We start from the raw sequence: 52517 nt of genomic DNA, 5'->3' as shown, positions 1-52517 counted from the left end.
GCGGCAAGTTCCTGGCGGACCCGCTTGGCGGCCTCCGGTATCCCGACGCTGTAGGCGTGCAGCAAGGCGGCGTCGTAACCGGCCGGGGCAGTACCCCAGCCCTCCCAGTCCAGGATGCCGAGCTCAGGGCCTGCGAGGTTGGCCCAGTGCAGGTCGCCATGTGCGGTGGCCCACGCAGGCGGCACCGTCGGGACGGCCCCGGGGAGGAAGGCAAGATACTTCGGCATGGCGCGGTCCAGGTACGCCTGGCGTACGGCCGTACGGTCGGTGGGAACCGCCGAGAGAGTGGCGAGCGCCGTGCGTAGGTCGCTCCACCAGCCCGCGGACAGATGAGGTTCGGCAGTGACCAACGCGGGGGTGGGCGAGACGGTCTCGCCGATGGCGTGGTCGTACAGCTCTGCCTTGTACGCGTTTGCTCCCTCCGTCCACTCCTGTACGAGACGCAGGCAAGGACGCGGCACCTGCCGGGGCACCAGCCGTTCGGCGTCCTCCGGCCCCATCCACAACTTGCCGGTCGCCCTGTCCAGCGGGCTGTGGACGACACGCAGCCACCCTGGCCCGTAAGGGCTGATGACCGGACGGCCGAGCGTACGGCCCCTCCACCCCCACGCCTCCCGCCCCGCCCTTCCGCCTGTCGGCCGACCCTTAGGAGCCACCCTGAGGAAGCCGCACGCCACGGTGTGGGCACTCCGCATGCGCGCGACAACCTCGGGGTGTCGTCAGGTACCGAGGACATCGACGACCTTTCTCAGACGATCGGGCGACAAAGGCTCCCGGGCCGCAGCGCCGCGAGCGTCGGCCCAGTGTGCCGGTGTGCTCGCCGACAGCAGGACACGCGACACCCCCGGAGCCGACAGGGCGACCAAGAGGGCGGCCTGTGCCCGGGAGACCGTGGAATCGATGAGGCAGGCCAGCTCTTCCGTCATCGCGCCAAGCAGTTCACCGCCTCCGAGCGGAGCCGATGCGAAGACATCGAGCCCGGCTTCCCTGGCTTCCGCCAGGGCTCCGCACCCGTCGAGTGCGTCCGCGACCACGGCCAGTCGAATGAGCGAGACCGGAAACTGAAGAGCTCGGAAGTGGTGGCGTGGCCCGCCCACGAGCTCAGCAAGTTCCGTGACTTCAGCGACCGTGAACATGCCACTCGACAGGCCTGTCCAGGTGGCCACGCCATAGCCGCCGATCTCGTCGGCGTCCGCTGCGCCCTCCAGCTCTTCGAAGGCCTCGGTCAGGGTCCGCGACAGATCACTCCGGTCTGTCCGGCCGTGTTCCGGGTTGTGGACGAAGACCAGGTCCGGGACGCGGCCGAGGCGGGTGCGGCTGCGGGCGAGCTGCCAGGCGATATAGGGACGTGCCAAGCAGTGGCTCTGATTGCGGTCGCCCGGCAGCATGCCGGCGTCCCGCGCTGGCCGCCGGTCGGAGTCGGGCACGAAGCCGACCTTGGTCGAGACACGCACCTGTGGAAACTCGTCGAGAACCGGCCGCAGACAGGCCTCGGCCGAGCCGGACGCGTAGTTCGGCGCCGTGTCGATCCATGTCACACCGACATCGACAGCAGCGGCCACCGACCGGGACACATCACGGCACCGGTACGTCCCGGCCGCGAGCCGGGCGCTCACCCGGCCCGTCCGACGGCCGCGACCTCGCCATCCACCAATTCGCTGACGAGCAGCGCCGCCTGACCGACGCGAAGTCCGGCCGCCCGGGCGAGTGCTTCCAGGCGGTGACGGCCTCCGTCCACGAGAAGGGACAGCAGGGGCGCGGCCTGTGGGGAGAAGGTCCATTCCTCTCCCCCTGCCGTCAGCACCGCGCGCCCCTCTCTGTCGCTGTGCAGCCGGGCGCGTCCGGTCACCAGGTGTACGGCGAGAGCGGGGTCGGGCGGCACGCCTTCCACGTACGGCAGTGAGGGCACCAGGCGGGCCCGCTCAGTGGCGTCCCGCATGGCGAGGAAACGGTCGAGCAACGCTGCGTCCTCGAACTCCTTCATGACGAGGTCGCCGAGCGAGCGCAGGAAATCCGCCTTCTCCTCCTCGCTCCCGAAGCGTGGCAGATCACTGCGCACGGTCGCTTCGCGGCGCAGGACCTCGGAGAGCCACTGGAGGAGGTCGGCACCGGTCGTCGTCTGCATGCCGCAGGTGAGGTGGAGCGAGTGGACGCCTTCGGACGCGGCCACCGCGTGCCACCAGCCGCGCGGCAGGTACAGCATGTCCCCCGCGCTGAGGACCAGTTCGGCAAGCGGCTCGTTCGGCGGCGGTTCCGGCACGTCCGTGTCGCGGTGCAGGGGGGCTTGCCTCGTGAGGCCGTAGATGCGCCAACGTTTGGCGCCGTCGAGTTGGAGGACGAGCACGTCATGGTCGTCCCAGTGGACTCCGAAGCCTTCCTCTGGGGTCCAGGAGGCGTAGGCGTTGACCTGGATGCCGGTGCGCAGGTGTCGTTCCAGCGCCTGTGCGAGATGGCCGACGGCCGGGTGCAGCTCGTCGATCGCGTCCAGTACGAGGGTGGCGCCCTCGGCGAGGTGGCCGTGCAGTTCGGCGGGCTTGAGCCGGTGCCACACGGTGCTGCGTCGGGTGGTGACCGGCATCGAGTACGCGTGCTGGGGCAGTGCCTCGCCACCGGCCGAGAGGCGCAGGCGGGGCGGTTCGAGCCGGTGGTGGGTGAGCAGGGAGTTCAGGTCGTCCCAGCCCAGCAGGCCGTCGAAGCGGCCCGGCTCGCCGTGAAAGTGGTGGTAGGTGCGGCCGTACACCTGGGCGAGGAAGCCCTCGCCCAGGCGTGCGACCACCGCGGCTACGTCGGTGGTCATCGGATACGGCCCTTCTCAGTCGTTGCCGTCGGAGCGACCGGTGGACCCACCGTCCGAGGGCTGCTCGGCCCGCGAACGGGCGGCGGCGATCCGACGACGCGCGACCAGCAGGCCGGACTCCTCCTGATCACTGTTCGTGGTGCTGTGCTGTTCGAGCATGGCTGTGTCTCCTTCGTTCGGTGTTGGCGGAAGCGAGCAGGCCGCCCGCTCCCTGGAAGTGACGTCCTCAACTGCCCCACCAGCGGTGGGAGTCAAGTCGAAGGCGCCGGTACCTGACTCGGGCCTTGCGCGTCCCGCATCAGGTCGTCAAGGGTCACGCGGTCAGGTCCGCAGTGACGTGTGCAATAGGGCTGCTGAGCACGCCGTTGCTGGCGGTGGAGGCACGTGGAAGGACGAACCTGAGCGACTTCCGATCTCGAACCAGACCGCCTTTCCGTCGGCGGTCGGCCGGGCCCCCCACACCTGGGCAAGGCGGGCGACCAGATGAAGCCCGCGCCCGCTTTCCCCATCCAGGTCGGTAGGCGCCAACTGTGGAAGGGCGCCGCCTTCCGTGTCCTCGGCCTCCAACCTCACGCGGGTCCCGTCCCAGCTCACCGTGACGCGGCAGCCCTCCCCCGTGTGCACGACGGCGTTCGCGATCACCTCACCGGCCAGCAACTCGAGCGTCTCGACCGTGTTCTCGACGAGTGGCAAGTCCCAATCACGGACAACCGCGATAACCCTGCGACGAGCGGACGGCACTGCACCGACGTCGGACGGGACGCGGAAGGACAAGGACTTGAGGACGGGCGTTCGGAACGTCATGGAGGGCGGACCTTCCTGGCGATGTGCATCGGAGTTCCACACAACCGCCCACAGCGGACAACGCCCAGAGCACAATGGACGCACCAATGCGGCATCCGTGCGTCATCACCACGCCTCACCTGGGAAGTCGCCCGCCGCACATCCCTGGCAAGGCAGAAGGAACGGGGAGACAGCGTCATGGCACACCACCGCAACGGCCTCGCCGCACGCCGCCGAACCGTAGGCCTCACCCAAGAAGCTCTCGCCGAGCACATGCGAGTGGACCGCTCCACCGTCACCCGCTGGGAATCGGGCCGCACCGCCCCGCAACCCTGGTTACGTCCACGGCTGGCCCGCCTGCTGAGGGTCGATGCCGAAGGTCTCGATAACTTGCTGTCCGTACGTACGACAAGTAGCCCGCACGGGCAGGACGCCCTGGACTACGCGGTGCTTCACCCTGACCGCATCGACCTGCCCGCCGTCGCCGCACTTCGCACACGCTTCGACGACTGCGCGGCCCGCTACGACTGCGCACCGTCGGCCGGCCTCATCGCAGAAGCAGCAGCACAACTCAACCGCATCGACCAGTTCGCCGCCGGTTCCGCCCGCGGACGCGTGCGAAGAGAGCTCCACGCTCTGCACGCCGACGCGTGCACCCCCATGGGGCAGTTGGTCTGGGACGCCTCCCAACGCCGCGACCACACCGCGGCGAAGACGTACTACGAGCAGAGCGCCGACCTCGCCCGCCATCTACGGGACGCAGCTCTCGAAGCCCACGCTCTACTGCGCACGTGCTACGTCGCGCTGTACGGCGCACACGACGCGCAGGCCGGCCTCGCGCTCGCGAAGCAAGCCACCGAAACCGCCGAACGCGCGAGTCCCGCGCTGGCCGGACTGGCACTCCTTCACGTCGCCGAGGCGCACGCCATGCTGCGGTCGGCCTCGGACTGCGAGCGCGCACTCTCCTGCGCGGAACGCCGACTCACCCAGGCGGACGGCAGCGATGCCGCGGCCGACCTGGTGTCGCCCACCCAGTTCGGCCGCCTGGCAGGCTCCTGCTACCTCACCCTCGGAGACCACCAACGGGCCGAGATCCTGCTGGCCGACACGGCGGAGCATTTGCGGGACAGGCGAAAGTCACGCGCGATCGTGCTGGGGAACCTTACGCTCGCCCGTATCCGTCAACGCGATGTCGAGGCGGGGGTGGCCAGCCTCACCGAAGCCATCGTCGAGTTGGAGACCACACGCGGAGGCGGAGGCATGAACATCGTCTTCGGAGCCGCCCGCGAACTGCGACCCTGGCGACAGGAGCCCCTCGTCGCAGAGGTCCACGACAGACTGCTCGGCTTGATGACGGCAGCGTAGGAGAGAAGGAGACACCGGTGGCAGCCAACTCCCTGGACCGCGCCAAGCTGGCAGTACGCACGCAGGTCTGGGACGCCCTGACCGCCGCGGACGCCGTCCACGACGTCTCCGTCCATGGCCGCATCCCCCACTTCAAGGGCGCCGAGCAAGCAGCGGCCCGGCTCGCGGCACTCCCGGCCTGGCAGCACGCAAGCGTAGTCAAAGCCGTACCGGACAAGGCACAACTCCCGGTGCGGGCACGGGCTCTGGAGGAAGGCAAAACCGTCTACATGGCGGTCCCCAAGCTGGCCACCCTCAAGCCCTTCTACCTCCTCGACCCGGCCGCCCTCACGGTCCCACCCGCCGAGGCCGCAGCCAGCCGCACCGCTGCCGCCATCGCCCCCACTGTCGAAGTCGACGCCCTCCGCCCCCTGGACCTGATCATCCTCGGCAGCGTCGCCGTCAACCGCGACGGCGCCCGCATCGGCAAGGGCGCCGGCTACTCGGACATCGAGTTCGCCCTGCTCACCGAAGCCGGCCTAGTGACTCCCGAGACCGTCGTCGTCACCACCGTCCACCCACTCCAGGTGACCGAGACCCCGATCCCCACGACGGAACACGACGTCAGCGTCGACCTGATCGTGACCCCCGACGAAACCATCACGTGCCCGAACCCTCACCGCCCGTCAGGAATCGACTGGCCAACCCTCACCCCGGAAAAAATCGCCACGATCCCAGCACTCCTGGCCCGCCAACACTCCTGAAACCCCACGCTCCAATCCCCAACCGCGACAAGACACCACCCACAGCCCAAACTTGATTCAAACTCTCTCTACTGGTTCAAGCCCGCGCACGGCGCGAGTGCGGGCGCTGTTCCCGACTGCGGGCCCGTAGTGGTGTGCGCGGGGTGCTCCCATCCCGTCCCCCGTCGACCCAGGCAGAGCCGAGCAGACGCGGCCCCTGGCGTCCAGGTCGTTCGTACAGTGGCGCGCTCCACCTGGACGCCAGGACCCACGCCCGCTCCACTGTGTGTGGGTCGACGGCGGACGAGATGGGAGCTGGGGTAAGTGGTGGGTTGAGCATTCTCCACACGAGGAGCACGAGCAACCTCAAGTGCGGTACGCTGCCGCCTACTTGCCAAAGGCAACGCCAGAAAACCGTGCGCGATAATCCTGGCAGGGACGTCGCACGGCTATGGCACTTCAGATCGAAGGTCTCACTTCAACCGAGGAGGTACTCGTGCCCGACCGGGACGACCCCCACCCTAATGCATCTGAAGATGCGCTGACTGTACCCACAAAACCATTGCAATGCAATGGCTTCCACGGGACGGTGGATGGCGATGGGGCAGCGCACCAGTCCCACACGCCGTGGAGGCACCCATTGAGCTGGGCAGCGCTGCTCGGCGCTGTAGCCAGCCTAGTGACAGCACTGGGCGCGCTAATCAAGTAGCCCGGAGCAGGGGGGAACAGCAGCCTAAGAGCCCAGCTCAAGGACTTAGCAGGCCGAAGCATACCCACGTACGCGATCTCCCCAAACTGGCACTCTACGCGGAGACCGGTCACGCTCAACACGGCCCACTGACACTGCTCATCGCCTCGACAGCGGGCGACGGGTAGTGTCAGTGCCATGCCGTAGCTTCGGCCCATGGACATGGGAGACGTGCCCGCATGGGCCGCACTTGTCGTATCGGTTGGGGCTGTTGTAGTCAGCCTGAAGGCCCGCAGTGACGGAAGTCGCGCCGCTGACGCAGCAGAGAAGTCGGTCACAGAAGCGAAGCGCTCGGCCGACGCCTCAGAACAGGCAGTAGTGGAAGCACGCCGCTCCAGCGACGCCGCTGAACGGTCAGCCGCTGTCGCGGAGGAAACGCTAGCGGACCAGCGCCGTGAAGCGGCAGAGCGAAGAGCCGCTGAGGCGGAGGCGAACCGTCCACGGCCAGCACTTCGCATTGAGCATGCCAACAAAGCGATGTGGCACCTGACCAACTACGGCACGGGCCCGGCGGAGAACATCGTCTGCATCGATGACGTCGAGGCGATGATTGAGGACTGGCCCACAGGGCTATCGCTCCCACCGGGAGAGGTTCACGACTTCATGATGGTGGGGTCGATGCAAGCATCGATCCCATCGGTACTGCGGGTGAAGTGGGACGGGCAGGATGAGCCGGTTCCGCTACGCGTGCCGCCTCGGATCGGCTGACCCCAGAAGCGATCGGATAGGTCTGACATCACCATACTGAGGCAGCCGCAGCCGGATGGTCGAATTGCCGCCCAGCCCTTTTACGGCGCGTCGCCCCGTCGGGTGATCGAACTCCTGAAGCGGTGGTCAGGCGCGGCTGTTCATGGGCGTGCGGAGCCACCGGGCCAGCTCGGTGAAGTCGTAATCTGTAACAAGTACCCGACAACAACTCCAGTTGTCATCGGTAAGGTTGGCGCGACATCAGTTCCGGTTCCCGCCGGACCGATAGGAAGGCTGGCCCCGTGACGAACATCGACATGCCGGTACCGACGATCCCAGGAGCGTCCACGATCGAAGAGGCGTGGGCCAAGCTGCCGGGCTACCTCGCCGCTATCGGCGGCTACGACCTTTGGAGCGTCGAGATGCTGGTGCGCTTCGATGGAGCGCAACGGGCCGGATCGCGGATCATCGAGCGGATTGAACGACAGTTGGCCGCGAACAACGTCGGTCACCTTCCCGCCCGGCTTCCAACGGACAGTAACTGCCGAGTGCTCCTCTACAGCAGGGACCAGCCGAACCTCGGCTTCGTCCTCCGCCTGGTCCACGAACTGGCCACTCAGGATGTCGACGACAACACAAACGCGTCGGTCCACCAGTTGAAGATGCTGCTGGACGGCCACGCGCAGTTGCAGCGGTCCATCGGACGGGGCGAGGGTCGTTGAGAAGCGACAACCAGGCGCTTGAGGTAACTGAGGACCGGTCCGCTCCATCAACTCGGCTTAACCCTCGTCCTGACCTGGATTTCAGCCCGGTCCGCAACGGCATGGACTACCTGGACCGCGCGGTTGCCGGCCTCACCGAGGGAACCACGCCTCCGAGTGATCGAGAGCTGAAGTACGCCGTACTCCATCTTCAGGCGGCAACCGAGGTCCTACTCAAGGCCCGTCTCATCGGAGAACACTGGAGCCTGGTATTCAAGAGGATCACCGATGCGGACTTTGAGAAGTTCAAGGATGGCGATTTCGAGAGCTGCGGCATCGATGATGCCATTGATAGGCTCTCCAAGATCGCACGAGTCAAGATACCGGCGAAGGCTCGCCAAGCCATCACTAAGCTCGCGAAAGACCGCAATGCTCTGATGCATTACGGACTCACGGGATCCGCGTACGTCGTTGAGGCCAGAACCGCGCAGGTTCTCGACTTCCTTCTGGAATTCATCAACCGTGAGCTGCGGCCCGCGCTGGACCGTAAGTTCGAGCAGACATTCCATGAGGGTGGCTTCAAGGCGCCCGTGACGCCGCAGATGGTCAATGACTGGCTCGAATCTCCCCAGATGCTGAGCGCCCAGCGAGAACTACAGGCAGTTGACCACACGATGGCTGAGCTGCGGTTGAAGCTGGGCCGCATCGAGAAACTGGTTGACAAGCGCATGAAGGACCTGGCTGGTGAGCTAGGCCCTGTGAAGGACCTCACGGTCCATTGTCCAGATTGCCGACAAACGGCGCTGGTCGTGCACGATGACGCAGCGGACCTAGAACCGATTGTCTGCCGATTCTGCCTACGTGAATTCATCGACCCCGAGGCAGCGGCCATTGAATACATCTGGCGTGTCACTGGTGAGGACAATGGCCAGCTGGAAGAATGCCCTGTCTGCAAGAATGACTGCCTGGTGTTGGGTGTCGTCACAGTAGCAAGTAAGACCGAGGAAATCGGCCTCTGCTTCAGCTGTAGCGCGAACTTCGAGGTCCATAGTGCGACGAAGGACCAGTGATGAGCATTGACCCGGGGCCGCTTTCCGCGGACCTGGCAGACGTGAGCGTCGACGAGCAGCAACGTGGCTGAGGCCAGTGGGGGTGCAGCGAGGCATACGCGCGCATGGTCGGTCGGCGTCCCTGCCATCGTGGCGCACTGTCGTCGGCTGAGGCATCAACAAGTCTCGACTCTTCAGCAGGAAGACGTGAAGCCGGCGGACTGGTCGAGGTGGAACGCGGAGCCTGGAGGCGTCGGAGTCCAACCCTCTCGCAGGGCAATCCGAACAGCCGCGGCAACATCGGACGGCAGGACAGGCACAGCCCCACGACCGACCCAGTTACTTGAATGCGGCTGGTCGGTGGTGACCACGAGCGTCGTCCCTGGGGTATCCGCATGCTCGACCGCGAACGGGCACGGCGACCACGCCAGGCCCTGGTTGTACGTCGGCCTGCCTCGCAGCCGCCAGCGGTAGACCGTGCCGTCGACAACGATCCGTCGTGATCCCTTGCGGACCAGTGCCATGCCCCCTCCTCGACGTCAAGGATGCTAGCGAGCCCGGCCCCGCCGTCCGTCTCAGTTTCCGTCTCATTCATCGCCGTTCACGGCCGTACGGGCGAGACCGAAGGCCGGAGGCCGACCCACGACCGACCGCCGATGAACGCAGGTGAACGGTCCCGTCCGATGCCCTTGAACCCACCACCACAGTTGGAAAGAGTGCGCGGCAGCGGCACTGTCAGAGCGTGGGCTTACGGTCCGAGACACGGCAATCAGACCATCAGCACGTGGGCGAGCGTGATGGCGAAGCCTGGAGTATCAGGCAGCAGCGACGACGGCCAGGCACCCCTCGGCCAGAGCATCCTCTATCAGGCAATGCCACCGACTGCACTACACGCAAGAGGCGATAGAGCTACTATCTACCCGCTGCATGGAGGGGGATCAGTGGGAATTTTCGGGCAGCGTGAGCCTAGTCATATTTGGCACCAAACGGTTTCTAGCGAATTCAAAGAATGCTCCGAAATCGTCCATGAGCTATTGACGTCACACCACAGGCGATCCAGCATTCTGTCTCGAGCGTCTGGAATCTGGTTCCGAATTTTCGGCACCATCGAAATTTGCCTAAGCGTCGTGCTCCCACTTCTTTTCATCTACCAGGAGACACAGAACAAGACTTGGCTCCTGGCCACTGTCAGTGTGGCGATTTCTTTGTCCACAGGACTCAAGCTGTTCTGGGGCTGGCACGACGGGTGGTGGACCTATCGTACCCAAAAAGTAGCAATCCGGCGAGAGATCAGCGCATGGGAGCTGAACCTGCTACAGCTACACTTCGCGAATGCGCCAGATAAGAAGTCAAAAGCCCTAGAGGCAACCAGGGAATCCGTTTTTCGCCTGTTCGATATCCTCAACACGGAACATGAGGAACTCCTCCGTCAAATTCAACCGCCTGAGCGTGTGATCGAGACTGTCAACCAGTCCCGGCAAGCACGGGAGACGAGGAACACTCTCCAGCAGCCCCCAGCATGATGGAGTCGCCTCACCCGCTGAAGCAAGACCTTCAGGTCAGCCTCCGAGACGCGCGGCACAGCAGCAGCTTCGGCCATCCGTGGCCGCACCTCCTTCGCCACTCCAGGCATCCTGCGGCTGATCCTGACGGATCAGAAGGGCGTCCTCCAGCGCCGGAGTTGGGCCGCCGCGTGCCACAACCGTGCCAGACACAGGGGTCAGCCACGGTCAACACGGGTGCCTGGCGGGCGCGCTGAAGCTCGGTAGCTCCACCAACAGAACTGCTGTCACCGGCGAGTCGTCCCCTCCGCTCTCCTAAAGCGGTGCTTCTGTACCTCCTTCATGGCCGGGGAAGTTGGCGGACCGGTCCCTCGTCCACGCGGCGGCAGAACGAGGTGTACAAGTAGGGCAGAGGGACGGTATGAAGTGCTTCTTGATCCACATGTCCTAGAGGGGGGACGCTCATGCTCGGCAGCGGAAGGACCCTGAGGAGCTTCAAGGTCGGAGACAAGGTCACCGTCAAAGCGCCCAGCGACAGGCCCCTGTACCACCATGGGTCACACGGAACCGTCGTCACCATCGGCACCAAACGGGTCCATGTGAGGATGGACAGGGCCGCCTTTGAGAGCCACGACGGAGAGATCGCGAACTTCCTCCCCGGTGACTTGGAACCCGGGCACGTTGGAACACCCAGAAACTCCGACCGCATGAACGATGCCTTCACCGCCCTCAAGCTCGCGGCCGGCATCGATCTCGTGGCCGTGGCGATGGAAGCTGGCATTATCACTGCCGAGCAGGGCGAGCAGGTCAAGGCTGCATGGGCTAGCCACTTGCAGAGCTGACGAGTGCAGCCATGCCGCAGCCCAAGTCGCCAGAGGGAGTGTCTAACTGCGCGACAACGCAGACGAACAACGGCGGACGACCGCGGACGTCTGTGGACCGTTACACCAGGTGAGAGCCAGATCAACCCAAAGCAGCGCCCCCACCCAAGTTGCTTCGGGACGAAGAAATCATCGGCTAAAGGCCGTCGCGCTCGACCAGGGAGCCGTCAGGGCCCAGTGTGTAGAAGCGCGGCGGGTCCATGGCTTCCACGGCTCGGCGCAGCTCCGCTTCCTGCTCGGCGGGGTCGGGCCCCTGTGGGTCTCGCACCTGGAATCCGTACAGCTCGATGGCGTTCGCGTCGACGTCGTCGGGCTCGGGGCGGCCCTCCTGGATGAAGCCGCAGAGTGCCCGCAATGCGTCTTCGCCCAGTTCCAGGGGGTGGAAGGGCAGGGCGTACGGCTCTTCCTCCTCGCCGGGCCAGGGGATTATGTCCGCGGGGCGGTCGCCGGCCCAGTAGGGCAGTTCGAAGGAGAGTGGCTCGCCGATGTTCTCGATGATGCCGCTGTCCGGCGACAGGCTCAGGGAGCGGACGAGGCGCCCGTCCTCCCACACGGCGAACGCCAGCCAGTCGACGACGCTGTGCATGGCGTGCAGGACGAGCCGCCGACCGGCGCTCGCCGCCACCAGGTGTTCCGGGAGCCGGGAAGGGGCGTCGATCATCACTTGCTGATCACCGACGACCTCCACGCCCGGCCAGCTCGCCGCGTACACCGTCCCCTTCGGCGGGTAGACGCCGTGCCCGAGGTTCGAGCCCTCGTGCCGCTCGATCTCCCGGCCCGGGTAGAGCCGCCGCATCATGGTGACTGTCCTGTCGAGGTCCGCCGCCCCCACGTGCCGCAGTAGACCCGGCACATCGCCGTCCGCGTACACCAGCAATCCCGTCTTGGCTCCCAAAGCCCCTCCCCAGAGCATTACGCCCAATCGTGGGCGCACCCTAGCCGTGCGCACTGACAAGGGGGCGCGAGCAGCCGGGTCACGGGGACCAGCCGAGGCCGTGGCGTACTGCCAGTAGGGCTACGTCGTCGTCGTTGTTCGGGGGGCGGGCTCGGGTCAGGAGTTCGTCGGTGAAGGAGTCCAGGGGGCGGCGGGCCAGGGCCGCGGCGTGGTGGCTCAGGCGGTCCAGGCCCTCGTCGATGGTGTGGCCCGGGGACTCGATCAGGCCGTCGGTGTAGAGGAGCAGGGTCGCGCCGGGCGGCAGTTCCGCCGTCGCGTCGGGGCGGACCTGATTGGGGGTGACGCCCAGGAGGATCCCGTGACCGTCGGTCAGATAGCGGGCCTCCCCCTCGCGGGTGACGAGCAGGGGAGGGGGATGGCCCGCGTTGGTCCAGGACAGTTCGCACCGGCCGTCGGCGGTCTCGCTCATGCGGACGAAGACCAGCGTGGCCATGGAGACCTCGGCGATGTGCAGCGTCGCCTGGTCGAGCCATTCCACGATCTTGCTCGGCGGCTTCTGCTGGGACACGGCGTACGCCCGGAGCATGTTGCGCAGCTGGGCCATGCCGGCCGCAGCCTCCAGGTCGTGCCCAACGACGTCCCCCACGGCGAGGGCGGTGGCGCCGTCCGTCAGGGTGAAGGCGTCGTACCAGTCGCCGCCGACGTGGGAGGCGTCCGGGGCGGGCAGATAGCGGGCGGTCATGCTGCGGCCGGGCGAGCGCGGGAGCTTCGGCAGCAGATGGCGCTGCATGGTCTCGGCGACCAGACGCTGGCGCTGGTAGAGGCGGGCGTTCTCCAGGGCGAGGCTGGCGCGCCGGGCGATGTCCTCCAGCAGGGCGGTGTCGGTCGCGGTGAACCGTTCGGGCTCCTCGGCGCGGCCCAGGGTGAGGGCGCCCATCACGTCGTGCATGCTGCGGAGGGGCACCATGATGGCCGAGTGCATGCCGGTCTCCTTGAACAGGCGCCGCTGCTCCACCGCGATCCCGGAGTCGGGCGGTCCCTGATACGTCTCGGGGCCGACGTAGGCGGACGCGACGCCGCGCAGGGCGCGGGACAGGGGCATCGTGGACTCCTGCGGCACCGGCGGCATGGGCCCCTGGAGGTCCTCCCGGAACTTCACGGTGCCGGCCTCGGCGTGGGCGACGGCGAAGCGCGTGACCTCGTCCCGGTCACCGATCAGGTCGATGACGGCCCAGTCGGCGATACGGGGCACCACGAGGCTGATCAGGCGGCGCAGCGCCTCGTGGATGTCCAGGGTGGAGGTGAGCAGGGTGGTCGTCTGGGCGAGCAGGGTGAGGCGTTCCAGTTCGGAGAGCCGGCCGGCGGTCGGTGACGGCTGGTCGGGGCGCCCGGGGAACCCGGCGGAGTGGAAGAGGATGAGCGTGGCCGACGGGAGGGTACCGATGTCACAGGGCGTGGCCAGCCATCCCACCGGCAACAGCGTGCCGTCCCCGCGCTCGAACCACTCCTCCCCACCCTGCTGCGTACGCCCGCCGAGGACGCTCTCCAGCATGCGGCACTGGGCCCTCGGCACGGGTTCCCCGCAGCTGCTGCGGTGCAGCAGGTCGTGCGCGTCCCGGCCGACCAGATCACCGGCGGACCGGGCCAGGAGTTGCTCGCCGCTCGCGTTGAGGGCGACGATCAAGCCGTGCTCGTCCACCAGGTAGGCACCTGTGCCGAGCGAGTCGATAGCCCTGGCAACCGCCCCCCGTGGACCGTCCGGGCTCATCATCGCCGCCTCCCGCCACCCGAGATATCGCCTGTCCATCCGACCCGGGTTCCCCAGGAAGGACAGGTGACCCCCACGACAAGCAGGGGCATCTCAACCGGCGGCTGCCCCGGTTCCCGGACGCTCGTCGCGCCGTACGTCCCACAGCCGGGTCCCGTCGGACCGCCACCGCTTCCAGAGTTCCTCCCGGCCGCGGCCCGGGGTCTCCAGAACATCGATCTCCGGGGCGGTGAGCGGGATCAGGGACACCACGCGCAGCGGGCCGTACTCGGCCCCTGCACCCGTGGGCGCGTCCGGCCGAACCGCGCCGTCGAGGACCGAGAACCCCTCACCGGCCACGGGATCGGTGTCGAACAGCAGGCCGTGGATGCCGGTGTCCGGCACCATCGGGCGAGCCGACTGGATCCACTCACCGAACGCGACGTTCGCACCCGTCGCGATGAACCAGCGCGCCGCGACCCTCGCCAGGTGGTGCGCCTCCCGTTCCTGGCCTGTCTGCAGCATGCAGACGAACTCGACCGCCTCCATGACACCGGGCTGGAAGGGGACCCCCAGGGTCAGGGCCGAGACCAGGCCGGCGCGGTCGTCACGGTGCATGCCCACGCTGAAACCTTCGTCTCCAACGGGGGTCAGGCACGCGTATCCCGGGCCCAGACAGCGTTGCGCGTGCGCCTGGAGAGCCACGAAGTACGGGCCATCGAGTGAAGGAGGCATGCCAGGATGATCGCAAGGGATGCCCCCCCGGCGGACGCGATATTCGCTTGCGCCCCCGTTCGCCGTTCAGCATCGTGTGGCCGGTGAATGATGCGCCCGAGCGATGGAGTCAGGCCAACGTCTACCCGGACATGTGGGTGGACCCCGACAGTGATCCCCGTGAAAGCGACGGGGACCGTCCGGAGGGTGAGTTGGCGACGCTGCTGGACTTCCTCCAGGGCTACCGGCTCACCCTGCTGATGAAGTGCGAGGGGCTGGACCCGGAGCAGTTGGCGCGGCGGTCGGTGCCGCCGTCGACCATGTCGCTGCTCGGGCTGGTCCGCCATCTCGCCGAGGTGGAGCGGGACTGGCGCAATTGGCTGCGGCCGGACGACCCGGCCCCGAGGCTGTACGGGCCGCATGACGCCGACTTCGACGGAGCCGTCGCGGACCAGGCCGTGGTGGACGGCGCGTTCGCCGACCTCGCACGCGAACAGGCGGCGACCGACGCGGTGCTGGCCGGGTACCCGGATCTGGGCGCCCGGGTGGCCAGTGACGGCAGCTCCGTGCGTGAGCTGATGGTCCACGCCATCGAGGAGTACGCCCGCCACTGCGGCCACGCCGACCTGCTGCGCGAATGCGTCGACGGGCGGGTGGGGCAGTAGCACGCCCCTCTCCGAACGCTCACCCGTCGTCCCGGCGGCGCACCATCTCGGTGATCCAGGTGGGCGCGTACGGGGACGTGCAGCCCGGGGAGGTCGGGTAGTCCTTGAGCACCTCCAGGCGCTCACCGATGTCGATCGCACGGGCGCGGTACTCGGCGTGCTCGACCCCGATCTGGGCCAGGCAGTGGTTCATCGCCCACTGGAGGCGGTCGGGGGCGTCCTTCATCCCCGCCTCCACGGTGTCGAGCAGGGCGGCGAGGTCCAGGCCCCCGGGCTTCTTCGCCACGCGTTCGGTGGTCAGCGCCCAGCCGGCACTCGCGACGACCGGATCCGGATCGGCGAACCAGGCCAGGCGCAGCTCCTCGGCGTGCGGGTTCTTCTTCACCACGTAGTTCACGAGCCAGTCGTGCACCTTCGGGGTGCGCGCCTCGCGCAGCATGGTGTCCAGTTCGTCGCGCTCGAACGCCTTCGGGCGGCAGATCAGCAGGGACAGCAGCCGCGCCGCCGTGTCGCCCGTCGCCCAGAGCTCGCGCGCCAGTTCCTGCTGCGTCTTCAGCCGCTTCGCGAGCGCGCGCAGCTTGCCGAGGTTCACCCCGTGGTCGTCGCCGTGCTTCTCGTTCACCTCCCGGATCTTCGGGTCCTCGAGTGCGGCCAGTTCGGCCATCACCTGGGCCGGCGTCGGCTCGGTCATCCAGGTCTCCCGTCACTTCGGTACGGGAACAGGAGACCACGTTCGAGGGTGGGGGGATTTGCCGAGTCGGCAAATGTGCTCCGCCTTTCGGTCCGGCCCTCCGCATGATCGAGGCACGGCAGACCACCGGCCCGGAGGAGGGCGCATGTCGCAGTACGTCGCAGAGGTCACCCATCGCACGGTCCCCTCGCCGGGAGGCAGGATTCATCTCGTGGAGCAGGGCACCGGGCCGCTGGTACTGCTCGTGCACGGCTTCCCGGAGTCCTGGTACTCCTGGCGCCGTCAGCTGCCGGCACTCGCCGCGGCGGGGTACCGCGCGGTCGCCATCGACGTCCGCGGCTACGGCCGCTCGTCCAAGCCGGCCGCGACGGACGCCTACCGGATGCTCGACCTCGTGGAGGACAACGTCGCCGTGGTGCACGCCCTCGGCGAGGAGACGGCCGTGGTCGTCGGGCACGACTGGGGCGCGACCATCGCCGCGAACTCCGCACTGGTCAGGCCGGAGGTCTTCCGCGCGGTGGGGCTGCTGAGCGTGCCCTACACCCCGCGCGGCGGGCCCCGCCCCCGCGAGATCTTCGCCGGGATGGGCGGGGACGAGGAGTTCTACGTCTCGTACTTCCAGGAGCCGGGCCGCGCCGAGGCCGAGATCGAACCGGATGTACGGGGCTGGCTCGCGGGCTTCTACGCGGCCCTGTCCGCCGACACCATGCCCGCGCCCGGCGCCCCCGACCCCCACTTCGTCGGCAAGGGCGGGACACTGCGGGACCGGTTCCCGACGGGCCCCCTGCCCGCCTGGCTCAGCGACGGCGACCTCGACGCCTACGCCGGGGAGTTCGAGCGGACCGGCCTGACCGGAGCGCTCAACCGCTACCGGAACATGGACCGCGACTGGGAGGACCTCGCCCCCTTCGACGGCGCCCCCATCACCCAGCCGTCCCTGTTCGCCGGCGGCGCCCTCGACGCCTCCACGACCTGGCTGGCCGACGCGATCGAGGCCTACCCGGTCACCCTGCCGGGCCTGACCTCCTCCCACGTCCTCGACGACTGCGGCCACTGGATCCAGCAGGAGCGCCCCGACGAGGTCAACCGCCTCCTCGTCGAGTGGCTCGCCGGGCTGACCCGTTCGTGACGGCTTCGCACCCCGCCGTTGGCGGACGCTTCACCTCCGGCGGGCATCTCCGTACCCGTAGCTGTCCGTTTGTCACGGGGGGATGTCATGAAGGGACCGCGCAAGGCCGTACTCACGGCGTCGGCGCTGCTGGGCGCGTTGCTGCTCGCGGGCTGTGCGAAGCCCGACCGGACGGAGATCGTCACCTGGACCGATGCACACGGCCGGGCCTGCACGGGCGTGGCGGTGGTCGACTCCGACGACGGTGACCGCGAGGTGACCAGCATCGACTGCGACTATCCGCCGGAGGGCCGCCGGCCGGGCCGCGAGACCTCCGCCCCGCTGCCGCGCTGAGGCTCGGCGGCGGTCAGGGGCAGATACCGGCCCAGCCCGTAGGGGTACATCCACGGGCTGTGGGCGCCGGCGGCCAGGTGGTCGAGCGCGATGAGGGCGTCCGCCGCCGTCTTGCAGCGTGGGTGGCGGGTGGCGAACGCGGCGACGCGGGGGCGCTGGGTGGGGAGCCAGGCCGCGATGAGCCGGGGGTCGCCGTCGTACCACCAGGTGAAGTCGAAGTCCTCCCAGAGCAGGTCGGTCGCCCACGTGAAGGTCAGGCGGACCAGGCCGGCGTCCGCCGCGGGGCCGGGGAGGGCGGCGAGGTGGTCCAGCCAGGGCCCCAGCTCGCCCGTCGCGTGGGCGACGCCCTCCACCAGGTCCGTGACGCCTCCCGGAGGCCGGCCGTCGGTCAGGGCGATGGCCAGGAGCGCGCGGAACGCCTCCTCCACCGCGGCGCGTTCGGGCGCGGGCCAGTCGGTCAGCCGGGCGCCGTGGTCGCCCAGGTGACCGAGTTCCAGGTCCGGGTCGGCGTCCTGGCCTCCGGGTCCCCAGTGGCGCAGGGCGCGCGGCATGAGGCGGCGCCACAGGACGGGGTACTGGTCCTTGTCCCAGTGGCTCGCGGTCTCCCGCATGAAGTGGCCGAGGACGTCGTCCGGTACGGCGGCGGGGTCGCCGCCGAGCAGGACCAGCTCCGACTCGGGAGTGCAGTACGTACAGCCGAACACCGGCCGGTCGAGCGGGGGCGGCGAGGCGAAGACCCGGTCGGCCTCGGTGAGCGCGCGGCGCCACATCTCGTACGGATCGACGTCAGGGGAACGGGACACGGGCGACCTGCCACGGGGACTCCGCACGGGGGACCGGCGAAGAGCGCGACATTACCAGCCGGAGCCCGGCCGCGAGGGCGTACGCAGCCACTCCCGCAGCGCCGTGAAGTCCGCCTCCGTCAGGCCCTTCGCCGGGTCCACCCGGTGGAGCAGGGCGGGGGCCGGGTGGGCCGCCTCGACCCAGGCGCGGTCCGGCGCGCCGATCTCGTCGTCCAGCCAGATGAAGGGGCGGTGCCCGGCCCACTCCGTGAGGCGGCGGGTCTTCCAGTGAAGGCCGCGCGGCGCGGGAGGGTCGTCGTCCGGCCAGGACACCACCGGCAGTCGCGGCAGGCCGAGGCGCGGGGCGATCGTGTCGTTCGCCTCCTGCTGCCAGGTCGTCGCCCAGACCGGTTCGCAGGGCAGGGCGAGCAGACGGGCGCCCACCGTCGGGTCGAGGCGGCCCAGCAGGGGGTTCCCGTCGCCCATGACGGGCCCCGGCGCGGCCCCGCCGAAGGGGATCAGTGGGCCGTCCACGTCCAGGAACAGGACGGGGCGGCCGGGCGCGGTCATGCCGCCAGCGTCTCACGGGTGCATGACGGCCCCCTTCAGAACCTTGTCCACCGCGTTCTTCGGACCGTGGACCGAGAGGCCTACCAGGTCCAGGTCCGTGGTGCCGACGGCCCGCACCGCCGCGCGGTTCGCCTCGTCGTGGCCCGTCGCGAACAGGTCCGACGTGAAGACCGCGCGCGGGAGGGCCCGGGTCAGCGCTCGCGCGTGTGCCGCCTTCAGCACCTCCTTCGTGCCCTGGAAGACCAGGACCGGCTGCCGGAACATCGGCAGGTAGGGCACCTGGTCCGCGTCCTCGTACGGTTCCCCGATCACTTCGGGGATCTGGGTGCCCAGTCCGCTGACCAGGAACGCGGTGACGTTGAGACGCTGCCAGGGCTCCAGGTCCTCGCGCAGCAGGACGGCGATCTTCGTGTCGAAGCGAGTGCTCATGCACCGAGACTGCCGATCGGGGTCGGCCCGCGTCTTGTACGTTGTTTGCATGGCCGCAGAGCGCCCCGAGCGGGCCGTTTCCGCCTGGCGGCCCCGTGTCCCGGGCGTCGTCGAGGTGTTCCACGCCCGCTTCACCGAGTACGCCTACCCGATGCACGTCCACGACGCCTGGACCCTGCTGATCGTCGACGACGGGGCCGTACGGTACGACCTCGACCGTCACGAGCACGGCACCCCGCACGACACCGTGTCATTGCTGCCGCCGCACGTCCCCCACAACGGTGCCCCCGCCACCCCCGACGGCTTCCGCAAACGCGTGCTCTACCTCGATGCCAGCCGTCTCGGGGACGATCTCATCGGGGCCGCCGTCGACCGGCCCGACCTGCGCGATCCCCTGCTGCGGCGGCGCGTGGGACAGGTGCACTCCGCGCTCGTACGGCCCGGTGACGAGCTGGAGGCCGAGAGCAGGCTGACGCTCGTCGGGGAGCGGCTGCGCGAGCATCTGCGGTCCCGGGAGGCCGTGGACCGCGCGCGACGGAATCCCGTACTCGCGCGGCGGCTGCGGGAGTTGCTCGACGAGCGGGTCGTCGCGGGGGTCACCCTGGCGGAGGCCGGCGGGACGCTGTCGGCCCATCCGGCGCATCTGGTACGGGCGTTCAGCGAGGCGTACGGCATCGCGCCGCACCAGTACCTGATGTCCCGCCGGGTCGGCCGTGCCCGGGGGCTGCTCCTGGAGGGGCGGTCGCCGAGCGAGGTCGCCGTGGCCACCGGGTTCTACGACCAGGCGCATCTGACCCGGCACTTCCGGAAACTGGTGGGCGTCACGCCCGGCCGGTACGCGAGGAGCGGCCGGATGTGACGCCGGGACGCACCGCGAACGTCACCGGCCCGGCGCGTCGGCGGGGTTCCGGTCCTTCGACGGGCGTTCCAGCAGGTGGGTGAACGCGTCCAGGTTGCGGGTGGACTCGCCGCGCGACACCCGCCACTCGTACTCCTTGCGGATCGCGGAGGCGAAGCCGAGTTCCAGCAGCGTGTTGAAGCTGCCGTCGGCGGCCTCCAGGACCTGCCCGAGGAGGCGGTCGATCTCCTCGGCGGTGACGGCGGAGAGCGGGAGGCGGCCGGTGACGTAGATGTCGCCGAGCGGGTCGACGGCGTAACTCACGCCGAAGAGCTTCAGGTTGCGCTCCAGGAGCCAGCGGTGGACGGCGCCCTCGTTCTCGTCGGGGTGCCGGATGACGAAGGCGTTCAGGGAGAGCGTGTGCCGGCCGGCGATCAGGGACACGGTCGTGGAGAGCTTGCGGGTGCCGGGGAGCTTCACCACGTACGAGCCGGGCGCGGGGCTCTCCCATTCCAGCTCGGCGTCCGTCAGGACGCCCTCGATGACCTTCGTCGCCTCCGCCGCCTTGTCAGCCATGGTGCGAGCGTACGTGACGGCGGTGGGCCTGGGTCGCGGCCGTGTAGACGTCGGCCGTGGCGGCGGCCGCGGTGTCCCAGCCGAAGGACTGGGCGTGCCGGGCGGCGGCCTCGCCCATGCGGTCGGCGAGGTGCGGGTGGTCGGCGAAGTCGCGCAGCACGCGCGCGTAGGCGGCGGGATCGTGGCCCTGGACGAGGAAGCCGGTGTCGCCGTCCCGCACCGCCACCGGGAGGCCGCCGACCGCCGCCGCGAGCACCGGGGTGCCGGCGGCCTGCGCCTCGATGGCGACCAGTCCGAAGGACTCGCTGTAGGAGGGCATGACGAGCACGGACGCCGCGCGGAACCAGTCCGCGAGCTGCTCCTGCCCGACGGGCGGCCGGAACCGTACGACGTCGGCGATGCCGAGCCGCGCGGCGAGCTTCTGGAGCCCCTCCGGCTTGGCGAGGCCGCTGCCGCTGGGGCCGCCGACCACGGGGACGCAGATCCGTGAGCGCAGCTCGGGACGCTCGCCGAGGAGGGCGGCCACCGCGCGCAGGAGCACGTCGGGGGCCTTGAGGGGCTGGATGCGGCCCGCGAAGAGCGGGATCAGGGCGTCCTGGGGCAGGCCGAGGCGGGCGCGGGCGGCGGCGCGGCCGTCGGCGGGGCGGAAGCGGGCCAGGTTCACGCCGGGGTGGACGACGGCGACCTTGCCGGGGTCGGCCGCGTAGTGCCGTACGAGTTCGTCGGCCTCCTCGGCGGTGTTGGCGATCAGCCGGTCGGCGGCGGCGACGATCTGGGTCTCGCCGATGACGCGCGCGGCGGGCTCGGGGGTGTCGCCGTCGGCCAGGTTGGCGTTCTTGACCTTGGCCATGGTGTGCATGGCGTGCACCAGGGGCACGCCCCAGCGCTGGGCGGCGAGCCAGCCGACGTGGCCGGAGAGCCAGTAGTGGGAGTGGACCAGGTCGTAGTGGCCGGGGCGGTGGCCGGCCCAGGCCTGCATCACACCGTGGGTGAAGGCGCACAGCTGGGCGGGCAGGTCCTCCTTGGCGAGGCCCTCGTAGGGGCCGGCGTCGACGTGCCGGACGAGGACGCCGGGGGCGAGTTCGACGGTGGGCGGGAGGGCGGCGGTGGTCGCGCGGGTGAAGATCTCGACCTCGATGTTGATCGCGGCGAGGCGCTGCGCGAGTTCCACGATGTAGACGTTCATGCCGCCGGCGTCGCCAGTGCCCGGCTGGTGGAGCGGGGAGGTGTGCACGGAGAGCATCGCCACGCGGCGGGGCCTGCGGTGCAGGCGCAGCCGCGCGGTTGCGGCGGGGGAACGCCGGCCGAGCCTCGCGATGTACTGGCTCACGTGGCGTTCCTCCTCGCTGCGGGCATGGCTGTCGGAGGGTGTCGGGCCCTCTGTGGTGGCAACACCGGAAGATTGCGTTCCCATTTCCGGACGGGGTCTCCGGTTCGGGCATTTTGCCGAATCATTACTGAGCTTCGCTCAACCGTTCGAGGCGGGGGTGCGTCACCTACGTCGGCGGCCGGGGGTGTGGGGGCTGAGTGGGGGGTGTTGCGCAGCCCGGCGTTTGCGGGGTGCCTCCCCCACTCTCGACTTCGCTCGAGCGGGGGGACCCCCATCGCCCACCCGTGCCGCCCCAGCGGCACGACTGCCCGCAGACTGGCGGGTCCCCCGCATACTCGTCCCTATGACCGTTCGCGCCGCATCGCTTTCTCCTGCTCGGAGGAGCCCCGTCGTGGGCACGGTGACGCGGGGGACCACCAATCCCAATCGGCTGCGGCGCATGGACCGCTGGATCGCCGCCACGCACGGCGCCGAACTGCGTCGCGCGGCCGACCCCGTCGCCGTCGACCTCGGCTACGGCGCGGCCCCCTGGACGGCGGTCGAACTGCTGCACAGGCTGCGCACCGTGGCGCCCCGCGCACACGTGACCGGCGTCGAGATCGAACCCGCCCGGGTCGCCGCGGCACGGCCGTACGAGCGGGAGGGCCTGGCCTTCCGGCACGGCGGCTTCGAGCTCCCGGTCACCGGGCGGCCGGTGCTGGTCCGCGCGGCGAACGTGCTGCGCCAGTACGACGAGGCCGAGGTGGCCGCCGTGTGGCGGCGGCTGTGCGCGCGGCTCGCCCCCGCCGACCCGGCGACGGGCTCGCGCGGCGGCCTGCTGGTCGAGGGGACCTGCGACGAGATCGGACGCCGGCACGTGTGGGTCGCCCTCGGACCGGAGGGCCCGCGCACCGTCACCTTCGCGACCCGGCTCGGCTCCCTGGAGCGCCCCTCCGACCTGGCGGAACGCCTGCCGAAGGCGCTCATCCACCGCAATGTCCCCGGCGAGCCGGTGCACGCCTTCCTGCGGGACTTCGACCGCGCCTGGGCGGCCGCCGCGCCCTACGCCTCGTACGGCGCGCGGCAGCGCTGGATCCGGACCGTGCGGGAGCTCACGGCGGACTGGCCGGTGACGGACGGGCCGGGGCGGTGGCGGCAGGGGGAAGTCACGCTGCGGTGGGAGGCGTTGGCGCCGAGAGGGTGACAACACACCCCGCTCCTCGGACCGGCGGGAACGATGTCCGTGAGTCGTTCGTCACACTGGCGGGATGATCGCCGTACCGGAGAATGCCGGGGAGGGGGAGACGGGAAGTACTCCCTCTGTCGTTTCGCGCGTCGGCATGGCAGCATCCCCCGGGCGACCGAATGTTACTGACGGTTAATCAAGCGGGGGTGTGTGTCATGGGGACGGGCAAGCGTGGATTGCTGACGGCGGCCGTGACCGTGGTCTGCGCGGTCACCGTGCTGGCGTTGCCCGGCACGGCGTTCGCGGCCCCCACTCCCCCGCCGCCCCCCGGCCCGAGCGCGAGCGTCACCCTGCCGGCCGACGAGCACCTCGAGGTGGTGCGCGAGAAGCTCGACAAGCTCTACCGCGCGGCCGCCGTCGCCACCGACCAGTACAACGCGGCCGAGGAGAAGGCACGGCAGCAGTCCGCCGAGATCGTCCGGCTGGCGAAGAAGATCGTCAAGGGCCAGGAGAAGCTGGACGAGTTGAAGGCCCGCGCGGGCGCCGCGGCCGCCGCCCAGTACCGCGGCGGCGGACTGCCGCCCGAGGCCCATCTGATGCTGAGCGACGATCCGCAGGAGTTCCTCGACGGCGCGGGCCGGGTGCGCCAGGGCCAGCACGCGACCAAGGGCCTGCTCGCGGAACTGACCCGCACCCAGCAGGACTTGGAGCAGTACGCGCGGGACGCCGAGTCGCAGTGGGAGAAGCTGGAGGCCGGCCGCAAGGCCAAGGCCAAGGCGCAGAAGAAGATCGAGCAGCAGATCAAGGCGGCGGAGAAGGTCGAGTCCGAGCTGGAGAAGGAGGAGAAGGAGCGCCTGGCCCTGCTGGAGCAGCAGGCCGCCGACAAGGCGCAGGCCTCGTGGCTGAGCTCCGGCATCCTCGACGAAATCCGCGGAAAGGCGACGGAGAAGGGCAAGAAGGCCGTCGCGTACGCCACCGCGCAAATCGGGAAGCCGTACCAGTGGGGCGCCGAGGGGCCGAAGACGTACGACTGCTCGGGGCTGACCTCGCAGGCCTGGATCTCGGCGGGACAGGGCGTCCCGCGCACCTCGCAGGCCCAGTGGAAGCAGCTGAAGCGCGTCGACATCGAGGACATGCGGCCCGGTGACCTCATCATCTACTTCGACGACGCCAGCCATGTGGGGATGTACATCGGGGACGGCTCCATGGTGCACGCCCCGCGTCCGGGCCGGACGGTGACGATCGCGGGCGCGGGATCGATGCCGATCCTCGGGGTGGTACGCCCCGACGCACCCGCGAATTGAGCGGGTTCGCACCCTCCGGTACGAGCGCTCAACTCCCCGGTGACATGCGCCACGTGACCCAGCGCACGTCGATCTTGCGGCCAAACCACCTGCGGACGTGACGTTCGTCATCCCCGCGGCGTCTCCGGCCTGTCCAACTGCGGTAGCAAACGCGGCATATGACAGCGGCCGATGGCCGAGCGGCGTGGTTCACGCCATTCCGCTGCGGCGCCGTCACCCGCTATGGTCCCCGTTCGAAGGGGCATCCCCCGCTCGCACACAGAGGTGTGAGCTGGGCACAGGGCCTACGGCCGTCGCCCCCACCATGCCCTCGGGGGGAGGGAAGGAACCCGGAACAATGCCCGCACCCGTACCGCGGCAGAGAGCGATCCCGGCCGCGGAAGGTGGTCAGGCGCCGTCCGCCGCACCGAACGGCGGCTCCGCCCAGGACTCCTCGGAGGCCAGGGTCACGGCCCCCCGCGCGGCGGACCCGTCCGCGGACCGGGCCGGCACCGCGCCGGACAGGCCCGAAGCGGCCGCCGCCCCCACCAACCTCACCCTGCTGCTGATCGAGGACGACCCCGGCGGCTCGCCGATCGTGCCGGATCTGCTCGACCAGTCCGGCAAGCCGATCCGTGTCCGCACCGCCCGCAACCTCACCGAGGCCGAGCGGCTGCTGACCGACGACGTCCACTGCATCCTGCTGGACCTCGCGCTTCCCGCGCCGGGCCGGGCGGGCGGCGGTGACGACGAGCTCGCCGTGCTCAAGCACGTACTGGAGCTCGCGCCCCGGCACGCCGTCCTCGCGCTCACCGGCGCCGACGACGCCGAGCGCGGCGCGGAGGCGGTACGGGTCGGTGCCCAGGACTACCTCGTCCGCGACGAGCTGGACGGACGGCTGCTGAGCCGGGCGATCCGGTACGCGGTGGAGCGCAAGCGGTCCGACTCCGCGGAGCGGCGGCTCGCCGAGGGCCGCGTGCGCGCCCAGGAGAACCGCCGGCTGGAGCGCGGTCTGCTGCCCACGCCGCTGCTGGACGGCTCCCCGCTGCGGTTCGCCGCCCGCTACCGCCCCGGCCGGTCCCGCGCCCTGCTCGGCGGGGACTTCTACGACGTCGTCCGCACCCCGGACGGCACCGTGCACGCCATGATCGGCGACGTCTGCGGGCACGGCCCGGACGAGGCCGCCCTCGGCGTGGAGCTGCGCATCGCCTGGCGCGCGCTGACCCTGGCGGGACTGTGCGGGGACCAGCTGCTGGGCACGCTCCAGGAGGTGCTGGAGCACGAGCGGTCGGACGACGAGATCTTCGCGACGCTGTGCACGGTGGACATCGCCCCGGACGGCCGCCGTGCGGGCCTGTGCCTGGCCGGCCACCCGTCGCCGCTGCTGGTCCGCCCCGGCGTGCCCGCGCGCCTGCTGCCGTACGACAACAACGGCCCGGCGCTCGGCCTGCTGCCGGGCGCCCGCTGGCCGCGGATGCAGGTGGAGCTGGGTGCCGAGTGGAGCCTGATGCTCTACACCGACGGCCTGATCGAGGGACGGGTCGGCGACACCGGCGAGCGGCTGGGCCAGGACGGCATGGTGGAGATGATCCGCCGCCAGCTCGCCGAGGGCCTGAGCGGTGAGCGGCTGCTCCAGGCCGCGGTGAACGAGGTGCGGGAGCTCAACGGGGGCGAGCTGACGGACGACGTGGCGGTGCTGCTGCTGGACCGGGCGGTGTGACCGGGGCGGCCGCCCCGGCGCCGCGGTGACTCAGCGGCCGCCGTTGTACGGGCCGTAGGGGCCGTCGCTGCTGGAGCCCCGGCGGGCGCGGCCGCCGCCGGGCAGCCCGCGCAGGGCCGGGCGGACGTCGACCATGTACACGATGGTCGCGATCAGGCCGATGATCGGCAGGAACGACAGGATGTTGAAGATCAGGTTCACCACGAAGGCGATCCCGAGGATGATCAGCCAGAAGGGCTTGGTCTGCTTGTCGGCCGCGCGGTAGGCGTCCTCACGGCGCGTGGCCGCATCGATCAGCGCGAAGCCGCTGAACACGATCAGGGCCATGCTCAGCAGCCACATGAACCCCGCGAAGCCCTGCATCAGCACAACGTCCACCACCAGACTCGGCTCGTCCTCTACGCCGTCACCGTACCCGCATCCACCGGCCGGCTACCCGGACAACGGGCCGGGCACCGCGAGAGTGCCCGGCCCGTCCGGTTCCGTCCCCCCTTACTTGGCGGGCGGAGTCGTCTTCTTCGCCGTGGTCTTGCGGGCCGGGGCCTTCTTGGCGGCGGCGGGCTTCTTCGGCGCGGCGGACTCGGTGGCGGCGGGCTCGTCGTCCCGGGCCTCGACCGGCTCGGGACGGGGCGCGGCCTTCGGCTCGGCCGGCGGCTCGACGGCGACGGCGATGTCCTCGATGCCCTCGGCCGCGTCGCCGCGCCAGGTCTTCACGGCGTGCTCACCGTGCTCGGCGACCTTCTCGTAGGTCTCCCGGGCCTTGATCGCGTACTCGGCGGCGATGCCGACCCCGCGCAGGGCGAGGTCCTGGGCGTTCTCACCGAGCTTCTTCAGGTCGGTGTCGAGCGAGCCGATGAACTCGCCGACCTTGGTCTGGAGGGTCTCCTGCGTCTCCCGGACCCGGACGGTCGCCCGCTCCTGGACGGCCTTGGGGTCGGTGTTGCGGACGGCCTCGATACGGGCCGGGGCCTCGGCCCGCAGCTGCTCGACCAGGGCCGGCACCTTCTTGGCCTGCTGCAACGCCAGGTCGGCGGTGCCGGCGGCGAAGTAGAGCGGGGTCGGGTCGCTGAGGGTCTTGCGCAGGTCGTCGGTGATGGCCATGGTGAGGGTCCTCCCGGATTCGTTTCGGCTGAGGGTTCGTAGGAGATCCGCGGTGTGCGGCCGGTGCCCTGGTCCGGCTCAGCCGGCCGTCCGCCGCGGATCGGTGTCGCTGCCGCCGGCCGCACGGGGGCGGGGCTCGGCGGACGGGGCGTCGACGGCCTCGGAACCGTCGGGATGCCCGGGCGTCGCCTCACCGTCCTCCGCGCCGCCAAACCCGTTCTCCTTGCGGAACGACTCGTAGATCTGGAGCAGCACCTGCTTCTGACGTTCGGTCAGCGTGGGGTCGGCGAGGAGGGCGGCCCGGGTCTCCACCTCGTCGCGGTCCCGTTCGGCGTCGAGGATGCCGGCCCGGACGTACAGCGTCTCGGCGGAGATCCGCAGCGCCTTGGCGACCTGTTGCAGCACCTCCGCGCTCGGCTTGCGCAGCCCGCGTTCGATCTGGCTGAGATACGGATTGGACACCCCGGCGGCGTCGGCGAGCTGCCGCAGCGACAACTGCGCACTGCGCCGCTGCTCGCGCAGATACTCGCCGAGATTGCCGACGTTGAGCGATGCCATGACTCCACACTGCCCCACCGTGCTAACTATTGCAAGCACCTGCTTGCAATAGTGCGCCACGGCACAGCGGGGCCGGGTCACCCCGTCCCGCAGCGACCGCGCAGGAGCTCCGAACCGTCGCCTTCGAGCTCGTCGCAGTACGCCGCGCGCCCGGTCATGGCCATCACCAGGGCCAGGGTGGGACCGGAGACGACCGGCCCCGAACCGGTCGTGAAAGGGCCGTCGTCCGCGACGAGCCTCAGCCCTTCGACACGTCCCTTGGCGACGACCACGAGGTCCGAGCCCCGGTAGTACTCGGCGACCCGGGTGACCACGTCGATCGGGTACGCGCGGCGTATGCCCAGGGGTCGCCGGACGTCCTCCCCGTGCACGATCGTCTCGCCCAGCATGGCGATGGCGGGCAGGGGAGGCTTGGTGGTGCTCGGGACGACGCGCCGGAAGCGGTCGAGGGTCTCCGCCGGGGTCGTGCCCAGTTGTTCGGCCAGCCGCATGGCCACCTGCTCGTCGAAGTCGAACCGGCAGCGGATCACCCCCGCCATCCAGCGCACGGCGTTGAGGCTCGCGCCCGCGGTGAGGTGCGCGAGCACCTCGCGTACCGTCAGCCCGGCGCACAGCGAGGGCGTGTCCCACTGCTCGTCGGTCAGGTCCGCGAGATCGGCCGCCAACGCGGCTCGCTCGGCGTGGATCAGGGGCCATGCCCCGGCTGTCGCTGCCGGATGAGTCATGCGGGAGGGTCTCCTGTCATGAGGGGCGTGTGCGAGGAAGACCGGTGCTCCGGAGGAATGTCATCGCCCGCGAGCACCACTCAAAGGGCTGGCCGCGTGCGGTGACCGCCCCGTAGTGTGCCGATCATGGCCTGTCGCATTTCCGAACTGATCATTCCCAGCCTGGATCCGCAGCAGCTGGCGGCGTTCTGGTGCGAGGTGCTGGACTTCGTCGTGCTCGACCCCGACGACGGCGGCGCGGTGGAGATCGGACCGCGGGAAGGCTTCGGCGGACTCCAGCCGACTCTCGTCTTCGTGCCCACCACCGAACCCAAGGCGGGCCACCTGCGGCTGCACTTCGACGTCAACGCCACCGACCGCGACCAGGCCGCCGAACTCGACCGCCTCCTGAAGCTCGGGGCGCGCCCGGCCGACGTCGGCCAGAGCGGCGAGGCGTCGTGGCACGTCCTGGCCGACCCCGAGGGCAACGAGTTCTGCCTCCTGCGAGCCCGCCTGAACTGACCCCGCGCGGCCCGCGTTGTCAGTGGCATCGGCGAGTATCCCGGGCATGACTGCGACCGCCACCGACGCACGCGGCCTGCTGGACGACGTGCGCACCAGCGCCACCTGGATGGCCCGTGCCCTCGAAAGCTCCGGTTACCGCGCGGACTTCACCCTCGCGAGCCTGCGGGACGTCGAGCGTTTCATGGCCGAGCACAGCGACCACGGGATCGCGGTGGCCGGCGGCCTCCTCGCGACGGACCCGGGCCGGCGGCTGTTCGCGCTCGGCGCCTACCTCGGCGAGACGGTCCGCCGCAGTGTCGGCGGGACCTGGGAGGCCGACGACGAGGACCCGCGCGGCGAGATGAACCTCGCCCTCCGCCTCCCCGACGGATCACTCGTCTGGCCCGTCCAGCGCATCATCAAACGCTTCCGGCACGGGCCCGAGGACAGCGTCATCGGCTACGCGGCGGGCCTGGACCCGCTGCCGCCCCGCCGACGGTCCCGGCTGCGACGCCGCTGACCGGACCCGGCGCTCCTGCGCGAAAAGGCCACCCGCGTTGTCGGACCCGCGCGGCAGACTGGCCGCCATGACCGCATCCGACACCAAGACCGACCTGCGTTTCTACCTCCAGTCGGCCCGCGACGCCCTGCTGTGGAAGCTCGACGGGGTGGCGGAGTACGACGCCCGCCGGCCGCTCACGCCGACCGGGACCAACCTCCTGGGCCTGGTGAAGCACACCGCCGGTGTGGAGCTGGGCTATCTCGGTGAGGTCTTCGGCCGGCCGTACGGCGAGCCGCTGCCCTGGCTCGGGGAGGGAGCGGAGACCAACGCCGACATGTGGGCCACCGCCGAGGAGTCACGCGAGGACGTCGTGGGCCTGTACCGCCGGGCCTGGGCGCACGCGGACGCGACGATCGAGGCGCTGCCGCTGGAGACCACCGCCAGGGTGCCGTGGTGGCCGGAGGGCCGGGACGAGCTGACGCTGCACCATGCCGTGGTCCGCGTGATCGCCGACACGCACCGGCACGCGGGGCACGCGGACATCCTCCGGGAACTCATCGACGGCACCGTGGGAATGAACGAGACCAACACCAGCCTGCCGTCGACCGACCCGGCCTGGTGGGAAACCTACCGCGGCCGGCTGGAGCGCGCGGCGCGGGAGGCCGGGCGGCGGACATGACCGGCCGCGGCCCTCACGCCCGCACCTCGACGGCCATCAGCGGCAGCGCCCGCCCCGCCACCGACCCGGACGGCACCACCCCGATCCGGGTCGCCCCCATGGCGAGGTAGAAGGGTTCGGCGTTCGGGTCGGATTCGAGCAACAGTCGTTCGAAGCCCAGGTCACGCGCGACCGTCAGGGCGTGTGCGAAGAGGTGGCGGCCGACACCCGTGCCGATGGCGGCAGGGTCGACGAACAGCATGCCGAGCTCTCCCTCCGGCGGCTCGCCCTCGACGGTCACGAAGCCGAGCAGCCGGCCGTCCCGTTCCGCCACCGCCGTCCGGCGCCGTACGACCTCCTCGGGCCGGAGGGTCAGCTCGGCCCGGCACCGGGCGAGGAACTCCTCGTCGTACCCCCAGTGCGCCTTCGAGCGGAGCGCCAGCGCGCTCAGCGGCCCCGCCTCCTCCGCCCGCGCGGCCCTGATCACCCCTTCACCGCCCCGGAGGTGAGTCCCTCCACGATGTGGCGGCTGGCGAAGGCGAAGAGGATCATGGTGGGAAGGATAGTGAGGACGGCCGCCGCGGACATCGAGCCCCAGTCGATGTTGAAACTGGAGATGAAGCCGTTCAGAGCCGTCGGCACCGTCTTGTTGCCGTCGCTGTTCATCAGCGTCACCGACAGGAACAGCTCGTTCCAGCAGTTGACGAAGTTGAAGATGAACGCGGCCACGATCCCGGGACGCATCACCGGCAGCAGGACCCGCACCAGCGCCCCGAGCCGGGACAGGCCGTCGATCATGGCGGCCTCCTCCAGCGCGTCCGGGATGTTCTCGAAGAAGCCGCGGAGCATCACCGTGCAGAACGGGATGCACACCGCGATGTAGACGAGCATCAGACCGAGCCGGTTGTCGACCAGCCGGAGGTCGGTCATCAGCAGGTACAGCGGTCCCAGCGCGATGAAGGACGGGATCATCTGGGTGACCAGCGCGGCCATCAGCAGCGCCGACTTGGTGCGGAACTCGAACCGCGCCAGCACGTACGCCGACAGCGTCGAGATCGCCGTGGCGACCGCGCCGGCGACGGTGGCCACCACCAGGCTGTTGACCAGGTACGTCCCGAAGTCCGCCGTGCCGAACAGCCCCTGGTAGTTCTCCAGCGAGAACCGCTCGGGCCAGTAGGAGATCGGGAAGGTGAAGATGTCGCCGGGCGCCTTGAGCGAGGTGACGACGATCCAGTAGAGGGGGAAGAGGGAGAAGACCAGCCACAGGCCCAGGAACGTGAACTTGGTGGCCCGGCCGGCCGTGGATTCCTTGCCGATCACGCCCGCACCCCTCGCTTTCCGGTCTGCCTCTCCCGTGTCGCCAGCAGGAAGAACACCGCGAAGACCAGCAGGATCGCGACGACCAGGAGGCCGAGCGCGGACGCCTTGCCGTAGTCGCCCTGCTGCGTGATCTTGATCATCCAGGTGGTCACGATGTGCGTCTCGTTGTTCGGCCCGCCCCCGGTCATGCCGAAGATCAGGTCGGGGAAGTTGAAGATCCAGATGACGCGCAGCAGCACCGTGAGGGCCAGCGTCGTACGGATGTAGGGGATCGTGATCTGGAACAGGGTCCGCGTCCGGCTCGCGCCGTCCAGCGCCGCCGCCTCGTAGAGCTCGTCGGGGATCGACTGGAGCGCGGCCAGGATCATGATCGCGAAGAAGGTGACGCCGTACCAGACGTTGGCGATCAGTACGGCGATCATCGCGGTCTGCGGGTCGGCCAGCCAGGCGATCGGCTCGTCGATCAGCCCCGCCTTCTGCAACAGGTCGTTGACGACGCCGAACTCGCTGTTGAACAGCCAGCGGAACAGGATGCCGATGAGGAACCCGGAGATCGCCCAGGGAAAGAAGATCAGCGCCTGGTAGAGCCCGCGGAACCGGAACCGCCGCCGCAGCCACAGCGCGATCGCGAACCCGATCACCAGCTGCGGCACAATCGAACCGACCACCCACAGCAGGGTGTTGTCCACCACCGTGCTCCACGCGGGGTCGGTGAACACGTCACGGAAGTTCTTCAGACCCACCCACGACGTGTCGGTGAGGTCCGTCAGGTTCCAGTTCCGGAACGCCATCTGGCTGCCGGCGATCATCGGGTAGTACGTGAAGATCGCCACGAAGACCGCCGCCGGTGCCATGAAGGCCGCGACGACCAGACCGCGCCGGGTGGTGAACTCCCGCCGCCGCCCGGTCCGTGCGGGCGGGGCGCCCCCCTTCCGTACGGGGGGCGCCTTCCGTACGTCGCGCGTGGACGTGGTGGACATCTCTACTTCTTCCACTTCTCGGTCCAGTACGCGTCCCAGCCCGCCAGCAGCTCCTTCGGCGACAGCTTGCCGAGGATCATCTTCTGCACGTCGGTGTCGGCCCGCTGCTGCCACTCCGCCCACCACGCGACGCCGCGCGGCTGGGTGACGACCAGGTACTTGTCCGGGTTCTCCGTCATGGTGACGTAGCTGGCCCAGGGGCCCGTCCGGTAGAACTCGTCCTCGGCCGCCGACTTCAGAATCGGCACCAGGCTGTTCTTCTTGGTGAACGCCGTCGACGCCTCGCCCTCGGAGAGGAACTCGACGAGCTTCACCGCCTCCGCCTTGTGCTTGCTGCCGTCGGCCACACCCCACCCGGCGGTCGCCAGCGGCTGTACGGTCCTGCCGCTGGGCCCGGCCACCAGCGGGGCGGTGCTCCACTGGTCCTGCTGGATCGACTTGGACTCCGAGACGGTGGCGATGACCTCCGGGTCCTGGAGCAGGAAGGCGGTGGAGCCGTTGGAGAAGCCCTCGACCATCTCCGGATAGCCCCAGGCCACGGACGACTTGGGCGACGCCTGCCGGAACAGCTTCAGATAGGTCTCCATCGCGTCGAGCGCCCCGCGCGCGGAGAAGATCGTGCTGCCGTCCTTCAGCCGGTAGCCGTTGGCCGGGTCGATGTCGTCGGCGACGTACGCCTCGATCGCGGCGGTGGCGTTGCTGTGCGCGTTGGCCCCGCCCCGGAAGGCGTACCCGTACCGGCGCTTCGACGGGTCGTGGATCTTCGAGGCCTGCTCCAGCAGCTCCTCCCAGGTGGCGGGCGGCTTGTCGAAGCCGGCCTCCTCGATCAGGTCGGTGCGGTGGAAGAGGCTCAGCCCGTAGAAGCCGTAGGGGACGAAGTACGTCCTGCCCTCGCCGTCCTCGGACGCCTGGACGGCGTTGTCGGTCAGGGCGTCCCAGCCCTTCCAGTCGGCCAGGTCCTTCTTCATGTCGTACAGCCAGCCGTTGTTCGACCACGGGCCGACCGTGATGTCCCGTACCTCCAGGACGTCCACGCCGCTGCCGGACTGGAGCATCTGCTGGATCTTCTGGTCCGCCTGCTCGGTCGGCGGCGAGACGAGGTTGACCTTGGTCTTGGGGTTCTGCTGCTCGAAGTCGGCTATCAGCTCCTTCAGCAGATCGGTGCGGGCGGGGTTGGTCAGGCTCTCGACCATGTTGAGGGTGACCGTTCCGCTCTCGCCGGGGCTCATGGTGGAACAGCCGGTCAGGACCATCGCGGCGGCGGTGCCGAGCGCGAGAGCTGCCGTCCTTCTTCTCATCGTGCTGACCTCTTCCTTGGGGGGACGGGGATGACGGCGGCGCGGGCGGCCCTAGGGGAGGCGGTGCTGCTCGCGTGCCGCGCGGGCCCATTCGCCGAGGACGGGAACGCAGCGCTCGGCGAAGTACTCGTAGTCCTCGGCGGTGTTGTAGACGTGCGCCGACAGCCGCAGATAGCCGGCACCGCCGAAGCTGGTGAACGCCGCCTCGACGCCCAGTTCCGCGGCGGCGCGGTCGCGCAGCGCGTCGGCGGTGAGACGGCTGTCGGCCAGGCCGTCGGGGAGCCGCACCAGCCGCATGCCGGGCACCGGCATGCCGACGTCGACGGAGGCGTCCGCGCCGGTCAGTGCGGCGAACGCGGCGCCCACGATCCGTTCGGCGTAACCGGCCAGGTCGTCCATGTACCGGCGGGCGGCGGGCCAGCCCCAGGTGCCGTCGATGAAGTCGAGGGCCGCCGGGGCGGCGAGGTAGTGGGTGGCGTCGACCGTGCCCTGCTGGTCGAAGCGGTCGGGATAGGGGTCGGCGGCGCCCCACGAGTCGATCAGCGGGTACAGCCCGTCCCGGAGCGGCCCGCGCGCGACGAGCGCGGCGGTTCCGCGCGGGGCACAGCCCCACTTGTGCAGATTGCCCGCCCAGAAGTCGCAGTCAAGACCGGAGAGCGGGGCGGCGATCAGACCGGGCGCGTGCGCGCCGTCCACGAGCAGCGGGATTCCGCGCCGCCGGGCCTCCGCGCCGATCCGCTCCACCGGCAGCCGGCGGGCGGTCGCCGAGGTGATCTGGTCGACGACCAGGAGGTCGGTGGCCTCCCCCACCTCGGCCATCACCGCCTCGTACGCCTGCTCCTCGCCGGCGTCCAGCGGCACCCGGGCGGTCCGCACCCGGCCGCCCCAGCGCCGGGCCAGCCGCTCGGCGCCCATGGTCACGGCGCCGTAGCCGTGGTCGGTGACGACGATCTCCCCGCCGCTCCGCCGCTCGAGACCGGCGTACACGACGCTCACACCGGCGCTCGCGTTCGGCACCAGGGCGAGGTCACCCGGGTCCACGCCGAGGAAGGCGGCGAGCTCGACCCGGGTCTCCGCGAGCCGCCGCGGCAGCTCGGGGAACCACACCACCGGGGCGCCCTCCATCCGCGTACGCAGCTCCTGCTGGCGCTGCTGGGCGGCCAGCGGTACGGCACCGAACGAGCCGTGGTTGAGGTGGCGCAGGGCGGGGTCCAGCGACCAGGCCCGCGCCGCCGGCCGGCCGTCGGCCAGCAGCAGGGGGCGGGGCGCGGTGGTGACCTCGGTCTCGCTCACATGACTCCCATCCGCGAGGGACATCAGACCCTCAGGCCGAGACGTATGATGACTCGGGATGGTGGCACGCGTTTTTCGGCCATGACAAGACCTCTGCGCCAAGAGAAGTCAGATGACTCACGGCTGATACATCAAAGACATCTGACCTCTCGCCTCGCTACAGTGCACTCGGGGCAGGCGCGCGACCGACGCCGGTCCGCCAGGGGAGGAATCGGATGTCCGCAGTCGACAAGGCGTTCCACGGCCTACGGCACATGATCGCGACGGGGCGGCTCGGCGCCGGGGAGCGCATTCCCCCCGAGGCGGACCTCTGCGAGGAACTGGGCGTCTCCCGAGGATCGTTGCGCGAGGCCGTGCGCATGCTCGCGGCCCTGGGCGTCATCGAGCCCCGCCACGGCTCCGGCACCTATGTCTCCCAGCTCAGGCCGGAGGACCTCATCGGCAGCCTCTCGCTGACCCTGCAACTCCTGCCGCTGCCCGGACTGCTGGAGGTCTACGAGATCCGGCGCGTCCTGGAGGCCCATGTCGCGGCCAAGGCCGCCGCGCGGGCGACACCCGAAACCGTCGAGACGCTCTTCTCCCTCATCGAGGCCATGGAGGCCACCGAGGACCCCACCGAGGCCTCGGAACTCGACCACCGCTTCCACGCCGAGATCGCCCGCGCGGGCGGCAACCCCACCCTCGCCTCCCTCCTCGCCGTCTTCCGCGCCCGCTCCCGCAAGTACCAGGTCTTCACCCTCCCCGAGGGCCCGGACCTGCGCCGCAAGAGCGACGCGGACCACCGGATCCTGGCCACCGCGATCGCCGACCGCGACCCGGGCGCGGCTGCGGGCGCGGCCGAGGCGCACGTCGCCCAGACGGAGCGCTGGCTGCGGGCGCTGATGCCGCCGGTGGAGGAAGAGGCGGACGACCGCCCCCTCTGACGCCGGCCCACCCACTTTTTTGTGCGTACTTGGCACCCCGCCCGACACGGGCGAACCTGGTGGTGAGCCGAGCCGGGGCGCAGGAACGACGGAGCGACGGAGGTGGTGCGGCAGGCGTCAGGAGGCCGGGGGCAGGACCTCGGCCAGCTTCTCCAGGCGGCGATGGCCCCAGTCCGACAAGGGCGCCAGCGCCTCGGCGAGTTCACGGCCGAACCCGGTCAGCGAGTAGACCGTCTTCGGCGGCAGTACGTCGTACACCTCCCGGTGCACCACACCGTCCGCCTCCATCTCGCGCAGCGCCTCGGTCAGCACCTTCTCGCTGAGTCCGGGCACCCGTCGGCGCAGTTCGGCCGGCCGGTGCGGGCCGGACTCCAGCAGCCACAGCAGCGTGGTCTTCCACTTGCCCTCGATCACGGCGATCGCGGCGGTCACTCCGCAGACATTCGGATCGTGACGCCGGTGCACCATACTGCGCCCCTTTCATCAGCAATTGCCCTTTACTTTAACGGAGTTGTCGCATGTCCGAGCACACCGACCAGACCCCCGCCGTCACCGTCCTCGGTCTCGGCCCGATGGGCCGCGCGCTCGCCGCCGCCTTCCTGGACGCGGGTCTGCGCACCACCGTCTGGAACCGCACCCCGGGCCGGGACGGTGAGCTGGTCGCACGGGGCGCGGTCCCGGCGCCCTCGCCCGAGGAGGCGGTCGCCGCGTCCCCGCTGACCGTCGTCTGCGTGGTCAACTACGACGCCTCGGACGCGGTGCTGCGCCGGTCCGCCGTCACCACCGCCCTCAAGGGCCGTACGGTCGTGAACCTGAGCGCCGACATCCCGGAGCGGGCCCGGGACACGGCCGAGTGGGCCGCCCGGCACGGCGTCCGCCACCTGGACGGCGCGATCATGACCCCGACGCCGACCATCGGCACCGACGACGCGGTGTTCCTGTACAGCGGCCCGGCGGAGCTGTACGAGGAGCACCGGCCGGTGCTGGCGGCCCTCGGCGGCAGCCACACCCATCTCGGCGAGGACCCCGGCCGGGCCGCCGCGTACGACGTCGCGCTCCTCGACATCTTCTGGACCGCGATGGCCGGCTACGCGCACGCCCTCGCCGTGGCCCGGGCGGAGGGCGTCACCGGCGCGGAACTCGCCCCCTTCGCGCAGGGCATCGCCGCGATCCTGCCGCCGCTGTTCACCGAGTTCGCGGCCGACGCCGACGCCGGCACGTACTCGGGCGAACTGAACCCGATCACCTCGGCCGCCTCGACCATGAGCCACGTCGTCCACGCCTCCGAGGCGCACGGCATCGACGCGAGCGTCATGCGGGTGATCGAGGGCCAGGCACGCCGGGTCATCGCCCGGGGCCACGGCGGGGACGGCTTCACCCGGGTCGCCGAGCTGCTCACCGGGCGCTGACGGCCCGCCCCTTCGCGGTACCTACACCAGGGCGCGGGCGAGGTACGGGTTCGCCGTGGAGCGGACCGGGAGGCCGAGGGAGCCGATGGCGACGGCCAGGGTCACCGCGTAGGAGTCCACCGCCCGCTTGACGTTGGGCGCGTCCAGGCTCGCTCCGGTCACGATGCGGTCGAGGTCGATGTACGCGGAGCGGACGATCTCCAGCTGGCGGTACACCTGCCAGTCCTTGCGCCAGTCGACGGTGTACTCGGGCGGCAGCCTGCGCTCCCAGCGGCGGAACATCCGGTCCCGGATCTCCGGGCGGGTCGGTGTGAGGTGCATGTGCCGGACCAGGTCGTACAGGGGGTCGCCGATCAGGGCCATCTCCCAGTCGATGATGGTCAGCGCGTCGGAGCCGTCCCGGCGCACCAGGTTCCACGGGTTGAGGTCGCCGTGCAGCAGGGACGGCTTCCGGTGGCTCACCTCGTGCCGGGAAAGGATCTGGTCCAGCCGCTCGGCGTCCGGCAGCCCGAGCTGCCGGGCGAGCTGCTGCGACTTCTTGGGCAGCTCGCCGACGAGTTGGACGAGCTGGTCCTTCAGCCAGCGGTGGAAGCCGCGCTCCCCCGCCAGGGGATCGAGCTGCCGGTAGTCCACCCGGGTCAGGTGGCAGAGCTGGTCGACGAGACTGTCCGCCTCGTGCGGCAGCAGGCCGTTCACCGGGTGGTCGGGCGGACGGCCGGTCTCGTAGGGGCCCATGTAGGTGTGGATGGCGAAGTCGTCGTCCAGGTGGCTCTCGCCCAGCGCCAGGGCTCGCGGGGCCTCGACGGCGACGGGCGTCGACTCGATGGCGCGCAGGACGGCGTGCTCGCTGAGGAAGCTGCGTTCCCGCCGGGCGACCCTGGGCAGTCTGCGCCGTACGACGACGGGGCTGTCCATGCCCGGGACCCGCACCACGGTGTTGAGGTGCGCGGTGCCCTTGAACACCCGCCCCGCCGGAGCGGCGCCCTCCACCGCCAGGGCGTCGAGGACGTCGGCCTCGGAGAAGTCGTCGGTCAGCGACAGCCGCCGGTCCGGCCGCCAGCCGAAGCCCTGGACCATGGGGCCGCCGTCGCGGCCGGGGCGGGACGCCAGCCAGCGGAACAGGGCCCGCTCGATCTCCCGCGCCCCGGGCACGTTGCGCAGCCGCAGGGGGACGGCGGCGGCCTCCAGCGCCCGGCTCACCTCCGCCGTCGCCTCGTCCAGGTTCTTCTGGGTGAACGAGTCCTCCAGGGACCGCGCCGCCCGCATCACGTCCGGGTAGACCGACTGCGCCCGCTCGAAGGCCAGATAGTGGCCCAGGTCCCGCGCCAGCCCGTTGACGGCGGCCGGCCGGATGCCCCGCATGGCCTCCGCCCAGGCGTCGATCACCTCGGACCACTGGTGGGCCGGGTACCGCATCCGCACCAGATGGGTCGCCAGGTCGTGGAGCGGGTCGCCGTAGGTCGCCAGCTCCCAGTCGACGCAGATCAGCGGGGAGGCGCCGCCGTAGGAGACGATCAGGTTGTCGCGGTGCAGGTCGGCGTGGAGCAGGCTGAACGGCCGCCGCGCCATGACGGGCACCCGCTCGGCCAGCCGGACCAGGGCGTCCTCCGGGATGCCCAGGGCCGCGAACAGTCCACCGAAGGCAGCCCGGTTGGGCTGCCGGACCTGCCGGTCCGCCAGGTGCGCCAAGGTGCGCAGGAAGCCCTGGCTGTCGGTGTCGTTGGCGGGCCAGCCGGCCGGCAGGGCGGGCAGGGTGCTGCGCCGTACGAGGGCCATCTGGGCGAGCAGTCCGGCCAGCGCCTTGATGAGCAGCGTGTCCACGGGCTTGCCGTTGCCGCAGACGCTGGACAGCGGTACGCCTTCCACATAGCTGTGGATGGCGAAGCCGTCGCCCTTGGCGAGGCACTGCGGCACATGCGGCAGGATCCCCTTGACCGCGCCCAGGATCTCGTCCTCGTTCTCCCAGGTCCTGATCACCACCGGCAGTGCCTCGGCGCGGCGGATCCGCACCGTCACGGAGGTCCCCGGCTCACGTCCCAGCAGCCGGGCCTCCGGCTCGCCCAGCGGCAGGACGTAGTTCTGGTTGTGGTGGCCGCTGCTGGCCAGTCCCTCCCGGGTGGCCACCTCGACGAAGTCCCGGAGGCGGGCCCGGTGCGCGGTGGGCTCCCCGAGGGTGGGTCGGGGAAGAGGTGGTGCGCCCACTGGCCGCTCCGGGAGGTACGAGGGGAGTCACAACTGACGGTAGGCATGCGGACTCCAGTCCCGCACGCGGAGTTCCGCACGCCGGGACGGGCGTGGTGTCACCCGTCCGGTGGAGGCCGCGGAGACCCGTTCGAGTCGGTGAGGTGCCCCTTGGTACGAACGGAGGCGAGCGCTTGCTCAATCGGTGCGGGAATGCTACAGCATGGCCCTTATTCGGAGAGCAGGTCCCAGACCGAGTCGAACCACTGCTGCATGCTGTCCACGAAGACGGAACCGGGAGAGGCCGGCAGCTCCGTCTTCACATGGTGGGTGAGCGTGGCCCCGAGGCCCATCACGTCCAGGGCGGTGATCACCTCGCCCCGCTCCAGCAGCAGCGGGCGCTCGATGATCTCGTACATGCCGTGCAGGACCTCGACGGCGTTCAGGAGGTAGAGCTTGAAGGTGGGGGTCAGCGGCGTGTGCCGGATCCGCACGTCGACCGAGGGCACCAGGCCCTCGGTGTGCAGGTCCATGAGCGCCCCCACCAGCGACGTCGTGTGCGACTCGGTGATGGCGCGCAGCCGCTCCCGCATGCGGGTGTCGTTGCGGTCGTCCTTGACCCGGGGATAGGGCAGCGGCAGCGTCGAGTCCGGCAGGAGCATGCGCAGCGTGATGCGCTGGGGCGCGATGAAGCCGCCCCGGATGCGCTCCGCCTGGAGCCGGATGTGGGTGTCCAGGGACTCGGACGTCAGCGTGTAGACGTCCAGGGTGACCTCGGGCCGCTCGAAGGCCTCGCTGATGAACGGGGCCAGCGTCACCGCGCCGCCCTGCCGTGTGGCCTTGGCCGCCGAGGACTGTATGCGCTGCGTCTTGACCACCCGTGACCCGCTGCCCTGCCGCGACTCGATCCACCCCTCGTCCGCCAGCACCCGCAGCGCCCGCTGCACGGTGTCGCGGGAGACCCCCAGCTCCTCGGCCAGGGCACGCTGCGACGGCAGGAAGGACCGCAGTGGATACGTGCCCGCCGCCATCCGCGCGCGCAGTTCGTCCGCGAGCCGCTCGAACTCCCGGCCGCCGCCCTCGCCGGTCCGCTGTCCGTCCATGTGCGGACCGTACCGCTTTCAGTCCACTGGCAAACCAATCCGCACCAACAGGCGGCAGGGATTGGGCCGTTGGTTAAGGGATCAACCGGGCCGGGCAGACCACTGTCAGCACAACCAGTCCAATTGGACGGGAAGTTGAGCACTTCCCCGGAAGTGGAAGGGAGATGGTCGGATCATGCCCCTGTTCCACATGCTCACGGGACTCGGCGAGCTGTCCCTGGGCCTGCTCGCGCAGACACGGCTGGGCCCTGTCGGCGTGGTGCTCCTGTTCCTCATCGGCGTGTGGGTACGGGCGCGCCGTGACGGTCTGGCCGTCGGGGCGGCGGTGCTGCTCACCGTGCTGATGATTCAGGCCTGAGAAGGGTTTCGGACGAGGCGCAGCAGCGGTTCCAGGGAGTCCACGACCGTGGTGGCCCCCGCGTCCCGGAGCAGTTTGTCCTTGCGTTCGTTGCGCGCGTAGCCGAGGAACGGCACGCCGGCCGCGCGGGCGGCGAGCAGGTCCGACGGGGTGTCGCCGATCATCAGCGCGGTCGCGGGAGCGGCGCCCATGGCGTTCAGCGCCCGGTGGATGCAGTGGGGGTCGGGTTTGAGGTGGTTCAGCCGCTGGGTGCGGCCGTATATGTGGGGGGCGAAGCACGCGCCGAGGCCGCGGGAGGCGAGGTACTCGCGCACCACACGCGGAGAGTTGTTGGTGGTGATGGCCAGCCGGGACCCCACCGCGGTCCAGGTGCGGATCAGCGGATCGGCGTACGGGGTCGGCAGCGCCGACGCGGTGGCCCGCAGCTCCTCCTGGGTGAGCCGCTCCTCCAGCTCGGCGACCAGGTCGCTGCCCGGGTGCCGGCGGTCGACGGCGCGCAGGACGACGTGCGGGTCCAGGGACTCGCGTTCGGTCTCGGTGAGCAGGCCGTGCAGCCCCCGCCCCTCGAGCCAGGACGCCAGATCGTTCGCCACCCGCTCCGCCGAGTGGCCCGCGAAGAGACGGCAGATGGGGCCGTCGAAGTCCCACAGCACGACACGGGAGCCCCTCACCAGGCCCCGCAGTGCGTTCAGTTCGTTGTCGGTCTCGTTCCGCTTCTCGGCTGTCACCGCATCAGTCTGCTTCGTCTCAGAAGTCACTAGGAGAGTGTCAGGTCCGTCGTGATGGTTGCCCAGAGGGCGTCGAACCACTTCTGGGATTCCTCCACGAAAGCCTGGTCCCGCTGGCCGTCCCGCTTGACGAAGGAGAAGAGGAGGGACTGGGAGCCCAGGGCGTCGTACATCTCCAGGGTGTGGCTCTCCCACTCCTCCTGGCGCCTGGTCAGCATGTAGTAGCCGATCAGCGCCTCCTCGCCGTTGAGCAGGTACAGCTTCACCGGCGGGGTGAAGGGCAGCGCGCGGAAGGAGACGTGCACGTCGATGCCGTGGGTGGCGCGCAGCGCGAGCAGATTGTGCCGGAGCACCCGGACCTGGGCGTTGCGCTGGGCCAGCCACCGCTCGTGAACCGGGTCGTCGCCGCCGTCCCGGCCCTCGACCGGGACCGGGAAGGCCAGGTTGATCTCGCGGGAGGGCAGCAGGATGCGGACGTCGACCGACTCGGGGCGGATACGGCCCTCGTGGATGTGCCGGACCGGTTCGCCGAGCGCCAGCATGAAGCTCTCGGCCGTGAGGCAGGCCGCGTCGATCCGTACGTGGGGCCGGGAGAAGGCGTCCGTCAGGCGCGGTGTCAGCCCCACCATCGTGGGCTGGGGTTCCTCACGGACCTGGGCCGGTTCGGCGATCCGGGGCGGGCTTCCCTTGCTGACGTTGCTGAGCAGGCCGTCCTCCTGGAGGACGCGCAGGGCCTGGCGAACCGTGCCGCGCTCGACGCCGAACTCCTCGGCCAGCTCGGCCTGGGTGGGCAGGCGGTCGCCCGCCTTGAGCTCGCCGGACCGGATGCGTTCCCGCAGGATGTCGGCGATCTCCTGGGGCGTGAGTCTGCTGCTGCCGTTCACTGCCACGTTCTCCTGGGCCACGACCAAACGCTACAACTTTGATCCATCTAAAGGCAGTTGTTTGGAAGTTGTTTATGACTACCGACCAAGTGGGGACAACCTAGTTGGAGTTGGTTGCCAACTTGGCGAAGTTGGTATCACCTCGTTCCGCCACCCCGACCCACATCCGACGGAGGAACACGCCATGCCCGTCCTCGCCCTCGTCTCCGCCGTCCTGGTCGTCACCGTCGAGCAGCTGATCCAGTGGCAGTACGGCGCGGCCGGCATCGTCGGTCTGCTGTTGCTCACCATAGGCATCAGGTCCAACCGGCCGGGAGTCAGCTCCGCCGGTGCGGTCCTGCTCGCCCTGCTGGTCGCGAGGCCCGCACTGTGAGCGTCAGCCCGTGAGCACCAGCTCCGAACTGATCGTCTCCCACAGCGCGTCGAACCACAGCAGGGACTGCTCGACGAACGTGGTGTCCCGCAGGCCGGGCCCCCGCTCGAAGGCGAACAGCATGGACCGGACGCCCAGGGCGTCGTACATCTCCAGGTACTCCTGGTCGATCTGCGCCTTGCTGCGGGAGAGGGTGTAGTAGGCGAAGAGCGCCTCCTCGCCGTTGAGCAGGTACAGCTTCATCGGCGGGGTGAAGGGCAGCGCGCGGAACGAGACCCGTACGTCGATGCCGTGGGTGGCGCGCAGGGCGAGCAGATTGTGGCGGAGCACCTGCCCCTGGGCGTTGCGCTGGGCCAGCCACCGCTCGTGGACCGGCCCCTCGGCGCCGCCCGGCCCCTCGACCGGAACCGGAAAGGCGAGGTCGATGTCCCGGCTGGGCAGCAGGACCCGGACGTCGACCTTGGCCGGTTTCAGTCGCCCGGCGTGGATCTGGCGCAGCGGCTCCCCGATGGCGAGGGTGAGGGAGACCGAGGTCAGACAGACGGCGTCGATCACGACGTGCTCGGCCGCGAAGGCGGCGGCGATCCGGGGCGCCAGGGCCACGGTGGTGGGCAGCGGAGGCGCCGCGCGGCCGGTCAGCGCCCTGTCGGGGTCGGGGGCGACGGTCGCCGGGGCGCCCTTGGAGACGTTGGTGAGCAGTTGCTCGGACTGGAGGATGCGCAGCGCCTGGCGCACCGCGGGGCGCTCCACACCGAATTCGGCGGCGAGCTGGGCCTGTGTGGGCATGCGCTGACCCGGCCGGAGCGCACCGGACCTGATCCGTGCGCGCAGTTCGTCGGCCACCTCGCGATGTGTCCTCTGTGGCCTCTGCGGCTTCTTCCGTCCATTGACGGAGGCGGGTTCCGGGTCCACAGCCAAACACTACAACTTCTCGCCATCTTCGGGCAGTTCAGTGAAGGGTGGTTATAGGACTCTTCCAAGTGGAGATAACTAAGAACAAGTTGGTCACCAACTCGCCCAACCTGGTGAATCGTCAAGGAGGTTGGCCAGCAAGGTCGGGATGGGAGCCACTGACAACAAGGGGGACCGCCATGCCGCTCATCGCCATCGTCCTCGCAGCCCTCGCCATCGGCTTCGAGCAGCTCGTGCAGTGGAAGTACGGGCCGATGGGGATCATCGCCTTCGTCGCCCTCACCGTGGGCATCAAGGCACGGAACACCATGATCAGCGGCATCGGCGCGGTCATCCTCGTGATGCTGCTCGCCCAGTCCGGCTGACAGCACACCGCACGGACCGCCGGCCGGGCCCCCATCCGGAGGGGAGCCGGGAGCCCCGTCGGCGGGCACCACCCGCACAACAACCACAACCACAACTGAACAGCTCGCTACGGATGAGCGCTCACCCGTCGTCGACGGAAGGAGAAGGGCAGGACAGCGCGAGAGCGACCGCGCTCAGAACACGTCCGGGCACCACGGTCGCCTGGACGTACGCAGCAGGGCGTCGGCCTGACGGGCGGCGCCCGCTCGTTCTTCCCGGACCCGGCCCAGCGCCGCGAGGCGCACCGCCGACTCGTCCCCCAGCCACAGCACGGCCAGGTCGGCCACGTCCAGCGTGAGATCGGCGCTCTCGGTGGTCGGCACACAGGCCCCGGCCCCGTCCGCCGCCGCCTCCAGCCGGAAACGCCCACCGGTCAGCCCGCCGGCGTCGGCCACCTCCAGCACCAGCGACCCCGGGGCCGCGTACGTACGCGCCTCCAAGGCCCGTACGACGTCCAGGATCCGCACCCACAGCCAGTCCGCCTGAGTCGTGACGGCGGCGGCCCGCGGATTCGGCAGGAGGTGCGGCAGCAGATCGTCCGGCGCCCGCCAGCCGCTCTTCACCGTCACCACCCAGTCGATCGAGCACAGGTAGTGCCACAACGCGCGCTCGGCGGCCGGGGTCACCCCGGTCAGCCACTTCACCCGCGCCGTGTTCAACGGCTGCTTGGCGTCGCCCCAGCGGTCGTCCGCCGTGTAGGCGGCCATGCCCTCGACCTCGCCGGCCGCCGAGCGGTACACCGCGTAGTACGGCTCGTGGAAGGTCGGATGGAAGCGCACCGCGCCGGTCGTCGTCCTCCACCACAGCTCGTCCCGGTCGACGGCCCCCGGCAGCGTACGGCGCAGCCGCTCGTGCAGTTCGGGGCCGAGCTTGCGGACGTCCTCCGCGTCGACGAGGTCGACCCGGCCGCCGTCGTCCGGGCCCGACCGGCGCGGGTCGAGACCGGCGCGCGGCACGTCGACGGTCCACTCCGCGGTCGTGGTGGCCGGGCCGAAGCCGTACCGCCCGTAAATCGGGTACTCGGCGGCGATCAGCGTCGCGACGACGTCCCCGCGCTCCTTCGCGGCGGTGAGGTCCTGCGCCATCATGCGGGTCAGCAGTCCGCGCCGGCGGTGGGTGGCGGTGACGGTGACGTTGGTGACCGCGTCGGCGGGCACGGTCGCCCCGCCGACCACGGTGAGCCGCTGGGCGAAGGAACGGAACGTCGCGACGCACCGCCCGGCGTCGAAGGCGCCGACCGACCGGCCGGGCGTGAACTGCGCCCGGCGCGCGTCGAGGAGTTCCTCGGACAGCGAGGGCTCGCGCAGGAACCCGGTGTTCAGGGCCCGTTGCCAGTCGGCGAACTCGGACTCGTCGATCGGGCGTACGTCGATGTCGGCGCGGGAGGTCATGGGCTCACGGTAGGGCGGCCGCGCGCCGGCTGTCGAAGAGGTTTTCCCCGGGCCGCCACCCCCGCGCGCTCACACGAGCAGGTCGTCGACCTGCGCCTCCCCGTCCCGGTAGCGGCGCGCGATCTCCGCGCTGCACTCGTCGGCCGTACGCTGCAACCGCTGCCGCCGCCGGGACACCTGCTGCTCGTACCGCACGAGCCGTCCCATCGCGGTGTTCAGCTCCCCGTCCGTGCGTGCGCCGAGGTCGGACAGCTCCACCTCGGCGAGCGTCTCGGCCGCCAGCCGCCGGTACTCCTCGCCCTGCGGCGTCCCCAGCGTCACATGCCGGGCGGAGGAGCGGTGCCGGGCCGGGGTGTCCCGCAGGATCTCGGGCAGCCGCTCGACGACGGACGCCTCCGCCGGCGCCACGACCGACGGCACACCCTCCGGCAGCAGGCGCCGGGCCAGCTCCGCCCGCAGGATGTCGATCCGCCCCTGGAGCAGCCGCCGCACATAGCTGAGATCGGCCTCGTCGCGCTGCGCGTCGCGGCGCACCTCACGCAGCCCGGCCAGACTGAGCACGGTCAGATCGTGCTCCGCCCGGTCCTCGGGCAGCACCGGGCTGTCCGTGCGCTGGGTGGGCGGCCGGCAGAACTCCCGCTCCCCGATTCCCGTCTGGGTCAACGGGACAGCCGCGGGCGGCTGTCCAATCCCCGGTGTGCTCATGTGCCTCAACCGTCCCCTCGACCGGCATGTGCCAGCATCGTGCCACCCCAAGCGGCCACATTGTGAGCGAGTGCCCCCGATCCGCCCCAGATGGGCGTTAAGGAGTAAAAATAGCCCGGCCGGGGTCCCCCGTGGGCCGCCGTCGGCCACCTGTTCGCCGACCGGCATGATGGTCGTATGCGAGCTGTGGTGCAGAGGGTCGACGGCGCGAGCGTCGTCGTGGACGGCGAGACGGTGGGGGCGATCGAGGGCGAGGGACTGTGCGTCCTCGTCGGCGTCACCCACGAGGACACCAAGGAGAAGGCGGCGCAGCTCGCCCGCAAGCTCTGGTCGATCCGGATGCTCCAGGACGAGCGGTCGTGCAGTGACATCGACGCACCGCTGCTGGTGATCAGCCAGTTCACCCTGTACGGCGATGCCCGCAAGGGCCGCCGCCCCACCTGGAACGCCGCCGCCCCCGGCGATGTCGCCGAGCCGCTCGTCGACGAGGTGGTGGCGCAGCTGCGCGCCCTGGGCGCGACGGTGGCGACGGGCCGCTTCGGCGCGAGGATGAGCGTGTCGCTGACCAACGACGGCCCGTTCACCGTCCTGCTGGAGATCTGAGCCGGCAGGCTCTGTCGGGCTCAGGGCTCGACGACGGTCTCCTGTGCCGCCGCCGTGTCGCCGGCGAGCAGCCGGGCGTCCACCGGCACGTTCCGCTTCACCAGCGCCAGCGCGACGGGGCCCAGCTCGTGGTGGCGTACGGACGTCGTGATGAACCCGATCCTGCGGCCCTCCGCGCCCTCATCGGCGAGCCGGATCTCCGTTCCCGGCGTCGGCAGATGGACCTCGCTGCCGTCGAGGTGCAGGAAGACCAGCCGTCGCGGCGGCTTCCCCAGGTTCTGCACCCGGGCCACGGTCTCCTGCCCCCGGTAGCAGCCCTTCTGGAGATGCACCGCGGTGCCGATCCAGCCCAGCTCGTGCGGGATGGTGCGGTGATCGGTCTCGAAGCCGAGCCGCGGCCGGTGCTGCTCGACCCGCAGCGCCTCGTGCGCGAGGATCCCGGCGGCCGGCCCGGTCTTCTCGGCGTACGACTCCAGGTCGGCGCGGGGCAGGAACAGGTCCCTGCCGTACGGCGTCTCGCGCACCATGACGCCCTCGGGCACATCGGCGATGGAACCGGCCGGCAGATGCACCACGGCGATGTCGGCGGTGCGGTCGGCGACCTCGACCCGGTAGAAGAACTTCATCGACTCCAGGTACGCGATCAGCGCCTCCTGGGTGCCGGGCTCGACGTGCGCCCAGACCGTCTCACCGTCGTCGACCAGGTAGAGCGCGTGCTCGATGTGGCCGTTGGCGGACAGCACCAGCGCCTCGGTGGCCCGGTGCGGCGGGAGGTCACTGACGTGCTGGGTGAGCAGCAGATGCAGCCAGGCCAGCCGTTCCGGACCGGTGACGGTGACGACCCCGCGGTGGGACAGGTCGACGAAACCGGTGCCGTCGGCGAGGGCGCGCTGCTCGCGGAACAGGTCGCCGTAGTGGGCGGCCACGCCTTCGTCGACGCCCTCGGCGGGGACCGCGCCGGGCAGGGTCAGCAGGGGGCTCTTCATACGACCTAGCCTACGACTCGGTAGTTGAAGCCTTCAGGGAGCAGTCCTCACAGCGCCCGAAGATCGCGAAATGCTTCATGTCGGTGTCGAAACCGAACTGTTCGCGCAGCTTGGCGGTGAACTCGGCGGCCACCGAGAGGTCGGCCTCGATCACGTTGGTGCAGTCCCGGCAGACCAGGTGGATGTGGTGGTGCCGGTCGGCCAGGTGGTACGTCGGCGCCCCGTGCCCGAGGTGGGCATGGCTGACCAGGCCCAGCTCCTCCAGGAGCTCCAGCGTGCGGTACACGGTGGAGATGTTGACCCCCGAGGCGGTCTTCCGCACTTCGCCGAGGATGTCGTCGGGGGTCGCGTGCTCCAGGGTGTCGACGGCCTCGAGCACGAGCTGCCGCTGCGGCGTCAGCCGGTAGCCGCGCTGCCTGAGGTCGCTCTTCCAGTCGGTGCTCACCACACCACGAGTCTAGGCGGTGTGCGAGAGCGTGCCCGGTTACTTGAAGAAGGCGATGCCGTCGTCCGGCATGTCGTCGGGGAGGGCCTTGGCCCAGCGCTCGACCTCCTCCGGGGTGACGACCTTCTTCAGGTGGGCCGACATGTAGGGGCGCAGCTCGACCTCGGGGGTCTGCTTCTCGCCGACCCACATCAGGTCGCTCTTGACGTAGCCGTACAGCCGCTTGCCGCCGGTGTAGGGCCGGGAGGCGGCCGTGCGGGCCACGGCGTCGGTCACCAGGTCGATCTGCGGCTTGCCCTCGGCCAGCTCGCCGTACCAGATCTCGATGACGCCGTCGTCGCGGGTCATCGTCGCCTCGACCTTGCGGCCGGCGTCGATCCGCCAGAAACCGTGCTCGGACTCCAGCGGGCGGACCTTGTTCCCGTCGCCGTCCAGCACCCAGGTGTGGGAGCTGTACTCCAGGAAGTCCCGGCCGTCGTGGGTGAAGCTGACCTCCTGCCCGAAGTTGCACTTCTCGGCACCGGGGAAGTCGTGGACGCCCGCGCCCGCCCAGTTGCCGAGCAGGAAGGCGAGCGGGACGAGGTCCTTGTGCAGGTCGGACGGGATCTCGATCATGATGGAACTTCCTGGCTATCGGGTCAGCGCTGGCCCTGGAACAGCTTCTTCACGGTCAGCCCGGCGAAGGCGAGAACGCCGACGGCGACCAGGACCAGCAGGGCTTCGAAGAAGATAACCACGGGTGCTCCTTGAGCGGGGGGTGCGGTGGTGTGCACGGGGCCGGGCCCCAGCTTACGCGGCCGGGGCCCGGCCCTGTCGTGCGAGGTCCGCCCTCCCGCGGCTCAGCCCAGCAGCTGGCTCTGGAGCACCACCGTCTGCCGGAACGGCACCGCGTGCGCGGTCCCCTCGCGGGACTGGAGCACGACGGCGAGGACGTCACCGGCGGCGAGGTAGGCGTAGCGCTCCTGTTCCTTGCCGTACGGCTTGGACTCGACGTAGACGCTGCGATCGACCCCCGGGACCGCCGCCGCCTCGGGGAAGGACTCGTCGAAGGTCAGGGTCTCCGTGCCCCGCACCGAGTAGACCGGGTCGGCGTACGAGAAGTAGCGCCCGAAGAAGGACTCCTCCACCATCAGCGCGGTGTCGAACCGGAGCAGGTAGATACGGGTCCGGGTGCCGTCGGCGGTGGTCCAGCCGCGCGCCGCGATGTGCCGGAGGCCGCCGTCGACGAGCTGCTGCCGGAAGTCGTCCCGGTCCTCCTTCTCCGCGTACTCCTTCAGGAAGTCGTCCGTGGCGAGCCAGCCGTCCTCGCCGCGCAGTGCCTCGTCCTCCTTCGCGCCCGCCGGGGCGGGCAGCAGGAGGGCGCGCAGGTCGGCGTGATGGGTGCCGGCCGGGTTGGACTCCGCCTGCGGACCGGGGCTGCCGGAGGGCAGCGGCGGCTTCGTGAGCCGCGGGTAGTCCCACCGCCCGTCGGACTCGGTCGCCAGGCCGGGTACGTCCGTACGCTCCATCCGCGTGATGCCGTACGCCGTGCCCGCGCCGGCCACGGCGAAGACCACGACGGCCGCGGTCCAGCGCAGGGCGGCGCGCAGCACCCGGCGGTCCTTGCGCACCGTCGGCTCCGGTTCGGCCGGTACGGCCGGCGGCTCTGCGGGCGGGGCGGGAACGAGGGACTGCTGCTGCTCGGTCATACGGCCTTCCCGGGTTCGTCGATGCGGTCGAGTTGCTGACCGAGCAGGATGGCGATGCTCTTGGTGTCGAGCGGCTTCGGGCCGTTCGCGGTGAGGGTGACCAGGACGTCCCCCACGTGGGCCGAGCAGTGCATGGAGTCGAGGTCCACGTCCGCGTCCTTGGGCGGCAGAAAGCATTCGGCGTTCTTGTGGCCCTCGATCTTCGGCCCCTTGCGGAAGACGTCGAGGGCGTCGAGGAACTCGCTCTGGAACCGGGCGTTGTCCCGCACGGCGGCACGGTTGCCCATCCGGGCCAGCACGATGTCCACGGTGAAGACGTCCGTCTGCTGGTAGACGCTGACCGATCCGTTGACGTAGCTGCGCATCGCCATGCCCTCGACGCGCCACCTGTCGATCTCCTTCTCCAGCCGCTTGCGCTGGGAGCGCGGCAGATCGCGCAGCGACTCCTTCTGGAGCGCCGTGGCGCGGGCGCCGCTGAGCTGCTCGTCCGAGCCGAACTCGCCGAGATCCGGCCCGGGGGACCAGTTGTCGTACCCGTACGGCACGAGCATCCCGGCCAGCCCCCGCTGCTCGGCCTTCTCGCCCTCGGCGGCGGCCGCCTTCGGGATCTTCCATTCGGGCGCGCCGGCGTCACGGTCGGCGCCGTTCACGGTCACGACGGTGTGGCCCACGCCGGCGACGACGGCGCCGGCCAGCAGCACGGAGCCGACGACGGAGGCGACACGCCCCCGGCGCAGGGGTCGCTTCACGGCCGGGGCGTCGTCGGGAACGGGCGGCTCGGGCGGTACCGGCGGCAGGCTCTGCGTCTCGTTCACAGCCGCTCCATCTGCCGCTCGGCCAGATCCGTGATCATTTTCTTGGGTATGGACTTGGTTCCGTACACCCAGATCTCCATCGCGATGTCCCCGCGCAGGGCGTGCGCCTCCGCGCTGTACAGGGGCTCGTAGCCGGGCTCGGTCTCGGGGCGGTTGTGGACGTACGCCCTGCCGTCCCCGGTGCCGGGAATGGCCCAGCTGTCCGTGTCCTCGGTGTCCTCGGCCCAGTACTGGCCGTTGTCGACGCTCTCGGCGGCCCCCAGGGTCTCCTCCTGGCGGAACTGCACCAGCCGGATCTCCACGCTGTAGTCCTCGTCGTCGAGCCAGCCGACGACGGCGGCACGGCGGAACCCGTCCATGGCGAACTGCCCGAACGTCGAGCCGGACTCCTCGTAGTAACTGGCGTACTCGGCGAGGTCCATCCAGCCGTCGTCGCCCAGCGGCCAGTCGGGCTCGCGCGCGCCGCGCGGCTTCTTCAGCAGCAGCTTGCGCAGGTCTCCGTCGGTCTTCACGCGGCGGTCCCGAGCGGCCGACAGGGGCTCGGGTCCCTTGCCCTTCGCCTGCTCGATCTCCGGCTGCGACAGGGGCGGCAGCTTGGTGGGCTCACGGTCGGCCTGGACGAGATATCCGGTGCAGGTGCCCGCGACCACGCCGAGCACGGCCGCGGCGGCGATCAGCGCGGCAGTCCGCCCCCGCCGGCGCTTCCGGGGCGCGTCCGGGGTCGCGATCTCCGGTGTTTCCGGCGCCGGCACGGCCTCCGGCGCGTCGGCTGCTTCTTCGGGTTGCTCCAAAACGTACGTCCCCCCACAGAAGGTGAAGCGCGCATTCCGTCACGCGCGCACAGGAGACCCCCGGGTGCCGATCGAAGTTGTAGAGATCGTGATTACGATTCGGTCATGGCCAAGAAGCTTGTGATCAAGGTGACCGCGGGAAGCGACGCTCCCGAACGCTGCTCGCAGGCGTTCACGGTGGCGGCGGTGGCGGCGGCCAGTGGTGTCGACGTCTCCCTGTGGCTCACCGGGGAGTCCTCGTGGTTCGCCCTGCCGGGCCGCGCCGCCGAGTTCGAGCTGCCCCACGCCGCCCCGCTGCCCGACCTGCTCGACTCGATCCTGGCCGCCGGCCGGATCACCCTGTGCACCCAGTGCGCGGCCCGCCGCGACATCACCGAGAAGGACGTCATCGAGGGCGTACGGATCGCCGGCGCGCAGGTGTTCGTCCAGGAGACGCTGGCGGACGACACCCAGGCGCTCGTCTACTGAGCGGCCCGCACCCACAGACAGAACGGATGCCCGGACGGGTCGAACAGCACCCGTACGTCGTCCTGCGGCTGATGGCCGGCGAGCGTCGCCCCCTCCGCCACGGCCCGGGCGGTCTCGGCCTCGAGATCGTCGACCTCGACATCGAGGTGGAGCATCATCTGCTGCTCGCCGGGCCGTCGGGTGGGCCAGACCGGCGGCACGTACTCGGGCTCGGTCTCGAAGGCGAGCGCCGTGCCCTCGCCTCCCGGCGGAGGCCCGATGAGCACCCAGTGGGGCTCCTCCGCGCGCACCACGTACCCGAGCAGCCGGACGTAGAACCCGGCCAGCTC

General features: G+C 70.3%; 63 protein-coding genes (2 of these 63 only partly in view). 24 read left to right on the top strand and 39 right to left on the bottom strand.

What is annotated here, in order from left to right; translation table 11 throughout:
* From ACZ470_RS19970 to ACZ470_RS19950, 5 genes are all read right to left on the bottom strand, one after another.
* On the bottom strand, nt 1–500 hold the 5' portion of the coding sequence (locus tag ACZ470_RS19970; protein ID WP_468428846.1) for a phosphotransferase. Its footprint begins 166 nt before the window's first position; 500 of the gene's 666 nt are visible here — the first part of the coding sequence; the start codon lies at nt 498–500; its stop codon lies beyond the left edge, outside the window.
* A gap of 219 nt (nt 501–719) precedes the next feature.
* The gene (locus ACZ470_RS19965; protein ID WP_468429205.1) at nt 720–1574 is read right to left on the bottom strand and encodes an aldo/keto reductase; all 855 of its coding nucleotides are present in this window, start codon (nt 1572–1574) and stop codon (nt 720–722) included.
* A 38-nt stretch (nt 1575–1612) separates the two neighbouring features.
* Nucleotides 1613–2797, bottom strand: a complete 1185-nt coding sequence (locus ACZ470_RS19960; RefSeq protein WP_468428844.1) for a cupin domain-containing protein — start codon at nt 2795–2797, stop codon at nt 1613–1615.
* Between the two features lie 15 nt (nt 2798–2812).
* The gene (locus ACZ470_RS19955) at nt 2813–2956 is read right to left on the bottom strand and encodes a hypothetical protein (RefSeq protein WP_468428843.1); all 144 of its coding nucleotides are present in this window, start codon (nt 2954–2956) and stop codon (nt 2813–2815) included.
* 162 nt (nt 2957–3118) lie between these two features.
* The gene (locus ACZ470_RS19950) at nt 3119–3601 is read right to left on the bottom strand and encodes an ATP-binding protein (RefSeq protein WP_468428841.1); all 483 of its coding nucleotides are present in this window, start codon (nt 3599–3601) and stop codon (nt 3119–3121) included.
* Nucleotides 3602–3778: 177 nt separating this feature from the next.
* Here ACZ470_RS19950 and ACZ470_RS19945 point away from each other — a divergent pair, with 177 nt between their 5' ends.
* The 5 genes from ACZ470_RS19945 (at nt 3779) to ACZ470_RS19925 (ending at nt 8873) form a co-directional block, all read left to right on the top strand.
* The gene (locus ACZ470_RS19945) at nt 3779–4945 is read left to right on the top strand and encodes a helix-turn-helix transcriptional regulator (protein WP_468428839.1); all 1167 of its coding nucleotides are present in this window, start codon (nt 3779–3781) and stop codon (nt 4943–4945) included.
* A 17-nt stretch (nt 4946–4962) separates the two neighbouring features.
* Nucleotides 4963–5688: a 5-formyltetrahydrofolate cyclo-ligase gene (locus ACZ470_RS19940; protein ID WP_468428838.1), complete on the top strand. Its 726-nt coding sequence runs from the start codon at nt 4963–4965 to the stop codon at nt 5686–5688.
* A gap of 883 nt (nt 5689–6571) precedes the next feature.
* Nucleotides 6572–7123 (top strand): hypothetical protein, encoded by a 552-nt coding sequence (locus ACZ470_RS19935; RefSeq protein ID WP_468428836.1) that lies wholly within the window; start codon nt 6572–6574, stop codon nt 7121–7123.
* A gap of 281 nt (nt 7124–7404) precedes the next feature.
* Complete coding sequence (locus ACZ470_RS19930) at nt 7405–7824, top strand: hypothetical protein (RefSeq protein ID WP_073940913.1); 420 nt, start codon at nt 7405–7407, stop codon at nt 7822–7824.
* A 101-nt stretch (nt 7825–7925) separates the two neighbouring features.
* Nucleotides 7926–8873 carry a hypothetical protein gene (locus ACZ470_RS19925; RefSeq protein ID WP_468428834.1) on the top strand — a complete coding sequence of 316 codons (948 nt, stop codon included), beginning with the start codon at nt 7926–7928 and terminating at the stop codon, nt 8871–8873.
* 173 nt (nt 8874–9046) lie between these two features.
* Here the strand turns inward: ACZ470_RS19925 and ACZ470_RS19920 are convergent, their stop codons facing one another.
* Nucleotides 9047–9376 carry a hypothetical protein gene (locus ACZ470_RS19920; protein WP_468428832.1) on the bottom strand — a complete coding sequence of 110 codons (330 nt, stop codon included), beginning with the start codon at nt 9374–9376 and terminating at the stop codon, nt 9047–9049.
* Between the two features lie 603 nt (nt 9377–9979).
* On the opposite strand from ACZ470_RS19920, the gene ACZ470_RS19915 reads away from it, so the two are divergent.
* Entirely contained in the window at nt 9980–10375 is a 396-nt protein-coding gene (locus ACZ470_RS19915; RefSeq protein ID WP_468428831.1) for a hypothetical protein, read from the top strand.
* A gap of 443 nt (nt 10376–10818) precedes the next feature.
* On the top strand, nt 10819–11196 hold the full coding sequence (locus ACZ470_RS19910) for a hypothetical protein (RefSeq protein ID WP_468428829.1): 378 nt from the start codon (nt 10819–10821) through the stop codon (nt 11194–11196).
* A gap of 175 nt (nt 11197–11371) precedes the next feature.
* Here ACZ470_RS19910 and ACZ470_RS19905 read toward each other — a convergent pair whose 3' ends face one another.
* The 3 genes from ACZ470_RS19905 to ACZ470_RS19895 form a co-directional block, all read right to left on the bottom strand.
* Complete coding sequence (locus tag ACZ470_RS19905; protein ID WP_468428827.1) at nt 11372–12130, bottom strand: DUF6928 family protein; 759 nt, start codon at nt 12128–12130, stop codon at nt 11372–11374.
* Nucleotides 12131–12209: 79 nt separating this feature from the next.
* Nucleotides 12210–13937 carry a PP2C family protein-serine/threonine phosphatase gene (locus ACZ470_RS19900; protein ID WP_468428825.1) on the bottom strand — a complete coding sequence of 576 codons (1728 nt, stop codon included), beginning with the start codon at nt 13935–13937 and terminating at the stop codon, nt 12210–12212.
* Between the two features lie 54 nt (nt 13938–13991).
* Entirely contained in the window at nt 13992–14495 is a 504-nt protein-coding gene (locus tag ACZ470_RS19895) for a suppressor of fused domain protein (protein WP_468429203.1), read from the bottom strand.
* A gap of 248 nt (nt 14496–14743) precedes the next feature.
* Between ACZ470_RS19895 and ACZ470_RS19890 the strand changes: the two genes are divergently transcribed.
* The gene (locus ACZ470_RS19890) at nt 14744–15256 is read left to right on the top strand and encodes a DinB family protein (RefSeq protein ID WP_468429201.1); all 513 of its coding nucleotides are present in this window, start codon (nt 14744–14746) and stop codon (nt 15254–15256) included.
* A 19-nt stretch (nt 15257–15275) separates the two neighbouring features.
* On the opposite strand, the gene ACZ470_RS19885 is transcribed toward ACZ470_RS19890, so the two are convergent.
* Entirely contained in the window at nt 15276–15947 is a 672-nt protein-coding gene (locus tag ACZ470_RS19885; RefSeq protein ID WP_468428823.1) for a DNA alkylation repair protein, read from the bottom strand.
* A 145-nt stretch (nt 15948–16092) separates the two neighbouring features.
* Here ACZ470_RS19885 and ACZ470_RS19880 point away from each other — a divergent pair, with 145 nt between their 5' ends.
* Both ACZ470_RS19880 and ACZ470_RS19875 read left to right on the top strand, forming a co-directional pair.
* Nucleotides 16093–17076 (top strand): alpha/beta fold hydrolase, encoded by a 984-nt coding sequence (locus ACZ470_RS19880; RefSeq protein WP_468428821.1) that lies wholly within the window; start codon nt 16093–16095, stop codon nt 17074–17076.
* An 87-nt stretch (nt 17077–17163) separates the two neighbouring features.
* Complete coding sequence (locus ACZ470_RS19875; protein ID WP_468428820.1) at nt 17164–17409, top strand: hypothetical protein; 246 nt, start codon at nt 17164–17166, stop codon at nt 17407–17409.
* Here ACZ470_RS19875 and ACZ470_RS19870 read toward each other — a convergent pair.
* The 3 genes from ACZ470_RS19870 to ACZ470_RS19860 are packed head-to-tail and all read right to left on the bottom strand — an operon-like array spanning nt 17352 to nt 19241.
* Complete coding sequence (locus ACZ470_RS19870) at nt 17352–18212, bottom strand: hypothetical protein (protein WP_468428818.1); 861 nt, start codon at nt 18210–18212, stop codon at nt 17352–17354. The genes ACZ470_RS19875 and ACZ470_RS19870 overlap by 58 nt on opposite strands.
* 51 nt (nt 18213–18263) lie before the next feature.
* Nucleotides 18264–18761 carry an HAD domain-containing protein gene (locus tag ACZ470_RS19865; protein ID WP_468428816.1) on the bottom strand — a complete coding sequence of 166 codons (498 nt, stop codon included), beginning with the start codon at nt 18759–18761 and terminating at the stop codon, nt 18264–18266.
* Nucleotides 18762–18773: 12 nt separating this feature from the next.
* Complete coding sequence (locus tag ACZ470_RS19860) at nt 18774–19241, bottom strand: DUF2000 family protein (RefSeq protein ID WP_468428814.1); 468 nt, start codon at nt 19239–19241, stop codon at nt 18774–18776.
* On the opposite strand from ACZ470_RS19860, the gene ACZ470_RS19855 reads away from it, so the two are divergent.
* Entirely contained in the window at nt 19240–20049 is an 810-nt protein-coding gene (locus ACZ470_RS19855; RefSeq protein WP_468428812.1) for an AraC family transcriptional regulator, read from the top strand. The two genes, ACZ470_RS19860 and ACZ470_RS19855, sit on opposite strands and share 2 nt — an antisense overlap.
* Before the next feature lie 21 nt (nt 20050–20070).
* Here ACZ470_RS19855 and ACZ470_RS19850 read toward each other — a convergent pair whose 3' ends face one another.
* Together ACZ470_RS19850 and mshA are read right to left on the bottom strand one after the other, a co-directional pair.
* A complete protein-coding gene (locus tag ACZ470_RS19850) occupies nt 20071–20604 on the bottom strand; it encodes a type III secretion system chaperone family protein (protein ID WP_468428811.1) in 534 nt (177 codons plus the stop codon).
* Entirely contained in the window at nt 20597–21934 is a 1338-nt protein-coding gene (gene mshA, locus ACZ470_RS19845; protein ID WP_468428809.1) for a D-inositol-3-phosphate glycosyltransferase, read from the bottom strand. The genes ACZ470_RS19850 and mshA overlap by 8 nt, the downstream gene beginning before the upstream one ends.
* Before the next feature lie 391 nt (nt 21935–22325).
* Here mshA and ACZ470_RS19840 point away from each other — a divergent pair, with 391 nt between their 5' ends.
* The 3 genes from ACZ470_RS19840 (at nt 22326) to ACZ470_RS19830 (ending at nt 26102) form a co-directional block, all read left to right on the top strand.
* On the top strand, nt 22326–23117 hold the full coding sequence (locus ACZ470_RS19840) for a class I SAM-dependent methyltransferase (protein WP_468428808.1): 792 nt from the start codon (nt 22326–22328) through the stop codon (nt 23115–23117).
* A gap of 197 nt (nt 23118–23314) precedes the next feature.
* Complete coding sequence (locus ACZ470_RS19835; protein WP_468428806.1) at nt 23315–24403, top strand: C40 family peptidase; 1089 nt, start codon at nt 23315–23317, stop codon at nt 24401–24403.
* 337 nt (nt 24404–24740) lie between these two features.
* Nucleotides 24741–26102, top strand: a complete 1362-nt coding sequence (locus ACZ470_RS19830; RefSeq protein WP_468428805.1) for a PP2C family protein-serine/threonine phosphatase — start codon at nt 24741–24743, stop codon at nt 26100–26102.
* A gap of 30 nt (nt 26103–26132) precedes the next feature.
* Here ACZ470_RS19830 and ACZ470_RS19825 read toward each other — a convergent pair whose 3' ends face one another.
* From ACZ470_RS19825 to ACZ470_RS19810, 4 genes are all read right to left on the bottom strand, one after another.
* Nucleotides 26133–26465, bottom strand: a complete 333-nt coding sequence (locus ACZ470_RS19825) for a DUF2516 family protein (RefSeq protein WP_361747234.1) — start codon at nt 26463–26465, stop codon at nt 26133–26135.
* A 129-nt stretch (nt 26466–26594) separates the two neighbouring features.
* Nucleotides 26595–27203 (bottom strand): hypothetical protein, encoded by a 609-nt coding sequence (locus tag ACZ470_RS19820; RefSeq protein WP_468428803.1) that lies wholly within the window; start codon nt 27201–27203, stop codon nt 26595–26597.
* A 78-nt stretch (nt 27204–27281) separates the two neighbouring features.
* Nucleotides 27282–27761: a helix-turn-helix domain-containing protein gene (locus tag ACZ470_RS19815; protein WP_468428801.1), complete on the bottom strand. Its 480-nt coding sequence runs from the start codon at nt 27759–27761 to the stop codon at nt 27282–27284.
* Between the two features lie 77 nt (nt 27762–27838).
* On the bottom strand, nt 27839–28486 hold the full coding sequence (locus tag ACZ470_RS19810; protein ID WP_468428800.1) for a maleylpyruvate isomerase family mycothiol-dependent enzyme: 648 nt from the start codon (nt 28484–28486) through the stop codon (nt 27839–27841).
* Between the two features lie 126 nt (nt 28487–28612).
* Between ACZ470_RS19810 and ACZ470_RS19805 the strand changes: the two genes are divergently transcribed.
* The 3 genes from ACZ470_RS19805 (at nt 28613) to ACZ470_RS19795 (ending at nt 30150) form a co-directional block, all read left to right on the top strand.
* On the top strand, nt 28613–28987 hold the full coding sequence (locus ACZ470_RS19805) for a VOC family protein (protein ID WP_468428798.1): 375 nt from the start codon (nt 28613–28615) through the stop codon (nt 28985–28987).
* A 46-nt stretch (nt 28988–29033) separates the two neighbouring features.
* Nucleotides 29034–29489 (top strand): hypothetical protein, encoded by a 456-nt coding sequence (locus tag ACZ470_RS19800; RefSeq protein ID WP_468428796.1) that lies wholly within the window; start codon nt 29034–29036, stop codon nt 29487–29489.
* Between the two features lie 67 nt (nt 29490–29556).
* Nucleotides 29557–30150, top strand: coding sequence for a DinB family protein (locus tag ACZ470_RS19795; protein WP_468428795.1), 594 nt, complete (start codon nt 29557–29559; stop codon nt 30148–30150).
* Nucleotides 30151–30163: 13 nt separating this feature from the next.
* Here ACZ470_RS19795 and ACZ470_RS19790 read toward each other — a convergent pair whose 3' ends face one another.
* The 5 genes from ACZ470_RS19790 to ACZ470_RS19770 are packed head-to-tail and all read right to left on the bottom strand — an operon-like array spanning nt 30164 to nt 35020.
* Nucleotides 30164–30616, bottom strand: coding sequence for a GNAT family N-acetyltransferase (locus tag ACZ470_RS19790; protein ID WP_468428794.1), 453 nt, complete (start codon nt 30614–30616; stop codon nt 30164–30166).
* Entirely contained in the window at nt 30613–31449 is an 837-nt protein-coding gene (locus ACZ470_RS19785; protein WP_468428792.1) for a carbohydrate ABC transporter permease, read from the bottom strand. The genes ACZ470_RS19790 and ACZ470_RS19785 overlap by 4 nt, the downstream gene beginning before the upstream one ends.
* The gene (locus tag ACZ470_RS19780; protein ID WP_468428790.1) at nt 31446–32429 is read right to left on the bottom strand and encodes a carbohydrate ABC transporter permease; all 984 of its coding nucleotides are present in this window, start codon (nt 32427–32429) and stop codon (nt 31446–31448) included. The genes ACZ470_RS19785 and ACZ470_RS19780 overlap by 4 nt, the downstream gene beginning before the upstream one ends.
* A gap of 2 nt (nt 32430–32431) precedes the next feature.
* Nucleotides 32432–33727 carry an ABC transporter substrate-binding protein gene (locus ACZ470_RS19775; RefSeq protein ID WP_468428789.1) on the bottom strand — a complete coding sequence of 432 codons (1296 nt, stop codon included), beginning with the start codon at nt 33725–33727 and terminating at the stop codon, nt 32432–32434.
* A gap of 51 nt (nt 33728–33778) precedes the next feature.
* Nucleotides 33779–35020 (bottom strand): aminotransferase class V-fold PLP-dependent enzyme, encoded by a 1242-nt coding sequence (locus ACZ470_RS19770; RefSeq protein WP_468428787.1) that lies wholly within the window; start codon nt 35018–35020, stop codon nt 33779–33781.
* Between the two features lie 215 nt (nt 35021–35235).
* Here ACZ470_RS19770 and ACZ470_RS19765 point away from each other — a divergent pair, with 215 nt between their 5' ends.
* Complete coding sequence (locus tag ACZ470_RS19765; RefSeq protein WP_468428786.1) at nt 35236–35943, top strand: FadR/GntR family transcriptional regulator; 708 nt, start codon at nt 35236–35238, stop codon at nt 35941–35943.
* A gap of 117 nt (nt 35944–36060) precedes the next feature.
* Here ACZ470_RS19765 and ACZ470_RS19760 read toward each other — a convergent pair whose 3' ends face one another.
* On the bottom strand, nt 36061–36411 hold the full coding sequence (locus ACZ470_RS19760; RefSeq protein WP_468428785.1) for a winged helix-turn-helix transcriptional regulator: 351 nt from the start codon (nt 36409–36411) through the stop codon (nt 36061–36063).
* 50 nt (nt 36412–36461) lie between these two features.
* Here ACZ470_RS19760 and ACZ470_RS19755 point away from each other — a divergent pair, with 50 nt between their 5' ends.
* The gene (locus tag ACZ470_RS19755) at nt 36462–37352 is read left to right on the top strand and encodes an NAD(P)-dependent oxidoreductase (RefSeq protein WP_468428783.1); all 891 of its coding nucleotides are present in this window, start codon (nt 36462–36464) and stop codon (nt 37350–37352) included.
* A 21-nt stretch (nt 37353–37373) separates the two neighbouring features.
* On the opposite strand, the gene ACZ470_RS19750 is transcribed toward ACZ470_RS19755, so the two are convergent.
* Both ACZ470_RS19750 and ACZ470_RS19745 read right to left on the bottom strand, forming a co-directional pair.
* Nucleotides 37374–39554, bottom strand: coding sequence for a phosphotransferase family protein (locus ACZ470_RS19750; protein WP_468428781.1), 2181 nt, complete (start codon nt 39552–39554; stop codon nt 37374–37376).
* 209 nt (nt 39555–39763) lie between these two features.
* A complete protein-coding gene (locus ACZ470_RS19745) occupies nt 39764–40636 on the bottom strand; it encodes a GntR family transcriptional regulator (RefSeq protein ID WP_468428780.1) in 873 nt (290 codons plus the stop codon).
* Between the two features lie 175 nt (nt 40637–40811).
* Here ACZ470_RS19745 and ACZ470_RS19740 point away from each other — a divergent pair, with 175 nt between their 5' ends.
* Complete coding sequence (locus tag ACZ470_RS19740; RefSeq protein ID WP_468428778.1) at nt 40812–40994, top strand: hypothetical protein; 183 nt, start codon at nt 40812–40814, stop codon at nt 40992–40994.
* Here ACZ470_RS19740 and ACZ470_RS19735 read toward each other — a convergent pair.
* Both ACZ470_RS19735 and ACZ470_RS19730 read right to left on the bottom strand, forming a co-directional pair.
* Nucleotides 40985–41752, bottom strand: a complete 768-nt coding sequence (locus ACZ470_RS19735; RefSeq protein WP_468428777.1) for an HAD family hydrolase — start codon at nt 41750–41752, stop codon at nt 40985–40987. The two genes, ACZ470_RS19740 and ACZ470_RS19735, sit on opposite strands and share 10 nt — an antisense overlap.
* Nucleotides 41752–42633: a GntR family transcriptional regulator gene (locus ACZ470_RS19730; protein ID WP_468428775.1), complete on the bottom strand. Its 882-nt coding sequence runs from the start codon at nt 42631–42633 to the stop codon at nt 41752–41754. Before ACZ470_RS19730 ends, ACZ470_RS19735 begins: the two co-directional genes overlap by 1 nt.
* A gap of 157 nt (nt 42634–42790) precedes the next feature.
* On the opposite strand from ACZ470_RS19730, the gene ACZ470_RS19725 reads away from it, so the two are divergent.
* Nucleotides 42791–42979 (top strand): hypothetical protein, encoded by a 189-nt coding sequence (locus ACZ470_RS19725; protein WP_468428773.1) that lies wholly within the window; start codon nt 42791–42793, stop codon nt 42977–42979.
* 3 nt (nt 42980–42982) lie between these two features.
* On the opposite strand, the gene ACZ470_RS19720 is transcribed toward ACZ470_RS19725, so the two are convergent.
* Nucleotides 42983–43897: a FadR/GntR family transcriptional regulator gene (locus ACZ470_RS19720; RefSeq protein WP_468428771.1), complete on the bottom strand. Its 915-nt coding sequence runs from the start codon at nt 43895–43897 to the stop codon at nt 42983–42985.
* 173 nt (nt 43898–44070) lie between these two features.
* On the opposite strand from ACZ470_RS19720, the gene ACZ470_RS19715 reads away from it, so the two are divergent.
* Nucleotides 44071–44256, top strand: a complete 186-nt coding sequence (locus ACZ470_RS19715; protein WP_073934300.1) for a hypothetical protein — start codon at nt 44071–44073, stop codon at nt 44254–44256.
* Nucleotides 44257–44430: 174 nt separating this feature from the next.
* Here the strand turns inward: ACZ470_RS19715 and ACZ470_RS19710 are convergent, their stop codons facing one another.
* Both ACZ470_RS19710 and ACZ470_RS19705 read right to left on the bottom strand, forming a co-directional pair.
* Complete coding sequence (locus tag ACZ470_RS19710) at nt 44431–45687, bottom strand: GNAT family N-acetyltransferase (protein WP_468428770.1); 1257 nt, start codon at nt 45685–45687, stop codon at nt 44431–44433.
* Nucleotides 45688–45756: 69 nt separating this feature from the next.
* Complete coding sequence (locus ACZ470_RS19705) at nt 45757–46392, bottom strand: RsiG family protein (RefSeq protein ID WP_468428768.1); 636 nt, start codon at nt 46390–46392, stop codon at nt 45757–45759.
* Between the two features lie 177 nt (nt 46393–46569).
* Between ACZ470_RS19705 and dtd the strand changes: the two genes are divergently transcribed.
* Nucleotides 46570–46995, top strand: a complete 426-nt coding sequence (dtd, locus tag ACZ470_RS19700; RefSeq protein ID WP_468428766.1) for a D-aminoacyl-tRNA deacylase — start codon at nt 46570–46572, stop codon at nt 46993–46995.
* A 20-nt stretch (nt 46996–47015) separates the two neighbouring features.
* On the opposite strand, the gene ygfZ is transcribed toward dtd, so the two are convergent.
* From ygfZ to ACZ470_RS19670, 6 genes are all read right to left on the bottom strand, one after another.
* Nucleotides 47016–47981, bottom strand: coding sequence for a CAF17-like 4Fe-4S cluster assembly/insertion protein YgfZ (gene ygfZ, locus ACZ470_RS19695; protein WP_468428764.1), 966 nt, complete (start codon nt 47979–47981; stop codon nt 47016–47018).
* A 10-nt stretch (nt 47982–47991) separates the two neighbouring features.
* Nucleotides 47992–48429 (bottom strand): Fur family transcriptional regulator, encoded by a 438-nt coding sequence (locus tag ACZ470_RS19690; RefSeq protein ID WP_073934295.1) that lies wholly within the window; start codon nt 48427–48429, stop codon nt 47992–47994.
* Nucleotides 48430–48465: 36 nt separating this feature from the next.
* Complete coding sequence (locus tag ACZ470_RS19685; RefSeq protein WP_468428762.1) at nt 48466–49041, bottom strand: heme-binding beta-barrel domain-containing protein; 576 nt, start codon at nt 49039–49041, stop codon at nt 48466–48468.
* 224 nt (nt 49042–49265) lie between these two features.
* Nucleotides 49266–50114, bottom strand: coding sequence for a hypothetical protein (locus ACZ470_RS19680; protein ID WP_468428760.1), 849 nt, complete (start codon nt 50112–50114; stop codon nt 49266–49268).
* A complete protein-coding gene (locus ACZ470_RS19675) occupies nt 50111–50929 on the bottom strand; it encodes a hypothetical protein (protein ID WP_468428758.1) in 819 nt (272 codons plus the stop codon). The genes ACZ470_RS19680 and ACZ470_RS19675 overlap by 4 nt, the downstream gene beginning before the upstream one ends.
* Nucleotides 50926–51720, bottom strand: coding sequence for a hypothetical protein (locus tag ACZ470_RS19670; RefSeq protein WP_468428756.1), 795 nt, complete (start codon nt 51718–51720; stop codon nt 50926–50928). The genes ACZ470_RS19675 and ACZ470_RS19670 overlap by 4 nt, the downstream gene beginning before the upstream one ends.
* 105 nt (nt 51721–51825) lie before the next feature.
* Here ACZ470_RS19670 and ACZ470_RS19665 point away from each other — a divergent pair, with 105 nt between their 5' ends.
* Nucleotides 51826–52188, top strand: a complete 363-nt coding sequence (locus tag ACZ470_RS19665; RefSeq protein WP_468428754.1) for a DsrE family protein — start codon at nt 51826–51828, stop codon at nt 52186–52188.
* On the opposite strand, the gene ACZ470_RS19660 is transcribed toward ACZ470_RS19665, so the two are convergent.
* Nucleotides 52182–52517: the 3' portion of a VOC family protein gene (locus tag ACZ470_RS19660; RefSeq protein WP_468428753.1), read on the bottom strand. Its footprint extends 51 nt past the window's final position; only the last 336 of its 387 coding nucleotides appear in the window; its start codon lies beyond the right edge, outside the window; the stop codon is at nt 52182–52184. The genes ACZ470_RS19665 and ACZ470_RS19660 overlap by 7 nt on opposite strands.

The sequence above is a fragment of the Streptomyces sp. NPDC031111 genome (genome assembly GCF_055570675.1).
Note: the sequence above shows the minus strand (reverse complement) of the source record. Positions and strands in the feature narration are given on the sequence as shown.

What these genes read in the sequence shown, in the direction of transcription:
- ACZ470_RS19725 (WP_468428773.1), top strand. Translation starts at nt 42,791, where the DNA reads ATGCCCGTCCTCGCCCTCGTCTCCGCCGTCCTGGTCGTCACCGTCGAG.
- ACZ470_RS19680 (WP_468428760.1), bottom strand. Translation starts at nt 50,114, where the DNA reads ATGACCGAGCAGCAGCAGTCCCTCGTTCCCGCCCCGCCCGCAGAGCCG.
- ACZ470_RS19685 (WP_468428762.1), bottom strand. Translation starts at nt 49,041, where the DNA reads ATGATCGAGATCCCGTCCGACCTGCACAAGGACCTCGTCCCGCTCGCC.
- ACZ470_RS19830 (WP_468428805.1), top strand. Translation starts at nt 24,741, where the DNA reads ATGCCCGCACCCGTACCGCGGCAGAGAGCGATCCCGGCCGCGGAAGGT.
- ACZ470_RS19740 (WP_468428778.1), top strand. Translation starts at nt 40,812, where the DNA reads ATGCCCCTGTTCCACATGCTCACGGGACTCGGCGAGCTGTCCCTGGGC.
- ACZ470_RS19760 (WP_468428785.1), bottom strand. Translation starts at nt 36,411, where the DNA reads ATGGTGCACCGGCGTCACGATCCGAATGTCTGCGGAGTGACCGCCGCG.
- ACZ470_RS19850 (WP_468428811.1), bottom strand. Translation starts at nt 20,604, where the DNA reads ATGGCTGACAAGGCGGCGGAGGCGACGAAGGTCATCGAGGGCGTCCTG.
- ACZ470_RS19715 (WP_073934300.1), top strand. Translation starts at nt 44,071, where the DNA reads ATGCCGCTCATCGCCATCGTCCTCGCAGCCCTCGCCATCGGCTTCGAG.
- ACZ470_RS19925 (WP_468428834.1), top strand. Translation starts at nt 7,926, where the DNA reads ATGGACTACCTGGACCGCGCGGTTGCCGGCCTCACCGAGGGAACCACG.
- dtd (WP_468428766.1), top strand. Translation starts at nt 46,570, where the DNA reads ATGCGAGCTGTGGTGCAGAGGGTCGACGGCGCGAGCGTCGTCGTGGAC.
- ACZ470_RS19885 (WP_468428823.1), bottom strand. Translation starts at nt 15,947, where the DNA reads ATGACCGAGCCGACGCCGGCCCAGGTGATGGCCGAACTGGCCGCACTC.
- ACZ470_RS19800 (WP_468428796.1), top strand. Translation starts at nt 29,034, where the DNA reads ATGACTGCGACCGCCACCGACGCACGCGGCCTGCTGGACGACGTGCGC.
- ACZ470_RS19880 (WP_468428821.1), top strand. Translation starts at nt 16,093, where the DNA reads ATGTCGCAGTACGTCGCAGAGGTCACCCATCGCACGGTCCCCTCGCCG.
- ACZ470_RS19875 (WP_468428820.1), top strand. Translation starts at nt 17,164, where the DNA reads ATGAAGGGACCGCGCAAGGCCGTACTCACGGCGTCGGCGCTGCTGGGC.
- ACZ470_RS19910 (WP_468428829.1), top strand. Translation starts at nt 10,819, where the DNA reads ATGCTCGGCAGCGGAAGGACCCTGAGGAGCTTCAAGGTCGGAGACAAG.
- ACZ470_RS19955 (WP_468428843.1), bottom strand. Translation starts at nt 2,956, where the DNA reads ATGCTCGAACAGCACAGCACCACGAACAGTGATCAGGAGGAGTCCGGC.
- ACZ470_RS19855 (WP_468428812.1), top strand. Translation starts at nt 19,240, where the DNA reads ATGGCCGCAGAGCGCCCCGAGCGGGCCGTTTCCGCCTGGCGGCCCCGT.
- ACZ470_RS19745 (WP_468428780.1), bottom strand. Translation starts at nt 40,636, where the DNA reads ATGGACGGACAGCGGACCGGCGAGGGCGGCGGCCGGGAGTTCGAGCGG.
- ACZ470_RS19895 (WP_468429203.1), bottom strand. Translation starts at nt 14,495, where the DNA reads ATGCACCGTGACGACCGCGCCGGCCTGGTCTCGGCCCTGACCCTGGGG.
- ygfZ (WP_468428764.1), bottom strand. Translation starts at nt 47,981, where the DNA reads ATGAAGAGCCCCCTGCTGACCCTGCCCGGCGCGGTCCCCGCCGAGGGC.
- ACZ470_RS19960 (WP_468428844.1), bottom strand. Translation starts at nt 2,797, where the DNA reads ATGACCACCGACGTAGCCGCGGTGGTCGCACGCCTGGGCGAGGGCTTC.
- ACZ470_RS19710 (WP_468428770.1), bottom strand. Translation starts at nt 45,687, where the DNA reads ATGACCTCCCGCGCCGACATCGACGTACGCCCGATCGACGAGTCCGAG.
- ACZ470_RS19705 (WP_468428768.1), bottom strand. Translation starts at nt 46,392, where the DNA reads ATGAGCACACCGGGGATTGGACAGCCGCCCGCGGCTGTCCCGTTGACC.
- ACZ470_RS19820 (WP_468428803.1), bottom strand. Translation starts at nt 27,203, where the DNA reads ATGGCCATCACCGACGACCTGCGCAAGACCCTCAGCGACCCGACCCCG.
- ACZ470_RS19945 (WP_468428839.1), top strand. Translation starts at nt 3,779, where the DNA reads ATGGCACACCACCGCAACGGCCTCGCCGCACGCCGCCGAACCGTAGGC.
- ACZ470_RS19865 (WP_468428816.1), bottom strand. Translation starts at nt 18,761, where the DNA reads ATGACCGCGCCCGGCCGCCCCGTCCTGTTCCTGGACGTGGACGGCCCA.
- ACZ470_RS19795 (WP_468428795.1), top strand. Translation starts at nt 29,557, where the DNA reads ATGACCGCATCCGACACCAAGACCGACCTGCGTTTCTACCTCCAGTCG.
- ACZ470_RS19860 (WP_468428814.1), bottom strand. Translation starts at nt 19,241, where the DNA reads ATGCAAACAACGTACAAGACGCGGGCCGACCCCGATCGGCAGTCTCGG.
- ACZ470_RS19765 (WP_468428786.1), top strand. Translation starts at nt 35,236, where the DNA reads ATGTCCGCAGTCGACAAGGCGTTCCACGGCCTACGGCACATGATCGCG.
- ACZ470_RS19755 (WP_468428783.1), top strand. Translation starts at nt 36,462, where the DNA reads ATGTCCGAGCACACCGACCAGACCCCCGCCGTCACCGTCCTCGGTCTC.
- ACZ470_RS19950 (WP_468428841.1), bottom strand. Translation starts at nt 3,601, where the DNA reads ATGACGTTCCGAACGCCCGTCCTCAAGTCCTTGTCCTTCCGCGTCCCG.
- ACZ470_RS19900 (WP_468428825.1), bottom strand. Translation starts at nt 13,937, where the DNA reads ATGGACAGGCGATATCTCGGGTGGCGGGAGGCGGCGATGATGAGCCCG.
- ACZ470_RS19780 (WP_468428790.1), bottom strand. Translation starts at nt 32,429, where the DNA reads ATGTCCACCACGTCCACGCGCGACGTACGGAAGGCGCCCCCCGTACGG.
- ACZ470_RS19935 (WP_468428836.1), top strand. Translation starts at nt 6,572, where the DNA reads ATGGACATGGGAGACGTGCCCGCATGGGCCGCACTTGTCGTATCGGTT.
- ACZ470_RS19665 (WP_468428754.1), top strand. Translation starts at nt 51,826, where the DNA reads ATGGCCAAGAAGCTTGTGATCAAGGTGACCGCGGGAAGCGACGCTCCC.
- ACZ470_RS19825 (WP_361747234.1), bottom strand. Translation starts at nt 26,465, where the DNA reads ATGCAGGGCTTCGCGGGGTTCATGTGGCTGCTGAGCATGGCCCTGATC.
- ACZ470_RS19815 (WP_468428801.1), bottom strand. Translation starts at nt 27,761, where the DNA reads ATGGCATCGCTCAACGTCGGCAATCTCGGCGAGTATCTGCGCGAGCAG.
- ACZ470_RS19890 (WP_468429201.1), top strand. Translation starts at nt 14,744, where the DNA reads ATGTGGGTGGACCCCGACAGTGATCCCCGTGAAAGCGACGGGGACCGT.
- ACZ470_RS19775 (WP_468428789.1), bottom strand. Translation starts at nt 33,727, where the DNA reads ATGAGAAGAAGGACGGCAGCTCTCGCGCTCGGCACCGCCGCCGCGATG.
- ACZ470_RS19920 (WP_468428832.1), bottom strand. Translation starts at nt 9,376, where the DNA reads ATGGCACTGGTCCGCAAGGGATCACGACGGATCGTTGTCGACGGCACG.
- ACZ470_RS19810 (WP_468428800.1), bottom strand. Translation starts at nt 28,486, where the DNA reads ATGACTCATCCGGCAGCGACAGCCGGGGCATGGCCCCTGATCCACGCC.
- ACZ470_RS19805 (WP_468428798.1), top strand. Translation starts at nt 28,613, where the DNA reads ATGGCCTGTCGCATTTCCGAACTGATCATTCCCAGCCTGGATCCGCAG.
- ACZ470_RS19835 (WP_468428806.1), top strand. Translation starts at nt 23,315, where the DNA reads ATGGGGACGGGCAAGCGTGGATTGCTGACGGCGGCCGTGACCGTGGTC.